The organism is Legionella feeleii, from assembly GCF_001467625.1.
In the GTDB taxonomy this organism is placed as follows: domain Bacteria; phylum Pseudomonadota; class Gammaproteobacteria; order Legionellales; family Legionellaceae; genus Tatlockia; species Tatlockia feeleii.
On record NZ_LNYB01000085.1, the window covers coordinates 824,241 to 872,567 of the forward strand.

Here is a 48,327-nt window from a genome sequence, read left to right on the forward strand (position 1 = left end):
TTTATCCAGTTCAGTCTTCGCCAGAGGATCTGCCAATAATTTTTCCATAGATCGCCCAGTTTTTGCTAAAAGATCGTCTAACCACAACAGTTTTTCCTCCACCTGCTGAAAAGAATCCTGTTCAGCCATCTCCAGCAAGTAATGATGACAAATAGCTTTGGCTATTTGCCAATTTTCCAACTGAAAGCCGATGCGTGTTTCCATCAGAGGATTAAAAATCTCCGGTGAAGTCATAATTAGATCAAGTAAGAAGTCAGGTTCGTTACGTAAGTGCTCGGCTAATTTTGTTGTAAATTCCCTTTCCCCTCTTTCCGCAATAAGAATTTCTACTTGAGAATGACAATCAAGCGCAGAAAAATCCTTATCTGCACGTGAAGAAAGCCAAGTGATAAAATCATTATCAGGAACCCTTAGAGACGCTGCAAATTGAAATTGAGGTCGATAGCGAGAATGTGTAATCGGGAGATCCCAGTTGATAGATGAGCCCTTTTCTTCTGCCAAAGCATTCATTTTCATTTTCACAACATACAGTTCGACCCCATAATTTACAATGACTGGTAATGCTTGTTTTACAGCTGTAACCAACTCTTGTAATGAAATCGAAGGGCCCTTTTTGTAGTTATCTAAAGCATTTTTTAATCTTTGTACGTCAGGATGGATGCATTTCCCTGTTTTTTTGGTCTGAAGTTCAAACATATATGCTAATGAGTTCTCTAGTTCCCCGAGTGGATCGCTCATTATCCCTCCTATTTGCGCTTCATAATTTAAAAGTAGTTCATAAATTATTATTTACCAAATAAGAGACAACATGTTTTTATTTACTCTGATTAAATTAATAATTAAATAAGAAGTATAAAATATGATTTCAATTTCACCTTGGTTATGCGATAGTAAAACAAAAACCATCGTCATCCATCTCATTTTCTTTTATCTTTTCAATATGTTGTGCCACAAAAACCTGTGGATGAAGTTTCAGTTCTCCACTAATTTGGCTAAAAATCTCTCTTCTCCGAGTTAATGTGTTTTTTAGTGCTTCTCTTGTTTTTTCATGACTAATTGTCGTATCGATTATGTACCGATATTGCATGAATAATGTCGTTGTAATTCTATCCAGAGCCTTAAAAATCTCTTCCTTTCTTCGCGGTGAACTCAGAATCTCCAGAAATGCCGGTTCCCACAATAATTGTTGGGCAAAGCACCTTGCGAAGAAATTACTTTCTCGTCTTTGAAGAATTTGGCGCAACCTGTTTGCCCTTTCTTCAGGTACAGGTCCCAAATCAAGATTGAAGATAAATCTCAACTCCTTTGAGATCATCTCATAAGTATTATGCTCTCCAATAAAATAAGAAGAAAAACAGAACTCAGGGTCAAATCTAACCACCTGCAATGCATTGTTATTGCCTTGAACCACCCCGATATTACTGATATCAAAATCTCCTAAAAAATAACTGATGATCAAAGAAGTAATTAAATCAACAATAGGTTTATTTAAACCAAAAATTTCTTTCTCTTGGGCAATCAAATCGACTTTTGTACTTAATAGATAGTAGTTATCTTCATCGTCTTCATCATTCGCTCTTACCCCAACAAAATAGATTGGCTGGGCCTCTCCCATAAGCAAGGCATATAATTTACCCCCACAAACAGCCAACTCGGCTGATGTCTTTAAAGAATCTGCGTGCCAACCGATTTTGTTGTAATAAAGTTCACAAATCTTAGAAAGAAAAAATCTACGCTTCGTGAAAAAATCTTCCAGTTCTCGGCTACGGGTATCAATGCTGGTTAACATAAATTGTTCGCCACGAACGTAAATTACTTCATTTACCCAAGACTCTTTGCTCGTGTCAGAATCACTGAAATCAGAGAGAGTATCCATGTCGTCACTGATCACAGAATTAGTATCATTTGCCTCTAATGTGGACCCTATATTCGAATAAGAAGACTGTATATTTTCTTCCCCTGACTTGTTTTTTTTGGAGGAAGGGTTAAATAAATGAAATTGGTACATATAATCCTAAAAACAGAATGTATTAATAAGGGATATTTGCCATTCAAAAGAAATGGCACAATTATAGAGCAAAATTTAAATACAAAAAGATGGAATTATCACGTGGATCAGTTAGGAAGCAACCCGCAAGACTTGCGGGAGTTAGCAAACTTCGTATAAACAGCAATAACCAAATACCTTAGCCACATCAAGATTTATCTTTTCAATACGAGTAGAAAAAATAACTATTCTCCTCGCTTTCTCCACGTCGTGCCATTTGCCCCATCTTCCAATTCAATTCCTTTATTTGCCAAGATGGTTCTAATTTCATCAGCACGTGCCCAGTTACGTTGTTTACGCGCTTCTAGTCGTTCCTTAATCAGATTTTCAATCATATCTTTTTCATCATCTTGCAGACCGGCTTGCAAGAAAGATTCTGGCTCCGCTTGAAGTAAACCTAATAGGGAAGCTAAATGTTTTAACGTAACAGCGAGACGCGGTGAATTAGTCTTATTAAGTTCATGACTTAACTGAAACAAAACTGCCAGGGCAACTGGTGTATTAAAGTCATCATTCATGGCCTGGTTAAACTGGCCAAGCCATTCATTATCGATTTCATGATTGGCACTTAACTCAATCTCTTTTAAAGATTGATAAAGTCTTGTCAATGCTTTACGAGCATTCTGCAAATTTTCTTCAGAGTAATTTAATGAACTGCGGTAGTGACTACTTAGCAAAAAATAGCGAATAACTTCCGGATGATGCTGTCGTAATATGTCTTCAATAGTAAAAAAATTACCTACTGATTTCGCCATTTTTTCATTATTAACCTGCAACATTCCGACATGCAGCCAATAATTGGCAAAATTTTTCCCACTTGCTGCCTCACTCTGAGCAATTTCATTTTCATGATGAGGAAATTGTAAATCCAATCCCCCACCGTGAATATCAAATTGCTCACCCAATTCATGCATTGCCATTGCTGAACATTCAATGTGCCAACCTGGACGTCCTTCTCCCCATGGAGAGGGCCAACTTGGCTCACCAGGTTTTGCTTTTTTCCACAAAACGAAATCCAGAGGAGAGCGCTTTTCTTTGACTACCTCAATTCGTGCACCGGCCATTAGACCTTCCAAATCTTTGTGGGACAATTTGCCGTAATTTTTGAAAGAATCCACCTGATAACACACATCGCCATTATCACTGACATAGGCATGATCCGTATCAATTAATCGTTGGATTAATTTAATAATAGAATCAATATGTCCTGTAGCTCGCGGTTCTATATCAGGGGGCAAAATATTTAAGGCAGATGCATCATCATGCATGGCTTTGATGTACTGACTTGTTAGGTCATTAATCGATACGCCGCGCTCATTCGCACGAACAATAATTTTATCATCAATATCAGTAATATTACGCACATAAGTCACTTCATAACCTTGAGAACGTAAGAAGCGAACAATCACATCAAAACAAACCATCGAACGGGCATGGCCTAAATGGCAACGGTCATAAACTGTAATACCACAAACATACATCCCGATTTTACCTGGTTGCATGGGTTTGAATGGTTCTTTTTTTCGTGTAAGTGAATTATAAAGATTTAACATGCCTGCCCCTTAACCCATTTTTCCCCAAGTATCCTTAAGACCTACAACGCGATGAAACGCACTAACCTTGTCGTTATTCAATTGATTGACGCAGTAATAACCCAGGCGCTCAAACTGAAAAACTTCTTCTAAAGACTGTTTAGCTAACGAAGGTTCGCAAAAAGCCTGTTGAACCTGTAAAGAATCATGATTGAGGAATTGCAGAAAATCCTCTTCCCGTGCAGGATTGGCGTCATTAAATAAGCGATCAAACTGGTAAATAGTGACTGGATGAGCCTGTTCACAGGATACCCAATGAATAACTCCTTTTATTTTTCGATCGGCCGGATTTTTTCCCAAGGTATCTTCATCATAAGTGCATCGCAATTCCCTGATATTACCCTGCTCATCATGAACAACCTCTGTGCAGCGAATCACATAGGCATGTCTTAAACGAACTTCGGCTCCGGGAGATAGACGGAAATATTTTTTAGGAGGATCTTCCATAAAATCACTCCGTTCAATATAAATCTCTCTACTAAAAGGCAGAATACGATTTCCTGCTTGTGGATCTTGTGGGTGAAATGGCGCTTCTAATTTCTCCACTCTGCCTTCCGGGTAGTTTTCAATGATCACTTTTAATGGTTCAACTACACAGAGGGCACGTTTTGCTGTTTTATTTAATTCATCCCGTACACACTCTTCCAACAAAGACATATCAATGACTGAATCACTACGTGAAATACCGATAATTTCACAGAATTGCCTGAGTGCTGCAGGAGGATAGCCTCGTTTGCGCATGCCACGCAATGTCGGTAAACGCGGGTCATCCCATCCAGTAACAACTTTTTTCTCAACAAGCTCCCTGAGTTTACGTTTACTGGTGACTGTATGCGATAAATTGAGTCGGGCAAATTCAGTTTGCACTGGTTTTGCAGGAACTGGCAAATTATTTATAAACCAATCATAAAGTGGCCTGTGATCCTGAAATTCCAATGTGCATAAGGAATGAGTTATTTTTTCCAAAGCATCTGATAGTGGATGGGCATAGTCATACATCGGATAGATACACCATTCATCCCCTGTACGCTGATGATGGGCATGTCTTATCCGGTAAAGAACCGGATCCCGCATATTAACATTACCTGCTTGCATATCGATGCGTGCACGTAATACGTGGGCCCCATCGGCAAACTCACCTGCTTTCATCCGGGCAAACAAATCAAGATTTTCAGCAACTGAACGATTCCGATAGGGACTTTCACGGCCGGGCTCTTGCAAAGTACCCCGGTAGGCGCGAATTTCTTCCATGCTCAAACTATCGACATAAGCCTTGCCTTGCTTGATTAAATCAACTGCGTAATCATACAATTGCTGATAATAGTCAGAAGAGTGGGTTATATCACACCATTTAAACCCTAGCCACTTCACATCATCGATAATTGCATTAACATACTCCTCTTCTTCCTTAATAGGATTCGTATCATCAAAACGCAAATAGCACCGTCCCGCAAATTCTTCAGCCAGGCCAAAATTCAAACAAATTGATTTGGCATGTCCTATATGCAAATAACCATTAGGTTCTGGTGGAAAACGAGTTATAACATCCTGATGCTTGCCACTGGCTAGCTCTTCTGAAATCAATTGTCTAATAAAATGAGATCTTTTTTCACTATTTTCGGTCATAATCACTTACTCGTTATTATCCATCGCGCGCCGCATTGCATTTATCAAAGAAGCACCCGCAGCAGGTACATTGTCGTTTGACTTATACGCATTCAATAGTTGACTGATCAAAGCTGCTCCCACAATAACGCCGTCAGCAAATTGAGCAACTCCTGCTGCCATTGCAGCAGTTTTGATGCCAAACCCCACCATTAAGGGTAGACTGGTCTGTGACTTGCGTTGCTGGTACTGCTCCCGAACAGACTGCAAATCAAAATTACTTGAGCCTGTAACCCCTTTTAATGAAACGTAATATAGATAACCTCTACCATAGCGATTAATCATTTCCATACGCTCATTTGAAGTAGTTGGCGAACATAAATAAATACTATGTAAATCCTGAGCCTGCCAAAGAGGGGCGATTGCAGCGCTTTCTTCTGGCGGTAAATCAACAAGAATTGTTCCATCAACACCGACTTGTTTAGCTCGCTGAGCAAATTGTTCATAACCATATTGCTCTACAGGATTGACATATCCCATCAACACGATTGGCGTTTGTTTATCCTGTTCACGGAATTTTTCGACCATAGCCAATACATCGCCACAATCAATATCATAGCTCAAAGCGCGTTCCATAGCAGCTTGGATCGCGGGACCTTCGGCCATAGGATCAGAAAAGGGAATACCTACTTCAAGAATGTCAGCACCTGCTTTTACTAATTCATGCATCAAAGGGACAGTCAGTTCAGGGTGAGGGTCGCCGGCTGTAATATACGGGCTTAACATTTTTTTGCCGCTAACCCGCAATTGCTCTAATGTTATGTCAATTCGATTCATAGATTACCTTCAATTTTATGCTGACTTACACTGATAAACCATCAATACTGGCAACTGTATGCATATCCTTATCACCACGACCAGATAAATTAACCACAATACTCTGTTGCGGTGACATCGTTTTTGCCAGCTTCATTGCATAAGCTACTGCATGACTAGATTCTAAAGCGGGAATGATACCCTCTATCCTGGTTAATGTGCGGAAAGCATCCAGAGCCTCATCATCATTAATTGCAACATAGTGTGCCCTGCCACTATCTTTGAGATAGGCATGTTCTGGCCCCACACCGGGATAATCAAGTCCAGCAGATATTGAATGAGTGTCTTTTATTTGGCCGTGTTCATCACAAAGTAAATAAGTGCGATTGCCATGTAAAACACCTGGTTTTCCTGCAATTAGAGAAGCAGCATGCTCGCCTGTTTCAATCCCTTTCCCTCCTGCTTCTACTCCGTAAATCACTACAGATTTATCGTCCAGGAAGGGATAAAACAAGCCCATAGCATTAGAGCCCCCGCCAACACACGCAACCAGAGCATCAGGCAGTTGACCTGTTTTCTCTATAATTTGCGCTCTTGCCTCTTCGCCGATTATTGCCTGGAAATCCCTTACCATCTTTGGATAAGGATGAGGACCTGCTACCGTACCAATAATATAAAAAGTATCATCTATATTAGAGACCCAATCACGCATGGCTTCATTGAGAGCATCCTTCAAAGTTTTTGAGCCAGCAGTTACCGGCACAACCTCGGCTCCCAACAATTTCATTCTATAAACGTTACTCGCCTGACGCTTAATATCCTCTGAGCCCATATAAACAACGCATTTAAGACCCAGTTTGGCAGCTACTGTTGCCGACGCTACCCCATGCTGGCCTGCACCCGTTTCGGCAATAATCCGAGTTTTTCCCATGCGCTTGGCAAGCAAGGCTTGTCCAACCGTATTATTAATCTTATGCGCACCAGTGTGATTCAAATCCTCACGCTTTAGATAAATTTGTGCGCCGCCTATTTTTAAACTTAAGTGCTCGGCGTGATAAAGCGGTGTCGGACGCCCCACATAATCCCGTAACTCAACTCTTAATTCCTCTAAAAATTGAGGGTCTTGTTGATAGTGTTCATAGGCTTTTTGTAATTGTTCTAAAGCATGCACTAAAGTATCTGCTACAAACATTCCGCCATAAGGCCCAAAATGGCCATGATTGTCTGGAAGCTCTTTTTCAATCATTTTTTACCCCATAATGCATTAACAAACTGGCTCATTTTGCCGTGATCCTTGACACCCGCTGATATCTCAACCCCACTGCAAACATCAACTGCATAAGGTGAATACAAGTCTACAGCTTGCACAACATTAGCCGCATTGAGGCCTCCTGCTAAGATAAGTGGCTTCTGCAGATTTTTTGGTATTAACTCCCAATCAAATACTTCGCCAGTACCACCATGTTGTATCGACGGTGTATCCAAAAGTATAGCGGCCGCATTCTTATGTTGAGCAACCAAATGCTCAATAGCCTCTGTAGATGTTGCCTGGATAGCCTTAATATACGGTTTTTTGAATTGACTACAAAACTCAGGTGACTCCTCACCATGAAATTGCAGCCATTGAATCGGTAATTCGCTGATAATTTCATCAACCTGAGCCAGGGTAGGATTTACTAATACCGCAACGACATCAACGAAAACCGGATTCTTGGCTAACAATTTCTTTGCTTGCGTAATTGAAATAAAGCGCGCACTTTTAGAATAAAAAATTAAACCAATGGCATCAACACCCAAGGCAATAGCGCGGGCTATATCTCGCTCCTGAGTCATCCCGCAGATTTTAATTCTCACCCTATCCCGAATCAATTAACGCTCCCACAGAAATAAAGGTCCGGGATTTCCTTCGATTACCCCGAATTCTTTGGGATAAGTAACCGCAACCAGATATAACCCATAAGGTGGTGCAGTTTCAGCGCCAAGACGCCGATCTTTTGCCTGTAGCACTTCGTTTACCCAGGGAATTGGTCTTTTTCCTGAGCCAACAGCAATTAAAACACCAGCTATATTCCTTACCATATGGTGCAAAAAGGCATTCGCAGTAATATCAATCATTACCAAATCACCATTGCGCTGTACCTGCAAATGATGAACATTGCGCATTGGTGTCTTGGATTGACATTCTACAGAACGGAAAGAAGTATAATCATTTTCACCAATTAAATGTTGACCAGCTTCCTGCATCGCACGGTGATCAAGTTGACGATATTGCCAAGTCACACTACTACGCATAAGCGCTGGTCGAATCGGTGAATTGTAGATGATGTACCGATACCTTCGTGATAGAGCAGAATAACGAGCATGAAAATCCTCAGGCATTTCTCGTCCCCACTTCACACAGACATCTTTGGGGAGAAAAGAGTTTGCACCATGAATCCAGGAACGAATAGTTCTCTCTTTTTCACAATCAAAATGAATAATCTGATTGGTAGCATGAACACCGGTATCAGTTCTACCCGCACAGACAATACCGATTTCTTGATCGGCCACTTTAGCTAAAGCCTGCTCCAATACCAATTGCACCGTGCGCAGGCCTGTTTGCGCTTGCCAGCCATGATACTGGCTACCATCGTATTCAACCCCTAAGGCAATACGCATTCGCTTTTCCCGCTGAAAACGGCCAATGTATAACACCAGCACACATTTGTCTAGGGTATGAGTAAGTCGTAGAGCGTGTTAATGAATTCTACTAAAAAATGAACACTAATAGTCATTTCCTGCAGCCATTGTTCTATTTTTAGCGAATTCATTAACATGCTCTCATTAATCTGGGATGATTGCATAAGTGGCCTTGCTATCTCATAATGCCATGCAAACTTATTCTTATTGCATAACATGACCGCATCTCTATTAGACGGCAAATTGGTTGCTGCGCAATGTAAAAGTGAAATTAAATCAATCGTGCAGACCAGGCAAGCTAAAGGCTTTCGCGCCCCTGGATTAGCGGTAGTCCTGGTAGGAGAGGACCCTGCATCCAGTATTTATGTTGCCAATAAACGTAAGGCCTGCTTGGAAGTGGGTATCAATTCATATGCCTATGATTTGCCAGAAAATACTACTGAAATAGCGTTGCTTAATTTAATTGAAGAATTAAATCAATCTCCTGAAGTAGATGGTATTTTAGTACAATTGCCCTTACCTGAAAGAATCGATAGCAATAAAATTATAGAGTGCATTAATCCTGCAAAAGATGTCGATGGCTTCCACCCCTATAACGTTGGTCGTCTTACCCAACGCAATCCCCTGCTAAGACCTTGTACGCCCTATGGCATTATTAATTTACTGAAGTTTTACCAAATACCTCTTTCCGGCAAACATACCGTTGTCATTGGTGCATCCAACATTGTAGGGCGTCCGATGGCAATGGAATTTCTCCTGGCTGGTGCTACTGTAACTATCTGTCATCGTTTTACCCAAAATTTGGAACAGTATGTAAAAATAGCTGATTTAATAGTGGTTGCTGCGGGTGTTCTTGATGTTATCAATGTGGACTGGTTGAATGCTCAGCAAGTAATAATCGATGTGGGTATTCATCGCTTAACTGATGGTACAATTCGCGGCGATGTGGATTTTCAACGTGCCAAAGACAGAGTCGCCTGGATAACCCCCGTCCCTGGCGGAGTGGGTCCTATGACTATTGCCATGTTATTACAAAATACAGTCAATGCAGCTAATCAACTCAACCCTCTAAGTTAGGCATTGGATTGTTATTATGGAGCTCAACGTTCGATGTCATCCCAGTCGAAGTCTGTATCCCATTCCTCTTCGAGCTCTTCTTTTAAACGTTTGCGCTCCAGCTTTTCTTCCAGCATTTTGCGTACTCGTTTTTTATGGCTTAATTGCTCCACTTCTTCTTCATCATAAGAATATTCTGCAAAAGAGTGATTCTCATCATCATATTCTCTTGGCAAACTCATAACAGCCTCCATTTTGGCCTCTTGTCACCCTAAGTATAGTGCAAAATGGTTAGAGTAATTTTTCCAATATAGGACTTCGACTATAAATTGGCTCCATTAGGTAACGGTTCCTAACCTTTGAACTACTGATAGTTAGAAAACCTAAAGCCTAATACGGAAAAAATCATCACAGGATTGGATTAGCGATCACATAAGGCTATACTTCGGCATCTTCTTTAAGTTAAGTTCCTTTATGCTGAGTTATCAACACGGATATCATGCAGGCAATTTTGCCGATGTTGTCAAACATCTCACCTTGTCACGCCTTCTCCATTATATGATTGGTAAAGAAAAACCGATTTTTTATTTGGAAACTCATTCTGGCCGAGGAATGTATGATTTGCATGACAACCAGGCTGCTAAAACGGGTGAATATCTCCAGGGCATTCATTTATTGTGGGAACATAAAAAGCAATTGTCACCAATGTTCACTCCTTATTTGCAATCTATTGATAAGATTAATCAATCCAGTGAATTGCGCTTCTATCCCGGCTCACCTTGTCTGGCTATTGATTTTTTACGTCCACAAGATAGATTGTTTTGTTGCGAATTGCATCCTCGCGAATTCGAGCATTTAGAGTCTTTGCCTCATCGTGGCAAACGGGTATTTTTCAGCAATGAAGATGGGATAGCAAACCTTCATGCTTTACTCCCTCCGGCAGAACGTCGTGGTTTAATTTTTATTGACCCTTCTTATGAGGTTAAAACAGATTATAAGCTAATACCACAGGCCCTAAAATCAGCTTATCGTCGTTTTTCTACTGGTGTTTTTTGCCTTTGGTATCCCATAGTGGACAAACGATTACATGAACAATTGTTGCGAGGACTAAAGGCAATCGAAGCCAACAGTTCATTGCATCTTGAGTTTTACTTAACAGGTGCTACCCAATCGGGTATGACAGGTTGCGGTTTATGGGTTATTAATCCTCCTTACGTTCTCGCTGAAGAAATGAAAATTATCCTGCAGCAATTACGTGGATTTTTTAATCCGGGTATTTCTTCTTTTATCGTTGAAAGTTGAGTTATTTACTCTAGACTAAACATAGAGCGAAAAGGAGTTTGTAATGAAAATTCTACCTATTCCAGCTTTTAACGATAATTACATCTGGCTATTAATTAACGAAGAAGAGCAAACCGCACTTTGTGTCGACCCTGGTGACGCTAACCCAGTCCTGGCCTTCCTGGCACAAGAAAAACTTAAACTAAAGGCTATTTTATTAACTCATCATCACTATGATCACACCGACGGTGTTAACGAGCTTATCAATACCTATCCTGGAATCGCTATCTATGGCCCTGAAGACTCTCGCATACCGCAAGTGAATCACATCCTGCGAGACGGTGATGTGCTACCCCTCCCGCCCTATCATTTCCGAGTCCTAAATACTCCCGGCCATACAGCAACCCATATTAGTCTATATGAACCGGAGTTTGGTTTGTTATTTTGCGGTGATACCCTATTTTCCGCCGGTTGTGGTCGAGTATTTGACGGGACTATAGACGATTTATTTGCTTCTCTGCAAAAACTCAAAGCCTTACCAGATATTACGCAGATTTATTGTGCCCACGAATATACACGCCGCAATCTTCGTTTTGCAGCGACTGTAGAACCTGACAATTTAGCTATTCGCCAACATGCACATCGTTTGATGGCAAAAGAAAGTCAGCGCTCTTTACCCTCCAATATCGCTCTCGAAAAAGAAATAAACCCTTTTTTCCGTACTCACCTGCAGAGTATGCAAAATTATGCGGCACTAAAAGGGAATAAAAATACCGACCCTTTGTCAGTATTTAAACAATTGAGAGCCGATAAGGACAACTTTTCTTAGCAATTAGAGCTAATTTAAACCTTTTAGATTGATGTAAGAACAAAAAGGGTTTCTTGCTTGGATTTTATTTAGTACACTGTCCAGCCATTAATTCATAATAGGCTGTCACATTGAAGTTTAGACCAATGAAGTTTAGACCAATTAGTCTTTTTAGGTGTTTCCTTTTACTAACCAGTTCCTATCTGTTTTCTAATGCTGTTTATGCAGCACCCAATGTCTGGGATGTATTGCGTAGTCAATTCACTTTAAACCATGAGGTAACACAACCTGAGGTTCAAACCCAATTACGCTGGCTAGTTTCACATCCAAGCTATCTACAAAAACTGGCTCGATCAGAACCTTATATCTATCACATCGTGACTGAAATTAAAAAAAGAAGGATGCCTGGCGAGATTGCTTTATTACCTATGATTGAGAGTGCTTATGATCCCTTTGCCTACTCCGGAGCTGGGGCTGCAGGTCTCTGGCAATTAATGCCAGGCACAGGGAATAATCTCGGTCTTAAACAGGATTGGTGGTTTGATGGCCGCCGTAGTATTCGTCCCTCAACCGATGCAGCCCTCAATTACCTGACCTATCTCAATAAATATTTTAATGGCAATTGGATACTTGCTATTGCTGCTTACGATTCCGGTGAAGGGACTGTTGCTCGCGCTATCAAAAACAGTCGCCAATACTCTCGGAATATCAACTTCTGGACTTTACCCGTTCCACAAGAAACGAAAGCTTATGTGCCGCGCTTGCTGGCCCTCGCCGAGATCATTAAATACCCACAGCGCTACCGTGTAACGCTGCCTGATATTCCCCATGTTCCTTATTTTGAGGAAGTTAATATAGGTAGCCAAATTGATCTGAATCATGCAGCGAAGCTTGCAGGTATTTCCTACAAAGATTTAATTAAATTAAATCCAGGATTTAACCGTTGGACCACAGCCCCTTACAAGCCGTTCAACCTTCTTATTCCAGCCGATAAAGTAGCTCATTTTAATCGTAATCTGGCCAATGTGCCGGAAGAAAAACGAGTTAGCTGGACGCGACACCAAGTGGGCGCAGGTGATAATTTAGGTTCTATTGCCCGTAGATATTTCACTACTGTCAAATTAATTCGAGAGCTTAATCAGCTGAAATCAGATAAATTAAAGTTGGGACAATACGTGTTAATACCCAGTACAAAAAACACAACCGTTGCTGCTGCTAAAAAACCTGTGACCCCAATCACTGATCGACCGGCAACAGCGCAAAGCTATAAAGTTCTCCATATTGTTCAAGCAGGCGACACCTATCAATCATTAGAGAAAAAATACAATGTTTCAGCAGCTAATATTCGCCTTTGGAACCATATTAAAGGGAAAAAACCACTAAAAACTGGCTCACAATTAACAATATGGAAAACCACAGTAAAATATGGTGTTTATATTGTTAAAGCAGGTGATAATTTGAGTAGTATTGCGAAACGCAATAACACCAAGGTTGCAGTGTTAACCAGATTAAACCCTTCTATTAACAAAAGACTGCTGCGCCCTGGACAAAAATTGGTGATTGGCTAATTCGTTTTACTGTATCTTACTGAATCACTACCGTAGGGGAAAAAAACGTCGATAGCCCAGAGCACAAATTTTACTGGTATCTAGGCTGTTAAAAACCAGGCAGCTGAAGAGTGTTCACCTAGCCAGTTCCAGCACAATACAACACTGCGAACTCTTTTCGATTTTGTCGTGATAATAAAGAGTGGGTCAATTAGCAAAAGATAAGGCCATGTTTCTCTAGAGACGGTTAATTACCAAATAAATACAACTACCTTAGAGGTGCATGAGAGTTACAAATCCTGTGTTATACTTATTTAAATGTTGGAAATTAACAAAAACACCATGAAATTACTCTTTGATTTTTTCCCGATTTTGATTTTTTTTATTAGTTATAAATTATTCGGAATTTATAATGCTACTGCTATCGCGATGGGGGCGGCGCTAATTCAAGTTGCTTTTTACCGCCTAAAACATCAGCGCTATGAAAAAATGCACTTAATCAGCTTGGCACTTATTTTTGTTTTAGGTGGTGCGACTTTATTTTTTCATAATCCATGGTTTATAAAATGGAAACCAACTGGTATTTATTGGCTGACTTCCTTAGTGTTTTTTGGTACCTCCTTTATTGGCAAAAAACCACTTATTCAAAAAATGATGGATGGAAATATTAGCTTACCGCAAAAAATCTGGTATCGTTTAAATTATGCGTGGGCTGCGTTTTTTGTTGTAATGGGTGGCTTAAATCTTTATGTTGCTTACTTTTATAGTACAGATGTTTGGGTTAATTTTAAACTATTTGGCGGCGCAGGATTCACTCTGATTTTTGTTTTTTTGCAAGCAATTTACTTGACCAGGCATTTGATAGAACAACAACCCTCAGGCGATTCCCATTAAGGGCATGCCTTAACATTAGGAGCGGCAATGAGATTGCTACTTGTTGAAGACGATGAATTACTTGGGGATGCAGTTAAAGCCGGCTTAACTCAATTTGGCTATATTGTAGATTGGCTAAAAGATGGGGAAGCTGCTCGCGCTGCTGTCAAGTCTGAATCCTTTGAGTTAATTATTCTGGATCTGGGTTTACCCAGACTGTCTGGACTCGCCTTTCTTCAAGCTATTCGTCATGATGATAACAGAACACCTGTTATTATCCTGACTGCCCGAGAATCAGTAGAAGACAGAGTAAAAGGTCTTGACGCGGGTGCCGATGATTATATGACGAAGCCTTTTGATTTAAATGAATTAAGTGCCCGAGTTCGCGCCTTAGTCCGACGCTCCCAAGGACGTGCCGATGCGGTCTTGCAATATCGCAATATTACCCTCGATCCGGCAGCGCATTCTGTTTATGTTGATGATGTTATTGTCAATATTCCGCGCCGCGAATTTTCTCTCTTGCAAAAATTACTCGAAAATAGTGGTCAGGTATTATCACGTGAACAATTAATGCAGAGTATTTATGGTTGGGATGAAGATGTGGACTCTAACGCCCTTGAAGTTCACATCCACAATTTGCGCAAGAAACTCAATGCTAATTTTATTCGAACCATTCGTGGCGTTGGTTACATGGTCGAGAAAAACGAGAGTAATTAAGTATTGTGAAATCTTCTATTCGTAAGTTTTTGCTAATTAATTTATTATTAGCCATCACAATTACTACCACTCTGACTGCGATAGGTAACTACTATCTTGATCAAAAAGATATTCAAGAGCATCTGGATACCTTGATGGCGATGTCAGCACTCTCCTATCAAGCCTTATTGGGCGATGACTTACACCAACGCCCGCTCACTAAAATTCAAGATGCACTGGAAATCATCCCTCAAAAAATCGATAATTATTATCAGCGGCGTTTTTTAAATGATTTACCGCCCCAAAATTATCTAGATAAATTCAATTTTCAAGTATGGACTAATGGCGGCAAACTTTTGCTCCATTCCTCAACAGCCCCCAAATTTCCATTAATTGCTGAAATTGATGGTTTCAGCGATAAAATGCTAGGTGATCAAAAATGGCGTGTGTTTACTACCTATAACGAAAAAGCTGGTGTACGCACCGTTCTGGCAGAGCGCTATGATACTCGTAATGAGTTAGGCCATCGGGTTGCACAAGATGATCTATATATCATGTTACTCACCTTCCCGTTATCAGGCCTGCTTATCTGGATTATTATCGGTCGTGGCCTGGACAGCCTTGATCGTGTAGCACAAGAAGTAGCAAACCGCGCACCTACTCACTTAGAGCCAGTAGACTTGCAGGAAGTTCCCGAAGAGATTAAGCCGGTTATTGATGAATTGAATAAATTATTTTATCGCCTCAAGGAAGGTTTTGAACGGGAAAAACGCTTTGCTGCTGATGCAGCTCACGAATTACGCACGCCGCTTGCTGCTCTTAAAGCCCAAGCTCAAGTTGCTTTAAATACCAGTGATATGGATGAAAAGAATTTAGCCTTACAGAAACTAATTGCCAGTGTTAACCGCAGCACTCATATTGTTCAACAGCTGTTAACCATGAGTAAATTGGTTCCTGAAGCAACCAATATCAACGATATCGATGAGGTCAATTTAGTCAAGATAACCCGTGAAGTTTTAGCGATGTTGGCACCAAGTGCTGTAGAAAAACAAATAGAACTTGAGTTTGAACATGACGAACAAACCCCTATTTTTGCAGGAAATCTTACAGCGCTGAGCATTCTTATCCGTAATTTAGTTGATAATGCTATTCGTTATTGTAAGGAAAATGGTAAAGTGTCCGTTCGCGTTTATAGCAAGGAGCAGGAATTAGTTCTGGAAGTGCGTGATAATGGCCCAGGAATACCGAGTGAACTGCAAAACCGGGTCTTTGAGCGCTTCTTTCGTGTCTTAGGAAATAAAAGCCCTGGTAGCGGTTTGGGCTTAGCTATTGTAAGGCAAATCACAGATCTGCATGGTGGACGGGTAGAACTAGACTCTCCTGCAGAAGGTACAGGTTTAATCGTGCGGGTCTACTTCCCCATTCCTAATGGAGCATCATCCCAACAAGGTTAATTTGAAAACAAATTCGCTACCTTGTCCTGTGTAGTGTAAATTGATTTTTAGCGAAGAGTATTTACCGGGATTTCTTGAATTTGATCCCTGATCGTATCAATCAACTCACTACTATCAGCGAAAGGAAATTCAGGATACATTTGTTCATCCCCATACAACGCAATAGAGTTATCACTAGCCAAACTAAGCATTTCCAATGATTTTAAGGCGGAAGAGTACAATTTGCTTACATTATCCACCAATGTTCCAGTCTTATCCTTGGATGTGAGCGAGTTAAGTAAAAATGCCGCTTGGTATTTAGCATAGCCATCAATCAACAATTTGAATCTGCCACAAGAGGTGGAATCCATCGCCTCAATATAGTGTTGACTTTTTTCAAGCAAGCTAACCAACGCTAATTTTCGTTCATCGCTTAATTCATCTTTTTTTGCTAAATGATGAATATGAACTAAATAGGCACGTAAAACAAAGGGATTACCTTTTTGTAAACCCTTCTTAAAAAATTCACTTCGCTCAATAAATTCCGCATATACTTCGTTAAATAATTTTTGTTGTGTACCAATTTCACCTAGAGCGGCTCTGTAAGTTATTAATTGCGATGCATAATGTATTAAACTATTCGTATTATGTAATGATAAAGAAATATTTGTTGGTAATACCTTTCCCTTTGTACATTCAAAATACAGTTCCTTCACGAACGCTGAGACTTCTTCTTTTACTACAGGACTTACTTTTTTATGAGGATTCTTAATTATTGCTGCAATTAAGCTCAATATTTTATCTTTAGCAACCATTTCCACCTCTTGACGCTTATAATCAAACAATCACCTTCTTAAACTAAATTTCTTTAGCCCATAGTTGGCTTAAATTCATTATCCTCAATTTCATCAAGGACATCCCCCACAGGATGAGTAAGTGCATTGGCTAGTTCATCAAGATCACCCAGATCACCAAGATCTTCTATATCAGTTGGCCCTGCATAATCATAGCTTGTTATAGGATTTGCATCATTATGTATAGACCATCCATAAGGCCCTAAATTTAGTACAGGTTTACTTAACCATTCAGAAATTTTTTTGTTAATAAAATAATAAGCAGAGTCCGTGAGATGTTCAGATGTTTGCAATGTTTCGCGGTTTGGTAATAAAGTCCAGGGGCTACTTTTATCCATCCGCCAGGGGGATGCCTCTGCCTGAAAATGACTAAAATTAGAACCTTGCACTTGTGTAGATTGTAAAAACAACACTTCAGGAAGTATGCGTCCGCAATTAATTCCCATCTCTTTACCAACCTTGGTACTTGCGAAATGAGATGAAAATCTGACTTGAGCCCCCTCAATTTTGGCAAGCTCCCGATATAAAGTGCCACCATCTTTTATTTTAAAATGAGCTCCCTTTAGAAATTCATTTGCACTATAACCCTTTAAACCGTGCGCTTTTAAGCAAGACAAAATTTTTATTGCCCGAGAAAAATCATCTCCTACTTTGGAGTTTTTAGCTTTCTCCATGATTTTGGCTCTTAAATCTTGCTCAATTCCTAATTCTTGTAAGAGAGAATTGAGTTTCTTACATTGAATAACCTGGGCGGTAGGATGAATAGTCTTTTTACCATAGTTTTTTAATGCGTCCTTTTTGGTGGTTACTGTGTTTGATAATCCAGTAATTAGACTCCCAAGAAGAGAAATATTTTTCATTTATTAATTTCCGGTTTTTTAAAAACCAATATAAAAATTGGCTTACCACAACTCGTCCGGAGTTAGATCAAATCAACAATTAATTGTGTTGAAACAATAAAGCATGAAGGAATGTTTATAATCTTGATTGAATTAAAAACAGGACTCAGCTCAAATACGCATCGATTATCTAAGTAATCGACTGCGGGCAGATTCTACAGTTTAATAGTAATAAAGCAAGCCGCTATCGGCTTGCTAACAGCTGCAGCGCCTGACGAATCAATTGCTCACAGGTTTTATTCCCATCATCAATTTTATTGATTGCTTTAACAGCCTCTTGTTGCTTATATCCCAATGCTTCCAATGCACTGATTGCTTCATCCTGCTCACGGTTAATCGATAACTTCTGCGATAATTGGTTAGAATCCATACTGTTAAACTGTTTCACACTGTCTTTCATTTCAATGACCAGCCGTTCGGCTGTTTTTTTACCAATACCAGGTAATTTAGTAAGAACTACCGTATTCTGTTGGGTGATACATTGAATAAATTCAGTGGGAGTAATACTTGAAAGAATAGCCATGGCTAGTTTAGGACCGACGCCATTCACTTTAATTAAAGCCCTGAATAATGCCCGCTCTTCTTTATCCAAAAAACCAAAAAGCAATAAAGCGTCTTCTCGAACGATTGTATGAATATGTAAATTTATCAACCCGCGCTGTGATTCAAGTTGAAAGAAAGTTTGTAAGGAAGTTTCCACGTCATAGCCTACTCCGTTGACATCAACAACCAATTTACCTGGTTGATGTTTATCAACAACCTGCCCACTTAACCAGCCTATCATCGCAAACGTCTCCTTGTTCTCGGCCGTGATTGTTGTAAAACCGATAGACCATGCCGCATGTGGCTATGACAAATTGCGATAGCCAATGCGTCGGCAGCATCATTCTGAGGTGGGCTATTAAGCATAAGCAAAGTTACAACCATATGTTTTACTTGTTCTTTCTGGGCAGCACCATAACCTACCACCGCCTGTTTAATTTCACGAGCAGAATACTCACTCACACTAACACGATGTGAGGCAGCAGCAACCATGGCTACTCCTCTCGCATGTCCCAATTTCAGTGCTGAATTCGGATTTTGATGCATAAAAACCTGCTCTATGGCAACCTCATCAGGGGCATACTCATCCATCAATTGGCAAATACCATTAAAAATCTGCAACAATTTTTGGCTCAACTCACCATCTGAAGTTCGAATGCAACCACTATCCACATAAAAAATTTTGCGTTTTTCTTCTCGAATAATGCCATATCCAGTAATACGTGAACCAGGATCAATCCCTAAAATAATACTCATCAGACTGAGGTTTCAAAAAGTGATTCAGGAAACTCCGCATTGCTATGAACCTCCTGCACATCATCCAAATCTTCTAACATATCGATTAATTTGAGTAAACTCTCCGCTGATTCTTTATCTAAAGGAATCATTGTTTGAGCCCGCATCGTTAAGTGTGACTGCTCAACATCATAACCTGATTGTTGAATTGCGGTTAAGACGGTGTGATATTTATCTGCAGGAGTAATTATTTCAAGCTGGCCTTCTTCGATTACCACATCTTCAGCACCCGACTCGATCGCAACCTCCATTGCATCTTCTTCTGCTTGTCCGGCTGCCAGAAGAATCTCACCTTGCTTATTAAACAGATAAGCCACAGAACCATCGGTTCCCAAATTACCACCATGTTTGGTAAAAGCATGTCTTACTTCTGAGACAGTTCGATTTTTATTGTCAGATAAACAATCTACCAAGATTGCAACACCACCAGGACCATACCCCTCATAGCGCATTTCAATCATATTCTCACCATCCAAACCACCTACACCACGCTTAATAGCGTTGTCGATCGTATCGCGCTTCATATTGGCTTTTAGTGCTTTTGTTACAGCATCGCGTAATCGCGGATTTGCTGTTTCATCGCCACCACCTGCACGTGCAGCAACCGAAATTTCGCGAATAAGCTTGGTGAAAATTTTTCCGCGTTTGGCATCTTGTGCACCTTTGCGAAATTTAATATTAGCCCATTTACTATGTCCAGCCATAAATATACCTCAATCAAATACCCGCTCATCCTGAAAAAAATGTCATTTTCTAAGACGAGCTTACATTAAACAACATAAATTATACATCGTCGGTGACCTAAAAAGAACGGTGATACTAGGCTCTGTTGACATTTCGCTAGCCTGAGTCGAGAAGCGTTGATTTACAAGCATCGCAGCATTTTCACATGAGGGGAAATGTGTAGCGAAGCGCAGGAAATCAACGCTTTTCGGCCAAGATTATAGAAATGCCTACAGGCCTTATAATCAGTCTCGACATGTTTCACTCTTTCAAGCTATGCTAATGGCGTTAAATTTAAGAGGGAGATAAACGGTGTATTTAGCAGGATTTGGTAACCACCATCAAAGCGAAGCTATACCAGGCGCTTTACCTAAAGAACAGAACTCCCCTCAACACTGTCAATTTGGTTTGTATGCCGAACAATTAAGCGGCACCGCCTTTACAAGGCCCAGGCATGTTAATTCCCACAGTTGGCTTTATCGCACAATTCCATCTGTGGTCCATGAGGATTACCAACCTTATGAGCATGCCGCAACAGCCAATTACGCGAAACTACAAGCACCCAATCCTTTCCGCTGGTCACCGTTTGAAGCCCCTACTGATAATAGAGATTTCGTTGATAGCTTATTTCACATTGCCGGCAATCAATCCACTAATGCCTATCTCTATCAATGCAGTCAATCAATGCAGACTCGTTATTTTAGTAATTATGATGGCGAAATGCTTCTAGTACCTTACCTAGGCGAGATAATACTTTATACAGAGTTTGGACGTCTTGCGATTGCTCCTGGAAAAATAGCGGTTATACCGCGCGGAGTAAAATTTAAGGTTGAACTAATATGCCCTCTTGCTTGTGGCTATCTTTGTGAAAATGCTGGCACACCACTGGGTTTACCACAATTGGGCCCTCTTGGAGCAAACAGTCTTGCTAGCCCCCGTCATTTTCTTTATCCACAAGCCTCTTATGAAAATTATAATGACGAAACCACTTTAATTTGTAAGTATCAACAACAATTTTGGGCGGCAAAAAGCAATCACTCTCCACTTAATGTAGTGGCTTGGCATGGTAACTACGCCCCCTACATTTATGATTTATCATTGTTTAACACAATTAATACCGTCAGTTTTGATCATCCTGATCCCTCTATTTTTACTGTTTTAACCTCAGAAAGCGAAATAATTGGTGTGGCAAATCTTGATTTTGTTATATTCCCGCCGCGATGGATGGTGGCAGAACATACTTTTAGGCCACCTTATTTTCATCGTAATGTTATGAATGAATTCATGGGATTAATTCACGGCGAGTACGATGCGAAAACAGAAGGATTTCTACCGGGTGGTATAAGTATTCATAACTGCATGACAGCACATGGACCTGATACAGAGACTTATCAAAAGACCATTCAAGAAGAACTTGTTCCAACGCGTTATCAAAATACACTTGCCTTTATGTTTGAAACAAAAGCCCCCTGGCTGATTAGTAAAAAAGCATTGGCTCACCCGAGCAGACAATTAGATTACACAGCCTGTTGGCAGGGCTTGGGAGCCGCCTCCACCAATGTCCCTTAACTCTGGGCTCCCTTTTTTTATATGGCTTAAAATAAATCTTCCTGGGTCAAACCTACGCGCTCTAAAAGCCCTCTCAAGGTTTTTAAAGCCTCTACCTGTATTTGTCTGACACGCTCTCGAGTTAAATCAATTTCCTTACCTACATCTTCTAGTGTTGCCTTTTCAAAACCACGTAGACCAAAACGTCTAGCAATCACTTGTTGTTGGTTTTCCGTGAGTTTATCTAATAACGATTCAATATGGTTACGTAAATTCTCATCAGTTAAAAGCTCTGCCGGATTCATACTATTTTCGTCAGCAATAGTATCGAGCAACGATTTGTTTTCATCGTAACCAATAGGCGTGTCCACTGAAGCAACTTTATCATTTAAACCAAGCAATTTTTCAACATCCTCAAGCGGTTTATCAACCATTTCAGCAATCTCTTCTGCCGATGGTTCATGATCAAGCTTTTGTGTCAGTTGGCGTGCTGCACGCAAATAAATATTAAGTTCTTTAACAACGTGAATTGGTAAACGTATTGTGCGAGTTTGATTCATGATCGCACGTTCGATAGTTTGCCTAATCCACCAGGTAGCATAGGTCGAGAAGCGAAAGCCTCTATCAGGATCAAACTTCTCAACTGATTTCATCAAACCGAGATTTCCCTCCTCGATAAGGTCAAGAAGCGGCAAGCCGCGATTCAAGTAGCGACGCGCTATTTTAACCACTAGGCGCAAATTAGATTCAATCATCTTTTTACGAGCAGCTGCATCTCCTTTAAGAGCGAGCTTTGCGTAATGCACCTCTTCTTCCGCAGAAAGTAAAGGAGAAAAACCGATTTCTCCCAAATAAATTTGCGTCGCATCCATAACCTTGGCAGCATGTCTACCGCGCTGAAAGCTGGGAAATGCTTCTTCATCACTAAAATCAGGTAAATGCTCTTCAATATCTTCGGCGTTTTCAACGTCGATACTCGTATCATCAGAGAGCAACGCTTCATCAGGAGATTCCTCCCATTCCTCTTCGGGAGTTACCTCTTCTTTTGTTGATTCGTCATCTGCTTGCATGATATCACCTATCGTGTTTATATCTTTTAAGGAAAAAACACCATCTTTCCACTAAGCATGGCTATCACAACCAATTTCTTGCTAACCTTTTTGCAGATAATTCAAAGGATTAACAGGTTTTCCTGCCCTTCTGATTTCAAAATGCACACCCCAAAACCGCCTATCTATAACTCCCATTTCGGCAATAACCTGGCCAGCTTTAACTTGTTGGCCTTCGTGAACCATATTACGCAAATTATTGCCGTATGCCGTTAGAAATTGATTATTATGTTTAATAATAATCAAATTTCCATAACCTGAAAGTCCGCTTCCTGCATAAGCAACAACCCCACCGGATGAAGCTCTAATTTTTTCTCCTTTCATTCCTGCAATATCTATGCCCTTTTTGCCTTGTTGCGGAATAAATTGAGTGGCAACTCGGCCATTCACGGGCCACAACCAGGATTGGTAACGCGCAGGTCTTGTCCAAGAAGCTTGATAAGAAGGGCTAACAGGCCTTGCTGAAGGGATATTTCTTGCCGTATACACTGGTTTGGTTTTGGCATGATAATAATGTCTTGCCGGTGCACGTGAAGCCCCCTGTAAGTGAATAATTTGACCTACACGTAAGGCATAAGGACTATGTAAATGGTTTAATGCGGCAAGCTGCCGGTAATCTTGGTCATAACGAAAAGCGACTGCATAGAGCGTTTCGCCCCGCAGTACTTTGTGAGTAGTTTGATTAGGATTTTGCGGTTGCCATTTTAACTCCACAACAGGTGCTAAATCAGATCTTGATCCACAACCAGTAAGAAGAAGCGCCAATAAGAATACGCACAATTTGTACATATTTATTTTCTCAGAATAACCGTTTTATAAAACACAAGCCCCTATTAATATTAGCGCAGAGAAATGCTCTTTGTTCGTAACACTAATTCTGGCTCATATTCCCAATCTTTTTGTTACCATAACAACAAAAATTGCAAGTCATGAAGTCCAACTAATCTCATCAACCAACGCAGATAATTGCTCAAACACCTTATAATGCGTCATATCAAGATGTAAAGGCGTAATAGATACACAATGTTGATTAATCGCATAAAAATCTGTACCTGGGCCTGCATCAGCCTCTAAACCGGGAGGACCAACCCAATAAATGGGGCGGCCGCGTGGATCATATTCTTTAACGATGGGTTCAGCACCATGGCGTGTTCCCAAACGAGTCACTTCTATTCCCTTAATTTTATCCAATGGCAAATCCGGAATATTAACGTTGAGAATAGTCTGAGACGGCAACATGTTTGCCCGCATTTTTAATACCAATTGCCGAGCAATTGTTGCACCAGTATCATAGTACTGAATATTATCGCCGACCATAGAAAAAGCAATCGCGGGTAAACCAAGATACCTTCCTTCCATCGCTGCAGCCACAGTCCCTGAATAAAGAATATCATCACCGAGATTAGCTCCCTCATTAATACCGGAAACCACGATGTCAGCATTTGGATCTAGAAAACCAGTAAGAGCCAAATGTACACAATCAGTCGGAGTACCTTCTACGCTATAATGCCCATTGTCTAATTGTTTGACACGCAAAGGCCTGGTCAAAGTCAATGAGTTACTTGCACCACTACGATTTCGCTCTGGAGCTACAACGATAACATCCCCGATAGTTGACATTTCATTAGCTAAAGCACGAATTCCTGATGAATGAACGCCGTCATCATTACTTACTAAAATTCTCATTAATTAACTCTCTGGTGACTCTAACCATCTTACAATCGCCAAGCGTTCAGCCAAGCGCTGCTCATTCTCTTCAATCATTTTTCTTAGTTCAGGCTGATTAGGATTTTTCTTGAGTACAATACGCTGTTTTGCCAAATCTTGCTGTATAGACAATATTTGCTTACCAAACTCCTGGGGATTAATTTGGATCTGGTAAACCAATTCATAAACAGAGCTGTTAATAGCGGCTAATTGCTGACAGCTTACCTGCACTGGTTGTTTATTGGGGCACTCTTTAATTGCCTGCTGTAATGCCTGCGGATTCAAGCGATAATACTGTTCATCCCGGGTTGAGCAAGCAGTCAAAGCTATGGAAGCAGCACACACCAAAACCCACAATTTTCTCATTACAACCTCTTGATGTTTCTACAAAGTTATCGATGTTATCATTTGTGAATAACTAACGCTATGCTAACGTGGGGTGCTACTTGCTCTTTGTTTTGGAGGCTGCAATCGATTTGCTTTTGTATTTATGAGCTGCAGCGTTGCCATGTTTAGGGGTGAAAGTCCCATTTCTCCCCGATTGTGATTTCGCTACTTTGCCTTTGTCAGCTATTTTCTTCTTAATCACAGCAGTCGCCGGATTAGTACTTGCAGGTAAAGAATGGTTAGGCTCAAAGTCATCGACCTCAACCCTCTCAATACGTCTTTTAATCAGTTTCTCAATATCATGTAACTGCTTGAATTCGTCAGCACAGACTAATGAAATGGCCTGACCTGACGCCCCAGCTCGGCCAGTACGTCCAATACGATGCACATAATCCTCAGCAACCTGGGGTAAATCAAAATTAATGACCAACGGTAATTGATCAATATCTATTCCTCTGGCGGCAATATCTGTCGCCACCAAAATAGGTACTTTACCAGCTTTAAATTCATTCAACGCATTCGTACGCTGAGATTGACTTTTATTCCCATGAATGGCCAACGCTTTAATATTATCCTGTGCGAGAAGTTTTACCAGCTTGTTGGCGCCATGTTTAGTACGAGAAAAAACCAGTGCTTGTTGCCATTTTTTATCACGAATTAGATGACTGAGTAAGGCACTTTTGCGAGCTTTATCTACAGGATGCACCAGCTGCACAACCTTGGCAGCAGCAGTATTACGGGGGGCAACATCAATTTCAACAGGATTTATTAATAATTCTTTAGCCAGTTTGCGAATTTCATCAGAGAAGGTTGCTGAAAATAATAAGTTCTGGCGTGTACGCGGCAAATAAGAAAGGATTTTCTTAATATCATGAATGAAGCCCATATCGAGCATTCGATCTGCCTCATCTAAAACCAAGGTTTCAATTTGTTCGAAACGAATAGCATTTTGTTTATAAAGATCGAGTAAACGTCCAGGAGTCGCTACCAGAATTTCAACACCGGAGCGCAATTTCATCATTTGCGGATTAATTTTAACACCGCCAAAAACAACAGCGGAACGTAAGCCTACATATTTACCATAGAGCATCACACTGTCATGAACCTGCGCGGCTAACTCTCGAGTCGGGGTAAGTATCAAAGCCAGAGCGCAATTATTTCGTGCGCGAGTTTTTGGGGCCAAGCGATGTAAAATAGGCAAAGTAAAACCAGCCGTTTTTCCCGTTCCGGTTTGCGCCGAAGCCAATAAATCATCACCACGCAATACGGCAGGTATTGCTTGTGCCTGAATAGGAGAAGGGGCTTCATAGCCTTGTTCACGGATTGCTCGCAGCAAAGGTTCAGCTAATTGCAAATTTGCAAAAGTCATTGGCATTTCCTCTCATGGTTAGACTACATCTCACCATGAAGATCTGCCCCCATTATGACCGATGTGTAAAGTAAGCACGTCCATGTACTCAAAAATAAGCTATCCAGCTAAAATATTCATCCAGCTTTTTAGACGAATGATGAATAAAGTCGTGACATTTTATCATAGTTTTGGGCAAATCGCATTGTTGCATTGAATAAATGCCCTTGATTGGCTATTGTATGCGCACTAAATTTTATCTGAAAATAACAACCATGCTAGATTTCAAAATAGTACGTGACGAACAGACTGGCGAGCAGTTTATAGAAACTTCCATTTGTGGCAAACCATTACTGACTATACCGCAACTTAACAAAAGTACCGCTTTTACCCAAGAAGAACGACATGCCTTCGGTTTGTTAGGAAAACTACCGCATCGCGTTGAAACCCTCGATGAACAGGTAAAGCGCGCCTATTTACAATACTCAAGCTATACCTCACGTTTGCAACAAAACATTTATCTTAATAATTTACACGATAAAAACCAGATACTGTTTTATAAGCTAATTAGCCGTCATTTGGGAGAAATGTTGCCTACGATTTACACACCGATAGTGGGTACTGCTGTTAAACGCTTCAGTCACGAATATCGCCAACCACGGGGTTTATACATTGCCCATTCAGATAAAAATCAAATCGAAGATATTATCAACAATCGTTCTAATCCTGAAATTGATCTAATTGTTGTCACCGATGGAGAAGGTGTACTCGGTATTGGAGATCAGGGCATTGGCGGTATGGATATCCCCGTTGCCAAACTTATGGTTTATAGTCTTTGCGGGGGAATAGATCCCACCAGAACACTGCCTGTTTTTCTGGATGTAGGAACAAATAATCAAGAATTACTTAATGATCCTCTTTATTTAGGCTGTCAGCATCCACGTATTGACTCTGAGCAATATGATGCTTTCATTCTTACCTTTGTGAATGCTATCCGCCAACATTTCCCTCACGCCTTTTTACATTGGGAAGATTTTGGTCGCGGAAATGCCCGACGTATTTTAGATAAATTTCAAAATGAGTTATGCACCTTCAATGATGATATCCAAGGTACTGGAGCAGTCACCTTGGCAGCCTTACTGGCTGCTTGTGACGTTAGTGGCATTAAGCTTGAGGATCATCGTATTGTTGTCTTTGGGGCAGGCTCCGCCGGAACAGGAATTAGTGATCAAATTGTTGATGCAATGGTAAGACGTGGCTTAAAGACAGAAGAAGCGTATAGGCGCTTTTGGCTAATTGATCGCCAAGGCCTTTTAATCGACAATGATCTGGAGCTAACTGAAGCACAAAAACCCTATGCACGCCAGACAACCGAAATAGCGACTTGGGAAATTCAGGGCAAACAACAACTTTCTCTTACCGATACAGTCCGTCAAATTAAACCCACGATTCTTATTGGTTGTTCAGCTCAACCTGGTTCGTTTTCACAAGATATCATCGAGATCATGTCTAATACTTGCGAAAGACCAATCATTTTTCCTCTTTCTAATCCGGATGAAAAATGTGAGGCACAGCCTAGTGATATTCTCGCCTGGAGCCAAGGTAAAGCGTTAATTGCCACAGGCACAGCCTTCCCGGCAATTGAATATCAAAACCGTTTATTACAAATTGCGCAGTGTAATAATGCTCTGGTATTCCCGGGAATTGGTCTTGGTATTTTAGCAGTAAGGGCATCAAGATTATCCAAAGGCATGATTTGGGCAGCCGCAGAAATTTTAAGCGAACACGCGCCAAGTAAAAAAGACAGCTTTCTACCCCTCCTACCCTCTCTTGATGATGCACAGACAGTTGCTAAACACATTGCCGTTGCTGTTGCCCAAACTGCAATAGACGAAGGATTAGCCCAGATTAATCAGCAGGCTGATTTGGAAAAATTGATTCAGGAGCTATTTTGGGAACCAAGGTACTTACCATTCAAAAAACTGGGTTAACTCCATTAAGCCAAAAATTTAAATCACTCCAGGTCCCGGGAGTAAACCTGGGATATTAATAGCCTAAAGAGTCGAGCGATGTGCATAAACCCACGCCCCTATACCAGAAGTTAATTGAATCTTCACACGAACATAATCATCTACTTCGTATTCATCCGCTTTATGCAACTCAGCCTCAGTTAAGTCAAACACCATTCCCTCTACGCTATCAGCTTCATTTTGTGTTGGTAACAGAATTTGATGCACGGCCTGACCACTCACTTTGATAACATAAGGATCGGTAATTTGCAGATCTTTGAGCACATAACCTTGTAAACTATCTTTAGTCCCTTTTAATAAACGGGAAAAAGTAGCGATTTGAACGGATTCCAATTGCAGGGTCCCATAAGAAAAAAGCTTTTGCATCGCCTTCAAGATAATACTCCTGTTCACTCATGAAGGCGGATACTTTAACATACCGTGGCTTTAATCTACAAAAGCCAGAACAGAGGGAAGTCATTATTATAGAGACAAAGTTACAGTGGTTAAATGTACTATTGTAAGTTACCCACCTGAAGAATTCATCTGAATCAATAAATTATGGGCTAGCGCTTATACGACTTATTTACCGTGCTATGATAATTGCTGCCAAAATATGACAGCATTGTTTTAACTAACCCTTTAGGGAACTATAAATTGACTCGTACTGAACGGCTGCTTGCCCTCTTACAAATTTTAAGACGTAATCGATATCCAATTCGGGGAGCAACCCTTGCAGACGAATTAGGCATCAGCCTTCGTACTCTCTATCGTGATATTGCCACACTGCAGATGCAAGGAGCACAAATAGAAGGTGAGCCAGGGCTTGGCTATCTTCTAAACCCTTGCTACATGCTTCCTCCTTTAATGTTTTCTGAAGAAGAAATTGAAGCACTTGTTCTTGGCTCACGCTGGGTAGCAAAACGTGCTGATTCCAGGTTGGGAGCAGCTTCCCGTGATGCCATCGCAAAAATTGCAGCCGTATTACCTGTTGATTTACGCAACAAACTTGATGCCTCTGCACTGCTTATTGGCCCAGGACAAGCCATTATGGGAGGGGATCAAGAACAAGCGCTTATCAGGCAAGCTATACGTCATGAACGTAAACTTATAATTCGCTACAAAGATGTCCAAGAAAACGAAACTGAACGTACAATCTGGCCTTTTGCAATGGGATTTTTCGAGCAAACACGGATAGTCATTGCCTGGTGTGAATTACGGCAACAATTTCGTCATTTCCGCATCGATAGAATTACCAGCCTTAACCTCACTTCAACTCGTTATCAACGTCGCCGTCAAGCCCTTTTGAAAGAATGGCGATGCCTGGAAAATATTCCTACTCAATAAACAAAGGACGATTTACTACTGCAGCGACGAGAAGAAATAGTGCGGAATCACAGTGTACACGCCAAGACATGAGGATTTGAACATCGTATCGACAAAGCAATGCTCCAAATCAGGTAGAATTTTGAAAGAAGTCTACTGACAGAATTTGGCAGTAGTGTCCTTTAAAATCAATAAACCTGAATCACTTCAGGAATAAGACCTAATTTTTTAGGAAACTATCTTTTTAACAGGGAGACTCCTATGTTGGATCCTAATTTTATAATACTTTATGTCAACACGCCCAGTATCAGTTCTGCCTTTTATACAAAATTACTGAATAAACAACCTGTTGAATCTTCAGCAAACTTCGTAATGTTTGTATTAAACGCTGGTGTTAAACTGGGCCTATGGTCAAAAGATGATGTAAAACCAGAGGTAACAGCTGCAAGTGGCAGTACTGAGCTAGCTATTGCGGTTAACGACGATGAGCAAGTTCGTACTTTGTACGATGAGTGGAAAAAGCAGGGCTTAACTCTAATACAACCACCAACTCCAATGGATTTCGGACTGAATTTCGTGGCCCTTGATCCAGATGGCCATCGTATTCGTGTGTTTACCCAGACTTATTAATAAACAGGATGCTCCCGCAGCTTGTTTGCGGGAGCAGTCAGTTTACTATACTTCTTGTTGTATACCACCAACAACCCAATCAGGATTATTGTTGAATTTACGGAAATGCCAAATTTCATCTAACTGTGTTAGTTCACCGTTTTCCTTAATAGTACCGGTAAAACGTACACTTGCCATTATTGAATCTACCTGGTTTGAAACATCTAGCAAGTGGGCATCGAGATTAATAACTTCTGTAGTATTGGGTTCATTACCACGCTCCTCAAGTTGCATTTTGATTTCAGCGAAGACTTCTGGCGCCGTAAAAGCCGTCAGATCAGCGAGATTTTGTTGATCATAAGCAGCCTGTAAGCGAATAAACTTAACTTTGGCGTCACGTAAAAATGATTCCGCTACGAATCCTGCCGGATAAGCAGACGAACTACCGCGTGCTTGAAAATTGTTCCTAAAAGCATCGGCCGTTTGATTGAAAGGAGACGCTTGCCTGAACGCATTCGATTGAGTCGATTGAAAACCAGGCTGCATTTTTCGGCGCAAAAACCCAACGAGAAAGAAGAGAATTGAACCAACAATTAGCCAGGACAATAAGCCACTGCCCAAGCCATTGCCCATAAACAGGCTGGCTAATAATCCACCTGCCAATAAACCACCTAGCACCCCACCCCACTTACTTTTATTGTTAGGTGCACGTTGCCCGAATGATTTGGTTGATTGAGCAGAATGGGAATTATATAAACTGCTGTGAGAACGTTGAACTCCAAAACTCCGCCCGCCACCAAACCGCTTGGCAGCAGCTTCATTGACTACTAAACCAAAGGTCAGAAATACAATTAAAAGACATGAAAAAACACGACTCATTTTATTTACCTTTATTTTTTAAGGAATACTATTATAACTGAACAAAAACTAACTTGCCTGTATAAACCAATAATTTTCTACTGCCAACTGGCAGAATTAACGGCTCGATAAGGCAATTTTTACACCGAAACCAATAAAAAGACCGCCCGTTAAACGATCTAATGTTTGAATAACTTTAGGATTTTTTAGTCCTCGAGTCAGTGGCTGACTTGCTAAAATCAACAAGGCAAACCAAAGCATGCCAAGTAGTGCGTGAATCAACGCAAGTAAAAAAGTATAACCAGCAATCGGCATATCCTGTGGAATAAATTGAGGTAAAAAAGAAACATAAAAAATACCCACTTTCGGATTCAACAGATTTCCTAAAAATCCTTTCCACAGCCAGCTAAAATCACTTATTTTTTGCACCGATTGCCCCAAACCAGTTACACCGGAAAAATCAGTTCGCGGACGCAACAGCAACTGCAAACCTAACCAGGCAAGGTAGAAGGCCCCCACCCATTTGAGTAGCTCATAAGCCAATTGCGAAGCTGAAATAAGTGCACCCAAACCAAACGCAACAGCCGCTCCCCAGGTTAAACAACCAATATTGACACCAATCGCAGCAAACCCTGCTTTTTTAGCCCCTTCTGCAGCAGACGTTCTCAAAACCAAGGCGGTATCCAGTCCAGGTACAATAGTAAGGAGTCCGCCCGCGAGGACAAACGCAATTAATGATTCAGTAACAGTCATAGATATTCCAAAATGGTTCACTTTTTAACGGCCGTACGGTCGTCATCTTAACCTAGAGGTTAGAAAATTTAAATATATCTCATGGACTCTCAGAACTTGTAAGTTAACCTGAAGTACCATTTGCTCCTGTATCAAGACAAGGGGCTTCTGGAGCTAATAAAACAGACCTTTCTTTTTCTAAATTCATTTCAATTACATACCAGAAAAGCATTGCATCACCCTCAGTAAACAAGACTGTTACCGTAACTACCTAAGTAAAAACTTACCCTCTTTGGGAGCAACTCAGAAAGCAGTTGAATACAATTTTGAGGAAATTGCTTTTAAACTGTACTTAAATAAAAGCTATGATATTTTACTCGCATGAGGAATAAGCGAGATAAAAGAATATGAGTTTAGCGATTGATCGGGTCCGTGCTGATACTCCGGGTTGCCAACTGGTACTACACCTCAATAATGCAGGAGCAGCTCTACCTCCCAATGCAGTAGTAACCGCAATGAAAGAACATCTTGATTTAGAAGCTACCACAGGGGGTTATGAAGCAGCCACACTTCATTTGTCCCGATCCGAAAAAATGTATGTTAATGCCGCCCGTTTAATCCATTGCAAGCCGGAGGAAATCGCCTTTGTCGATAATGCCACCCGGGCGTGGGAAATGGCTTTTTACAGCTTTCAATTTAAAAAGGGTGATCGCATACTCACTGCATGTAGTGAGTATGCCAGTAATTACCTCGCATTCCTTCATATGGCAAAACGGGTTGGTGTCGATATTGAAGTCATCGCTAATGACCAATATGGCCAACTTGACTTGGTGGATTTACAGAAAAAAATAGATAAGCGAATTAAATTAATTGCCATCACTCATGTACCAACTCAAGGTGGTCTTATTAATCCGATTATCGAAGTGGGGAAAATTGCCAAACAAGAAGGAATCCCCTATTTGGTGGATACAACTCAATCAATTGGTCAAATGCCCATTGATGTCGAAGCAATTGGTTGTGATTTTCTGTGTGCTACTGGTCGCAAATACTTGCGTGGCCCGCGTGGAACTGGTTTTTTATACGCTCGTAATTCAATTCTTTCCCAATACGAACCTCCTTTTATTGATCTGCATGCCGCTCGCTGGATTAGTGATAATGACTATCAATTGCGCACCGATGCGCGTCGTTTTGAAACCTGGGAGCAAAATATTGCCGCTAAAATCGGTTTGGGCGTGGCCATTGAGTATGCTCTTGAACTTGGGATTGATGTTATCTGGCAGAGGATTCAATATCTTGCAACACGATTACGCCAGCAATTAGCTACTCTACCCTCACTTGCATTACGTGACCTTGGTCAACATCAATGCGGTATCGTTACGTTCACCTGTAAAGGAATAACACCAACTGTCATACAGCAAGAATTAAGCAAGCAAAAAATTAATGTTTCGATTTCCTTGCAAGAGTACGCTCGTTTAGATTTAGCGCCAAGAAATTTACCCGCTTTAGTACGTGCATCTGTTCATTACTACAACAATGAGGAAGAAATCGATCAATTTTGTAATGCCTTACACGCCCTGATACAAACGCGTTAATCGTTGCTTTTGATATTGGCTCAACAACACCAAACTATTAACTAAAAAAGTTAAAAAAGCGGTCATTATCGGTACGATAATGAAAAAATGCCAACGCTTAGTTAGAACAATATCCAGTATGAAGGTCGCCAGGTATTGATTGATAAGTGTTGCAGTCGTGACAGCCAATAATCCCGCATAAAAACCGATGATTAACGATTCACTGCTTTGGATCCAAATGAGCTGTCTTTGTCCTATACCCAAGATTTTAAGAACCTGTGTTTCTTGCTGTTTTAAGCCGCTAAAAGACAACATAGCCAGGATCACAATGATTAAACCTGCTAAAACACCAAAAAAAGCCATAAAATTAATAGCTTTGCTAGTATTATCGAAGATAGAATGAATTTTATTTAATATATTTGCAATGTCGATGATAGTAACATTAGGGAATTGGGTAACGAGAGTATTTAACACTTTTTGCTGACTGCTTTTCAGATAAATACTGGCAATATATGTTTGGGGAAAATCGTTAAGAAGGCCTGGTCTGAATAACATAAAAAAATTAGGTGTAAATGCAGCCCAATCAACCGTACGAATACTAGTGATTTTGGTGGAAATAGTTGTTATCCCAATTCGGAAAGTCATAACATCATTCAATTTTAAACCCAACTGATCGGCCACCCCCTGCTCTATAGATACCCAATTTTCCGCTTTATCAGCAACGGGCCAACTTCCAGCTACAATTTTATTATTTGGGGGTAATGCAGAAGTCCATGACAAGTTAATTTCTCGTTGTAATGCATTAATCTCTTTCATTTTTTCGCCAAACAATCGTTGCACTGGTTGACCATTAATAGCGATCACTCGCCCTCTAACCATAGGATAGAGATTGGAAGTCTTAATATTATTTTTCGCTAAAAATTGAGTTAGTGCCTCAACCTGGTTAGGTTCAATATTAACGATAAAGTAATTCGCAGCGGTATCAGATAATTGCTGCTGCCAATTATGAATTAAATCATTCCGGAGAATATATAAACTCAGGATTGCTGTTAAAGCCAAGCCAATACCAATAACCTGCAAAGAACTATTAGCAAGATTTCTCGCGATATTCGCAAAGCCGAAGCGCCAATTAAGATGGATATAATGTTTAATCGTGGTCAAATAGTTAAAAATAAGCCATAAACTACCTGTAACTACGGCAATAAATCCCAGACAGGCATATAGGACACTTACTGTGAGGCGCCAGGATTGCGTATAAAAGTAAGCAAGTCCAGCAAGCAATAAAAAAGCCAGGCTATAACCCAACCAGGTTTCAGTGGTCCAGGCCAGTTTCTCTTTACGTAAAATAGTGACTGCTGTCACATGACGCAGTTTTAAAATATTCATCAACGAAAAACACAATAAGACGACCATACCAGTAGTTATACTTAACAAAGCCGGTTTGATGGCTAAGGACGCCTTAAACTGTGGTAACAAGCCACTTAGCCATTGCCTCAATAAAGGCTGTAAAATATAACCCAGAAGAACACCCAACAAGCAGGAGATAAATCCTAAAAAAAGAATGCCACTTAAATAAACACCAATAATCTGGCGTTGAGAGGCGCCAAAGCAGCGCAAAATTGCAACCTCCTGAGTATGACGCTGGCTATATCGAAGACTGGCCATACTAATTGCCACACCGGCTAATACCAGGCTCATCAAAGTACCTAAATTAAGATAATCCAAAGTACGTTGAATCGTCTGAGTGACAGAGAGATTTGTGGTTCCATCAGCTAATTCTTGTTGCTCCGTCAGCTTGTCTTTTAAATAGTATTTTAACTGTTCAATACTATTTTTCTCGCCAGTTAATAACCAACGATAAGCTAAATTACTACCTGGCTGAACTACTTTGGTTTTGGGAATATCCCCCTGATTCATGATGATTCTTGGCGAAATGTTAAACCAATCCCCTGTCTGACCAGGTTCCTCTATCAACAACGCAGCCACTGTAAACTCCGCGGCTCCAATAGTTAACTTTCCACCTACTGCAACATTTAATAACGGCAACAAGAGGGGACTTAACCAAACTGTATCGTTTTCAGGTACCTCATGTATGCTGCGCGCCTGCTCAGATAAGGTATTAGCAATTTTTAATTCCCCCAACAAAGGATAAGGAGTTTCAATCGACCTGATTTGAGCCAGTTGCAGATTATCGTTATGAGCCACCATACTTAAGAAAGTTAACGTAGTGGTTTGCTTTAACCCTAGCTCTTTTGCCTTGATAAACCACTGCGAGGAAATCGGCACACTACTTCTAACGACCAAATCTGCGCCCAGCATTTGTGAAGCCTGCTGCACTAATTGTTGGTTCACCATTCCGGCAAAAATAGTTAGTGCACTCACACAAGCAACAGCAATAACTAAAGCCAGTGACAAAAGGGTCAACTCACCACTTCGCCAATCCCGTAACACAGATTGTACGGTCAAGGGGGTCTTCAGCATAACAGTTTTCCATCATCAAGAGGCCAATGCAGCTGACAGCGCTTTGCAAGACTTTCATCATGCGTAACGATTACCAGGGTTGTCTGATGTTGCCTATTCAGATCAAATAGCAGATCTGTAATTGTTTGCCCTGTTTTTTTATCCAAATTACCAGTTGGCTCATCAGCAAAAAGCACATCTGGAGCTGAAGCAAATGCTCTAGCAATAGCAACCCGCTGCTGCTCACCACCCGATAATTGAAGAGGATAATGTTCGCCTCGATCTCTTAAACCCACTTTATCAAGCCAGTATGTCGCTAGAGATAAGACATCTTTTCGATGATGAATCTCCAGTGGCAACATAATATTTTCTAAAGCAGTTAAGTTAGTAATTAATTGAAAAGATTGAAAAATAAATCCAACGTAGTTCGCCCGCAATTTAGCTCGTTCATCTTCACTCAATCTCGTTATTTCTTGCGAACCATAATAGACCTGACCGGAGGTGGGAAGATCTAAGCCGGCCATAATATTTAATAAAGAGGTTTTGCCTGACCCGGATGCCCCAGTAATTGCGATAGTAGCTCCCGCTTGGATTGCCAAACTAATATCTTTCAAAATATGCAGCTGACTAGAGCCACTCATTACTATAAAATTGATCTTATCCAAGCTAATGACAACATCCTGACTATTCATGAAATCCGCTATCCTGGCAATACTCCTATTAGTTTTTAGCATAGCACCAATCTACGCAAAAACGATTATTGTGCTTGGTGATAGTTTAAGTGCTGGCTATGGTATCGATGAAAAAAAAGGCTGGGTTAACTTGCTCAAAAAGGAATTAAAAAATAATCATTATCCTTATCAGCTTGTTAATATGAGCACCAGTGGTGATACGACAAGTAATGGTTTAGCAAAATTACCACAGGTCCTGCAGACATATCGTCCTGCCTTCGTACTGCTACAACTAGGAGCCAATGATGGTTTAAGAGGCTTGTCCCTGGCCCAAATGAAATCTAATCTCGCCCAGATCATTGAAATAAGCCAAAAGGCAAATGCCAAAGTTCTACTCATTGCCACACTGTTACCCCCCAATTATGGACCTATTTATCTGGAGAAATTTAAACAGGTTTATCGTGATTTGGCCAAACAATACAAGATCCCCCTAATCCCCATGTTTTTAGAAGGTGTGGCAGGCAATCCGATTTTTATGCAAAAAGATGGGCTACACCCCAATCAACAAGCGCAAAGCAAAATAATGGCTAATATCTGGACCACCTTAATGCCTATGCTAGATAAAGAATAAGTGCTAAATTTATAATCATGATGGAATTATTTTGTTCGATTTTATGGTGAACAAAATAGTTGGAGGATTCCCTTATGAAACGTATCCTTTGGCTTTTACTAGCTTTATTACCAAGCCTTTCCATCGCTGCAAAAGCAGCTGCCGAAGTTATACCCACTTACTATGGTACTGGTCTCTGCAATTACCCTCAATACCAGTGCATTAAAATACAAAGCGGGCAAAGTTGGGAAAAATTGTTCCCAGATCCCGTACAACGAGACGTAGTACAACGTTTAAATCGCACCTATAACCGTTTATGGGCAGGGAAAATCATTGCTGTTCCGCGCGCACTTGCCAGTACCACTATCTTTGATATATCTCCTTTTGAGTTAAAAATTCCTCCTTCAGAAGACACACAAATTATTGTTGATCAAGAGAAACTGGCGTGGGCTGCATACAGTAGACAAGGACAATTAATAAAATGGGGCCCCATTTCATCAGGGCGTGACAAATGTTCTGACAGCAATAACTCTTGTCGAACCCTAACTGGAATCTTTAGAGTCTTCAGTAAGGAAAATGAACACTGCAAATCTAATGCATTCCCTGCCGGCCGCGGCGGCGCGAGAATGCCTTATTGCATGTTCTTCCATAAAGGTTTCGCCTTGCACGGCTCCGACGATATACCGGGCTATCGAGCCAGCCACGGTTGCATCCGCATGTTTATTGAAGATGCCAAATGGTTAAATCATCATTTTGTTGAATCCTCCGATAAGAAAAATAATTTTTCTGGTACGGTAGTTATCGTCCGTCCATTAGCCACGTCATTGAAAACGAGTAAATCAGTAAGACATTAATTTTATTATCATAATCCGGAGGAAGAATAGTAAAGATATACAGTAATTTCAGCTTGCCACAACAAAATTTTGCTGGGTCTCCCCGCCTGAATAAAAGCAATTTTATTTGAGTACTAGAAAGATCATGGAATAATGGTACAATATGGGCTCGAACAACTAGGAATAGCAACATGTCAGAGAAAATTCGCGGTAAAGTAAAATGGTTTAACGAGAGCAAAGGCTTTGGTTTTATCGAAAGCAACGGTAAGGATTACTTTGTTCACTTCAGCGCAATTCAAGGTAGTGGTTTTAAAACCCTTCCTGAAGGAGCTGCTGTATTATTTAAAGCTGGACAAGGACAAAAAGGCCCGCAAGCTGAAGAAGTTGAAATAGCTTAAATAGCAGGAGTCAAGCGGATCATAGATCCGCAGCTATTTTTGGGCATCCTATTAAGAGTGCCTATAAATTACCCCATTGCTTTATAACAATGGGGTAATTTTAGCGATTGCTATTTACAGAAGCCTTCTGAAAATTAACTGTTACATTTTTCAGAGTGCCGCTCTCTGGTTCCCATGGCCTGGCGTATTTAAACTGCATGGTCGTGTTTTTAGGGTAAGTCTCCCCTTTCACCAATTCGAATTTAAATTGCATCTGCCCTCCAGCCCCCATAAGATTTGTTTGTGGAGAAATATAGTGGCTGGCTATTAATTGTAAAAATGATTTATCGTATTTTTTGACCGTCCATTGGTACCCTGTTGTTGGATTGGCAGGTAAGGTAATTGTAAATTGGGTTTGATTTGGATCGATGTTAACTGACATAGAATCCCCCCCCGCATTAACCAGCTCCATAAAAAACAGCAATACACTGCCCAGTAAGATTTTCATGAAATCACTCGTCCAATTGATTGTTTTTTAATTATAAGCCATTCCACCCAAACTACCCCAGAAATATCTCTCCTTGTAAATACAAGCGACATGTTCCTGACAATAAAACTCTTTTATCTTTAATTTCACAGATCAACTGCCCCTGCCGTTTTAAGCCCTGCAACGCATGAATTGTATTTTTTTTAAAATAATCACACCAATAAGGAGCAATAACACAATGAGCTGAACCAGTAACAGGATCTTCAGGAACATCACAACCAGGATAAAAACAACGGGAATAAACATCTGCTTTTGCAGACGGTGCCGACAAAATGACACCTCTATGCGGCAAAAGACTTATTGCATTTAAATCAAGCCTCGCCTTTTCTACCTCGGACTCATTCTTCAAAATTAAAAGCAAATCAAGCGTACTTTTATAAACAGCCTGAGGGATAACATTGATTGCCGCAAGCAATTCTGTTGATGGCTCAATTTGGGTGTAGGGTAAAATAGGAAAATTGAGTTGTAACTGTTCTCCCCGTTGATTAACACATAACTCACCACTTAAGCTATCGAATATGATTTGATCTTTCTCATGACCAAGCATTTTAAAAATTACATAGGCACTAGCTAAAGTTGCATGTCCGCATAGAGATACTTCCGTGTTCGGTGTAAACCAACGGATATGATAGCGCTCACCATTGCGGACAAAAAAAGCTGTTTCAGATAAATTATTTTCTCTGGCAATCGCCTGCATTAAATCATCACTTAGCCATTCTTTTAAAGGACAAACCGCTGCCGGATTACCGCCAAATAATTGTGTGGTAAACGCATCAATCTGGTATATGATTTGTTTGTTCATAGTAACTCCAACTAATTAAGGCATGACTATATAATAGCTTGCTATTAATTAGCAAGCAATATAATGGGACTCTTTATGCAAACTTCTACTTTATTAAAAAAAGCTAACCGTCTTTTGATTAAAAAAGCCAACGAACTCTTAAAGCCACACAAGATTACGCACGCTTATACTTATTTTCTTATGGAACTCTACAATCAGGATGGTTTAACACAAGCAGAAATGCACAAACGAATCGGTATAGAGCAACCAACTGCAGTAAGAACCTTGGATAGAATGGAGAGAGACGGATTTATTCTGCGTAAACCATCCCCTGATGACAGACGTGTTGTTTTAATTTATCTCACCGAAAAAGCACAGCACTGTAAAAACGAAATTGATAAATGTGCCGCGCAACTTAACGAATTAGCATTAACCGGTTTCAATGAAGAAGAAAAAATTAATTTAAATCAAATGCTTAAACGGTTAAATCAAAATTTAGAGAAAAAATAAACGCTTGTGTCTATGATATAACTCTGTATTGGTTATTTTTATAAGGACATCACATGAAAGCAATTGGTTATCAGCATGCTACACCCATTGAAAATATCAATAACTCGCTGATTGATATAGAGTTACCAACCCCTAAAGCATCTGGCCATGATTTGCTTATTGAAGTCAAAGCCATTGCGGTAAATCCAGTCGATTGTAAAGTGCGTCGAAAAGTAGATGCTGATAAAGGAGAATATAAAGTATTAGGTTGGGATGCGACTGGTATTGTTAAAGCTGTAGGTAACAAAGTAACGCTCTTTCAGCCTGGCGCAGAAGTATGGTATGCCGGTGATTTAACTCGTCCCGGTTGCAACAGTGAATTTCATTTGGTTGATGAGCGCATTGTGGGTGAAAAACCCCGGAGTCTGTCTTTTGAGCAAGCAGCTGCCTTGCCTTTGACCACGATCACAGCATGGGAATTACTATTCGATCGCCTAAACATAGATCCCAAGGAAAAATCCAGCCTTTTAATTACTGGGGCTGCTGGTGGTGTTGGATCAATTTTGGTGCAATTAGCCAAACAACTTACATCTTTAACCATTATTGGCACTGCTTCCCGGCCCCCATCAATGGACTGGATAAAAAAGAACGGTGCTCATCACGTGATCGATCACAATAAATCCATGTCACAACAGTTAACAGAATTGAATATCAATGAAGTAGATTATGTCATTAGCTTGACACATACTGATCAGCACGTAGACGAACTTGTTCGCTGCTTAAAGCCACAAGCTAAGTTTGCTCTAATTGATGATCCGGAACAACTTGATATCAAACTATTCAAACCCAAAAGTATCTCCATTCATTGGGAAATGATGTACACCCGCTCCATGTTTAAAACACCAGACATGATTAAGCAGCATCAAATTTTAAATGAGGTGGCTCAATTAGTAGATAAAGGTGTTATTAAAACCACCTTGAATGAGCACTTCGGTGCGATAAATGCGCAAAACTTACGACAAGCGCATCAACTTCTTGAGAGTGGGCAGGCCAGAGGAAAAATTGTTCTTGCTGGCTTTGGGGCATAAAAAAATAAGGCCAGCTTCATTTTCTAGAGGCTGGCTCTTCTTGCAAAGATCATCAGTGTTTCCGCCTAGCTACCATAACTATAAACCTGTTAGTAAACAGTTTTGCCAACAACCAGTTAAATTAGCAAATCACTTGACATTAAACTCACTCTAAATACATACTGATCACAATTTGACGATAATCAATCACCTACTAAACTGAGATGAAGATGCAAAAACACTTCACAACAATGATGATGCGAAGCCTGGACACTGTTTTCCAGGTTGGCAGATAAGTTTGTGAATAAGCGTTAAACATCTAATCTAGTTCCAACACCAGTGTCCAGGAGCAAACACACTGGTTCCCTCCTGAACCAAATCCCAACGCTCATTATTACTTAAATGAAGTCATGTTATTGCTGAATTTAAGTTGAAGTTTCAGCTTTTGCTTGAAGCTTCAGATGTAAAGCGAGGTTTTTATGAGTACAAATCAACTTGATGTGCGCTTGGCCCATACCGAACTCCTATTTCTTTTCAAAACTTATATTCAGGCAAATATTCCAGCAATAGGACCGAAGTATGCAAATTACCCAAATGAAACAGGTGTTAACCCAGCCTTGGAATCAATTAAAGAAGTACGCCAGAAACTTAGAGTAAATGAAAAACGCTCTTTTGCCATACGTAGTGATTCCACTCTGGTAACAGGCGTTAAAAATGCTTATCAAGAATATAATTATCATGGCTTGAGAGATGTTCTTGATGAGTCAGTACACCAGTATGTCAATTGGCAAGATCGTTACGGACATCCTTCTCTTGCCGGCGAAGATGGCAAACTACTCTATGCAGGATTTGTTTGTCAGCGTAAAAATTATCTGGAGATTTTTTTATCTTCAGGACGTTTTAATCGCGTTGATCGGCAGAGTGAAGGAATTGAACCCCTAACAGAAGATCAAGTCACAGTAATTGAAACATATCTGGTTTTACAATTTAACAAGGCCTACGGCACTCAACCAGTCATTGTTTATGATACTTTGCCTGGACAGCAAGATGATGACGATTCAGCCCTCTTTTTTACGGACAAACCGTTCCCTCAAAATAAAAAATACCGCAAATACTCTCAATCTTCTATTCCTTCTGCAGTAGCGATTGCTGAGGTTGATGCTAAATACAGAAGCGCTCAGCATTATATACAGAAAAATATTAGTCCGGTTAAACCTAAATATTCTTATTCAAATGAAAATAACATTAATCCGGCTTATCAGGAAATTCATTATGTTGAGGGAGCTTTACAACTTTTTGAAAAACGGATTTGAGTGCTAAGAAGTGATTTTATTTTAGCAACAGGAGTAAAAAATGCTTATCAAAAAGAATATGGCTATATCGGATTAGCAGACACGTTTTCAAAAACACTCCACCGTTTTTTAGATTGGGATGATCGATACGGACACCCTTCTCTGACTTTAGCCACTGATACTTATGATGGGGGAGTGTTTTATGCGGGGTACATCTGTCAAAGAAAGGGTTATTTACAAGTGTATTTAGCATCAGGGCGTTACGATCGCACCGATTTAACTACAGAACAAACAGCCATTCTTGAAGCTTACATTGCAGCTCAATTTCAAGTGGCTTACGGCAACCAAGAAATTGTTTTTGATTATGCCAATCCGGACGATAGTTTTTACCACACAACCTTCTTCAGTCATGGCATCTTTCCAAAAACCAATCCTCAACGCCGCTATACCCAAACCCTAATTAGGGATATTTTGAGTGAAATTAACAGTGATAGCGATCGCCTAAAGAACATTCCATCCCTTGAGAAAGAAGAAGATGTGGCGACCAACACAATTTATAATCCTTCTTAGAGAGCTTTTTCATTATCAAGCCTTGATGAAATTAATATCATCAAGGCTTGTGAAAAATAGCTGAGACGTTTAATCATTCCCTTGGATAACCAGTGCATCATCGCCTAACAACAGGAGCAAAGATTTATAATTCTTTTCTAAAATAGAGCTTCGCCGTAGAGCCTTCATTAAGATAACCCAGTTTTTTATAAAAATCATGGGAACCATCTTCAGCTCTTCTTTGACCGGAGGTCAGATCAATAATGCAAGGGCAGAAAACCTTGGCATAGCCTTCCAGGAAATGCATTAATTTTTTACCGATACCCTGCCCCCGATACTGATTATCAACGACAAGTGCTTCGACATGAATACGAATTTTAGATGAAACAAAAATCGTCGATGTTGACCAGGCAATACAGGCAATAATTTTTTTATTATGCTCTGCAACAGCAATCCCATAAACATCTTGCTGAGTAAATAAAGCAATCCGGTTCTCGATATCTTCCAAATTTTGGGGATAACCTAACTGTTCCAGTAAAGGAAGCAAAGCTGTTGCATCCTGTTTGGCCGCACTCCTGATAATTGTCATTTTTACACTGCCTGGTCTTAAAAATATTTAATAAAAAAGGTTTTGGTCAATTTAGGATTCGTTTTATTTTCTCGTACAAACTCAACTTCATAGCCACATTTTTTATAGAAAGCAGGTGCTTGAAAAGCATTGGTCACCAAATTAATGTTGTTATAGCCCTTCCCTGTGAAATGGTCTTCCAGTGCAGTTAACAATAACCGCCCATAGCCCTGGCCGCGGATAGATTTGTCTATCCAGAGATCATCAACATAGATCTCCTCATAGACTGTAAACGCATTAAGAACCCCAAAGGCAATCTCTTGCTCGTCTAACAATAAAAAATAGAAACGCTTGTAATTGATTTCAATCCCATGCTCTTTCTCATACTCAATAAACCCTTGCTCCATTCTTGTTTCTATGTCTTCACTTAAGGTTCCAGTTAATTTTATTTGCAAGTTTTTCATGGTCTAATCGCTGCAGAATTAGTTAATTAGAAAAATCTTATCATTACTCATTGTCAGGAATGAGAATTTTATAACCAATCAACAAAATAAACTTGATCGCCCAGTTTTGATTTGGGATTATCGATGAATTATTCATTAAAGGATTTATTAGGTACTCATTCTTTTAGTGTCTCTTTTAGGACTTCTAGGCATTAACTTAACGCTTATTGCTCGTTTTATACCGCCGCCCCCATTAACGTTCAATTCTAAACTTCAGTATGATTTACTTTTAGCAGGCCTGTTGCTGCTTTTGGCATTAACACCACTCCTTGTTAAAAAACATTTATCCGTCTTGCAATGACCTTCGGTGATAAGATGCAGGAAGGCAAACAACTTGCACATCGCCTCTCACATTCATTAGAGTTATACTATTCACTAAGCCATTGCCATCAGTACTATTTCCAGGGCATTTAAGTTTAATGATCAAGACAAATGGAACCGGTAATGAATGGATACTTCTAAACTACACTAAGCTCGATTAATAGCATTTGAGGGAAAATAATGAATCAAAAAGTTTTTGTAAACCGTATCTTAAATATGAAAAAAATCAAGCTTATTGGTTTAGACATGGACCATACCCTGGTTCGTTACAATACAAAAAACTTTGAAGAGCTGGTCTTCAAACTTGTCATCGATAAGTTAATCGAGAAAAAACATTACCCTGAAATAATCAGGAGTGTAAAATTTAATTTTCACGACGCCATTCGCGGCCTGGTGATTGACAGTAAAAATGGCAATATATTAAAACTCAGTCGTTATGCAGCTATTCGTCATAGTCATCATGGTACCAGACCAATTAGCTTTGCTGAGCAGAAAAAAATTTATCGCAGTATTTATGTTGATTTAAATGATCCTAATTACATGGCAATTGACACGTCTTTTTCAATTGCCTTTTGTGTTTTATATGGCCAATTAATTGATCTTAAAGATAAACATCCGCAGGAATTTCCAAGTTATTCTACAATCGCTATCGATGTATTGAATTGCGTAGATACAGTACATTCTGATGGTAGCTTGAAGTCTTATATCAGCCAAAATCTTGATAACTATGTTATCAAGGAAAAAGAAGTTGTGGACGGACTTAAACGTCTTATTCGCCATGGAAAAAAAATATTTATCCTGACTAATTCAGAATATCATTACACCAATCTCTTGCTGGAACATACGCTTGGTCATTTCTTAAATAAAGGGGAAACTTGGCATGACCTATTCGAATACGTTATAACCTTAGCCAATAAACCACGTTTTTTTTACGATAATCTGCGATTTTTATTGATCAATCCCAGTGATGGCAAAATGACTAATCTCAATGGAAGGATTGTTCCCGGTATCTATCAGGGAGGTAGTGCCAGAAAACTTACCGACGATCTGGAAATCAATGGCGATGAAATTCTCTATATCGGCGATCATATTTATGGGGATATACTGCGATTAAAAAAAGATTGTAATTGGCGTACAGCTCTTGTAGTTGAGGAACTTGGTGAAGAAATAGATTCACATACTAAAGCCCTGCCAATAGAGAATAAGATTGTTGCTACTATGAATATAAAAAAGACATTGGAACAACAATACATTGACCTTCACACTATAAGTATTGAAAGCGAATCAAAACAATACGATGACGAATTAGCTGAATTGCAAAAGCAAATTACAGTTCTTGATACAGAAATCTCCAAATTATTACAAGAAGAGCAGACTTTCTATAATCCTCAGTGGGGACGTGTCTTCCGTGCGGGAGCAGAAGAAAGCTATTTTGCTTATCAGGTAGATCGATTCGCTTGTATCTATATGGAAAAACTTACTGATTTGCTTGCCCAATCACCAATTACCTATTTCCGAGCAAATCGGCGTCCGCTCGCTCATGATTTAGATAACTGAATTTGACAGGTTAGCAAGTCTAAAGTGATCAGAAAATGCCATCAAGAAACATTGCCAACCAAAATTAATTGTTGCCAATTCTTGCTAATTTTCTACTTGAATTTTATTCGCTGAGTCTTGCTGACCGCCCGATAAAACCAGTTGATTGACTGCATTCTGTAATGCTTTTAAATGCACTGGCTTACGCAATACTTGATTCATCCCCGATTGCAAACAACTGTCCTGTACTTCATTCACTTCTTGGGCAGTTAAACCAACAATAGGTAAAGGCTTTTTATGCATTTCTTTTTCCCATTCACGAATGCAAGGTGTTAGAGTCTTGCCCGACATACCAGGCAAATCAACATCAGTAATGATTAGGTCAAAATCATTTGTCTTTATTAATTCCAGGGCATGCTCGCCATCAACCGCTGAATAATATTGATATCCCGCCTTTTCAACAACAGTTTCAATAAGACGCAGAGCATTGATATTATCTTCAACCAGGAGAATAAGTGGCACTGTTGCTTCTTTTTGATTTACTGCGACTACAGGAATTTCGGTTGTAGGAATAATTCGAGCTATTTCATCCTCATCCCTTGGTACTTTCATAGTAAGAGTAAAATAAAAGGTTGAGCCTTTGCCTAACTCACTATTTAGGCTTATTTCCCCACCTAGTAAACCAACATATTTTTGGGCGATATGTAAACCGACACCACAACCACTATGCTTTCCCTTATACGATGGATCGGCACGAAAGAAGCGATCAAAAATTCTTACTTGTAATTCATCAGGAATACCAATGCCAGTATCTATGATGCTAAATCGCAGTTGAACATAATCATTTTCATCGGCAAGCACTCGGACCTTAATGGTGATACTACCTTTATCAGTGAATTTTATGGCATTTCCTAAAAGGTTTAAGAAAACTCTATGCAGTTTTGTACCATCCGTTATTATGCGCTGTGGAACAGCTTCATCAATTTCAATATGCAACTGTATTTTTTTCATCTGCACAGTTGGCTGCACAAGCTGAGAAATATCTTGAATGTTTTTACGCAGATCAAAAGATTCATCCTGAACATCACTTTCGCTAATATTATCGACTGAAATGAGATCCAATACCCCCTTTAACAATTCAAGTAATTGCTCACCACTTTCGTTAATCCAACGAGCATACTGTTTTTGTTCGGGATCCTGAACTTGCCTCTCTAAAAGCTTCGACATACCCACAATACCACTTAAAGGAGTATGGATATCATGGCTCATGTTAGCAATAAACTCCGTTTTAGCTTGGTTTGCAACCTCGGCATTTTCTTTTGCGCGGCGCAATGCAACTTCCATTTTCTTGCGTTCAGTGATGTCCAGAGAAATCCCTAACACACCAATAATTTCATTGTTCTTATTACGTAAAGGCACTTTCTGTGAAATATAAATAGCCATGCCATTCGCCATTACAGCGTATTCTTCTGCGGTATGTGGTATTCCCGTTTCCATTACCAAATTGTTGAGTTTGTTTAACTCTTCAGCTTGATCTTTCCAGGGCATATCGAAATTCGTTTTACCAACAATATCTTTTCTTGACGACAAATGAGCATTCTTAGCTTGTAAATCATTACACCCCAAAAAAACATTATTTCTATCTAGCCAATAAACATGTCCAGGCATCAGAGCAATAATACCTTCATAGTAATCATGAATGCTTTGTAATTCATTTTTAAATTTTTGCTTTTCTTCTTCCATACGGGCAGTCAAACGATGAATTTCGTCATTCTTTTCATCAATGATGTTTTGCAACTCTTTTATTTTTTCGAAATCCATCTTCCACCTGTGATAATCATAATATTCTCAAGACCATACCATCATAAATTAACGATTATTCTCACAAAATTCCACGAAATAAAGAGAATGCTTTGCACATTTATTATCTATCAACCCTCTTCACTATGAAAATCTACTCTTCTCTCTAGATAGTAGCAGAGATTATAACTTAATTATGAGGTACTAAGTGAGTTATTTTTCATCATTTTTTGTCATAATGAACCATTTTTGTGCTACAATTAGGAACTAAAACATAAAGGGAATACTTAAAATACTTAATATTAACCTAATAATCGTCAAGTATAATTCACTAAATTTTTTAACCAGTAGAGAACGCCACATTAGTTGGTGGATGTATAAAACGAGTTATTGTCAATTCTGGTGTATGAGCAAAATATCATCAAGCGGCCTTCCAGTCCGATTGTTCAACAACCTGCACTCCGTCTTCAAA

Annotated in this window: 51 protein-coding genes; 20 read left to right on the forward strand and 31 right to left on the reverse strand. The window is 40.0% G+C overall.

Annotated features, from left to right (window positions below; translation table 11 throughout):
* From Lfee_RS16050 to Lfee_RS16090, 9 genes are all read right to left on the reverse strand, one after another.
* A partial coding sequence (locus Lfee_RS16050; protein ID WP_193786967.1) for a hypothetical protein occupies positions 1–738 on the reverse strand: 738 nt, incomplete at its 3' end.
* A gap of 142 nt (positions 739–880) precedes the next feature.
* On the reverse strand, positions 881–2,008 hold the full coding sequence (locus tag Lfee_RS16055) for a hypothetical protein (protein ID WP_058447974.1): 1,128 nt from the start codon (positions 2,006–2,008) through the stop codon (positions 881–883).
* Between the two features lie 224 nt (positions 2,009–2,232).
* The gene (gene cysS, locus Lfee_RS16060; RefSeq protein WP_058447975.1) at positions 2,233–3,600 is read right to left on the reverse strand and encodes a cysteine--tRNA ligase; all 1,368 of its coding nucleotides are present in this window, start codon (positions 3,598–3,600) and stop codon (positions 2,233–2,235) included.
* Positions 3,601–3,609: 9 nt separating this feature from the next.
* Positions 3,610–5,265 carry a glutamine--tRNA ligase/YqeY domain fusion protein gene (locus tag Lfee_RS16065; RefSeq protein ID WP_058448061.1) on the reverse strand — a complete coding sequence of 552 codons (1,656 nt, stop codon included), beginning with the start codon at positions 5,263–5,265 and terminating at the stop codon, positions 3,610–3,612.
* A 6-nt stretch (positions 5,266–5,271) separates the two neighbouring features.
* Complete coding sequence (trpA, locus tag Lfee_RS16070; protein WP_058447976.1) at positions 5,272–6,081, reverse strand: tryptophan synthase subunit alpha; 810 nt, start codon at positions 6,079–6,081, stop codon at positions 5,272–5,274.
* Positions 6,082–6,106: 25 nt separating this feature from the next.
* Entirely contained in the window at positions 6,107–7,306 is a 1,200-nt protein-coding gene (gene trpB, locus Lfee_RS16075) for a tryptophan synthase subunit beta (RefSeq protein WP_058447977.1), read from the reverse strand.
* The gene (locus Lfee_RS16080; RefSeq protein WP_058447978.1) at positions 7,303–7,893 is read right to left on the reverse strand and encodes a phosphoribosylanthranilate isomerase; all 591 of its coding nucleotides are present in this window, start codon (positions 7,891–7,893) and stop codon (positions 7,303–7,305) included. The genes trpB and Lfee_RS16080 overlap by 4 nt, the downstream gene beginning before the upstream one ends.
* 36 nt (positions 7,894–7,929) lie before the next feature.
* Positions 7,930–8,718, reverse strand: coding sequence for a tRNA pseudouridine(38-40) synthase TruA (gene truA, locus Lfee_RS16085; RefSeq protein WP_058447979.1), 789 nt, complete (start codon positions 8,716–8,718; stop codon positions 7,930–7,932).
* Positions 8,719–8,768: 50 nt separating this feature from the next.
* Positions 8,769–8,957 (reverse strand): hypothetical protein, encoded by a 189-nt coding sequence (locus Lfee_RS16090; RefSeq protein WP_058447980.1) that lies wholly within the window; start codon positions 8,955–8,957, stop codon positions 8,769–8,771.
* Between Lfee_RS16090 and folD the strand changes: the two genes are divergently transcribed.
* Positions 8,956–9,816 carry a bifunctional methylenetetrahydrofolate dehydrogenase/methenyltetrahydrofolate cyclohydrolase FolD gene (gene folD / locus Lfee_RS16095; RefSeq protein ID WP_058447981.1) on the forward strand — a complete coding sequence of 287 codons (861 nt, stop codon included), beginning with the start codon at positions 8,956–8,958 and terminating at the stop codon, positions 9,814–9,816. The two genes, Lfee_RS16090 and folD, sit on opposite strands and share 2 nt — an antisense overlap.
* 23 nt (positions 9,817–9,839) lie before the next feature.
* Here folD and Lfee_RS16100 read toward each other — a convergent pair whose 3' ends face one another.
* Positions 9,840–10,037 carry a PA3496 family putative envelope integrity protein gene (locus Lfee_RS16100; protein ID WP_058447982.1) on the reverse strand — a complete coding sequence of 66 codons (198 nt, stop codon included), beginning with the start codon at positions 10,035–10,037 and terminating at the stop codon, positions 9,840–9,842.
* Between the two features lie 232 nt (positions 10,038–10,269).
* On the opposite strand from Lfee_RS16100, the gene Lfee_RS16105 reads away from it, so the two are divergent.
* From Lfee_RS16105 to Lfee_RS16130, 6 genes are all read left to right on the forward strand, one after another.
* A complete protein-coding gene (locus Lfee_RS16105; protein ID WP_058447983.1) occupies positions 10,270–11,097 on the forward strand; it encodes a 23S rRNA (adenine(2030)-N(6))-methyltransferase RlmJ in 828 nt (275 codons plus the stop codon).
* Positions 11,098–11,140: 43 nt separating this feature from the next.
* Positions 11,141–11,905, forward strand: a complete 765-nt coding sequence (gene gloB / locus Lfee_RS16110) for a hydroxyacylglutathione hydrolase (RefSeq protein ID WP_058447984.1) — start codon at positions 11,141–11,143, stop codon at positions 11,903–11,905.
* 125 nt (positions 11,906–12,030) lie between these two features.
* The gene (locus Lfee_RS16115; protein WP_058447985.1) at positions 12,031–13,452 is read left to right on the forward strand and encodes a lytic transglycosylase; all 1,422 of its coding nucleotides are present in this window, start codon (positions 12,031–12,033) and stop codon (positions 13,450–13,452) included.
* Positions 13,453–13,773: 321 nt separating this feature from the next.
* Positions 13,774–14,325: a septation protein A gene (locus Lfee_RS16120; RefSeq protein ID WP_058448062.1), complete on the forward strand. Its 552-nt coding sequence runs from the start codon at positions 13,774–13,776 to the stop codon at positions 14,323–14,325.
* 27 nt (positions 14,326–14,352) lie between these two features.
* Positions 14,353–15,021 carry a response regulator gene (locus tag Lfee_RS16125; protein ID WP_058447986.1) on the forward strand — a complete coding sequence of 223 codons (669 nt, stop codon included), beginning with the start codon at positions 14,353–14,355 and terminating at the stop codon, positions 15,019–15,021.
* A gap of 5 nt (positions 15,022–15,026) precedes the next feature.
* Positions 15,027–16,454 carry an ATP-binding protein gene (locus tag Lfee_RS16130; RefSeq protein ID WP_058447987.1) on the forward strand — a complete coding sequence of 476 codons (1,428 nt, stop codon included), beginning with the start codon at positions 15,027–15,029 and terminating at the stop codon, positions 16,452–16,454.
* Positions 16,455–16,501: 47 nt separating this feature from the next.
* Here the strand turns inward: Lfee_RS16130 and Lfee_RS16135 are convergent, their stop codons facing one another.
* The 5 genes from Lfee_RS16135 to Lfee_RS16155 all read right to left on the reverse strand — a co-directional run bounded on the left by Lfee_RS16135 (position 16,502) and on the right by Lfee_RS16155 (position 20,228).
* Complete coding sequence (locus Lfee_RS16135) at positions 16,502–17,278, reverse strand: hypothetical protein (RefSeq protein WP_112854899.1); 777 nt, start codon at positions 17,276–17,278, stop codon at positions 16,502–16,504.
* Between the two features lie 23 nt (positions 17,279–17,301).
* On the reverse strand, positions 17,302–18,147 hold the full coding sequence (locus Lfee_RS16140; RefSeq protein WP_058447989.1) for a hypothetical protein: 846 nt from the start codon (positions 18,145–18,147) through the stop codon (positions 17,302–17,304).
* Positions 18,148–18,370: 223 nt separating this feature from the next.
* Positions 18,371–18,970: a Holliday junction branch migration protein RuvA gene (ruvA, locus tag Lfee_RS16145; protein ID WP_058447990.1), complete on the reverse strand. Its 600-nt coding sequence runs from the start codon at positions 18,968–18,970 to the stop codon at positions 18,371–18,373.
* Positions 18,967–19,485, reverse strand: coding sequence for a crossover junction endodeoxyribonuclease RuvC (gene ruvC / locus Lfee_RS16150; RefSeq protein WP_058447991.1), 519 nt, complete (start codon positions 19,483–19,485; stop codon positions 18,967–18,969). Before ruvC ends, ruvA begins: the two co-directional genes overlap by 4 nt.
* A complete protein-coding gene (locus tag Lfee_RS16155) occupies positions 19,485–20,228 on the reverse strand; it encodes a YebC/PmpR family DNA-binding transcriptional regulator (RefSeq protein WP_058447992.1) in 744 nt (247 codons plus the stop codon). Before Lfee_RS16155 ends, ruvC begins: the two co-directional genes overlap by 1 nt.
* Positions 20,229–20,559: 331 nt before the next feature.
* On the opposite strand from Lfee_RS16155, the gene hmgA reads away from it, so the two are divergent.
* Positions 20,560–21,816 carry a homogentisate 1,2-dioxygenase gene (hmgA, locus tag Lfee_RS16160; RefSeq protein ID WP_058447993.1) on the forward strand — a complete coding sequence of 419 codons (1,257 nt, stop codon included), beginning with the start codon at positions 20,560–20,562 and terminating at the stop codon, positions 21,814–21,816.
* 26 nt (positions 21,817–21,842) lie between these two features.
* Here hmgA and rpoS read toward each other — a convergent pair whose 3' ends face one another.
* From rpoS to Lfee_RS16185, 5 genes are all read right to left on the reverse strand, one after another.
* Positions 21,843–22,865, reverse strand: a complete 1,023-nt coding sequence (rpoS, locus tag Lfee_RS16165; RefSeq protein WP_058447994.1) for an RNA polymerase sigma factor RpoS — start codon at positions 22,863–22,865, stop codon at positions 21,843–21,845.
* A gap of 81 nt (positions 22,866–22,946) precedes the next feature.
* Positions 22,947–23,693, reverse strand: coding sequence for a peptidoglycan DD-metalloendopeptidase family protein (locus tag Lfee_RS16170; protein ID WP_058447995.1), 747 nt, complete (start codon positions 23,691–23,693; stop codon positions 22,947–22,949).
* Between the two features lie 138 nt (positions 23,694–23,831).
* Entirely contained in the window at positions 23,832–24,590 is a 759-nt protein-coding gene (gene surE, locus Lfee_RS16175) for a 5'/3'-nucleotidase SurE (RefSeq protein ID WP_058447996.1), read from the reverse strand.
* Positions 24,591–24,593: 3 nt separating this feature from the next.
* A complete protein-coding gene (locus Lfee_RS16180; RefSeq protein ID WP_058447997.1) occupies positions 24,594–24,977 on the reverse strand; it encodes a hypothetical protein in 384 nt (127 codons plus the stop codon).
* A gap of 76 nt (positions 24,978–25,053) precedes the next feature.
* Entirely contained in the window at positions 25,054–26,367 is a 1,314-nt protein-coding gene (locus Lfee_RS16185; RefSeq protein WP_082646677.1) for a DEAD/DEAH box helicase, read from the reverse strand.
* 254 nt (positions 26,368–26,621) lie between these two features.
* Between Lfee_RS16185 and Lfee_RS16190 the strand changes: the two genes are divergently transcribed.
* The gene (locus Lfee_RS16190) at positions 26,622–28,337 is read left to right on the forward strand and encodes an NAD-dependent malic enzyme (RefSeq protein WP_058448063.1); all 1,716 of its coding nucleotides are present in this window, start codon (positions 26,622–26,624) and stop codon (positions 28,335–28,337) included.
* Positions 28,338–28,400: 63 nt separating this feature from the next.
* Here the strand turns inward: Lfee_RS16190 and Lfee_RS16195 are convergent, their stop codons facing one another.
* The gene (locus tag Lfee_RS16195) at positions 28,401–28,742 is read right to left on the reverse strand and encodes a gamma-glutamylcyclotransferase family protein (protein ID WP_058447998.1); all 342 of its coding nucleotides are present in this window, start codon (positions 28,740–28,742) and stop codon (positions 28,401–28,403) included.
* A gap of 270 nt (positions 28,743–29,012) precedes the next feature.
* Here Lfee_RS16195 and Lfee_RS16200 point away from each other — a divergent pair, with 270 nt between their 5' ends.
* Positions 29,013–29,702, forward strand: a complete 690-nt coding sequence (locus tag Lfee_RS16200; protein ID WP_058447999.1) for a helix-turn-helix transcriptional regulator — start codon at positions 29,013–29,015, stop codon at positions 29,700–29,702.
* A gap of 240 nt (positions 29,703–29,942) precedes the next feature.
* Positions 29,943–30,311: a VOC family protein gene (locus Lfee_RS16205; protein ID WP_058448000.1), complete on the forward strand. Its 369-nt coding sequence runs from the start codon at positions 29,943–29,945 to the stop codon at positions 30,309–30,311.
* 45 nt (positions 30,312–30,356) lie between these two features.
* Here the strand turns inward: Lfee_RS16205 and Lfee_RS16210 are convergent, their stop codons facing one another.
* From Lfee_RS16210 to Lfee_RS17835, 3 genes are all read right to left on the reverse strand, one after another.
* The gene (locus Lfee_RS16210; protein WP_058448001.1) at positions 30,357–31,169 is read right to left on the reverse strand and encodes a Tim44 domain-containing protein; all 813 of its coding nucleotides are present in this window, start codon (positions 31,167–31,169) and stop codon (positions 30,357–30,359) included.
* Positions 31,170–31,265: 96 nt separating this feature from the next.
* Positions 31,266–31,901, reverse strand: coding sequence for a LysE family translocator (locus Lfee_RS16215; RefSeq protein WP_058448002.1), 636 nt, complete (start codon positions 31,899–31,901; stop codon positions 31,266–31,268).
* A gap of 103 nt (positions 31,902–32,004) precedes the next feature.
* Positions 32,005–32,133 carry a hypothetical protein gene (locus tag Lfee_RS17835; protein ID WP_269147464.1) on the reverse strand — a complete coding sequence of 43 codons (129 nt, stop codon included), beginning with the start codon at positions 32,131–32,133 and terminating at the stop codon, positions 32,005–32,007.
* Positions 32,134–32,287: 154 nt separating this feature from the next.
* On the opposite strand from Lfee_RS17835, the gene Lfee_RS16220 reads away from it, so the two are divergent.
* Positions 32,288–33,472, forward strand: coding sequence for an aminotransferase class V-fold PLP-dependent enzyme (locus tag Lfee_RS16220; RefSeq protein WP_058448003.1), 1,185 nt, complete (start codon positions 32,288–32,290; stop codon positions 33,470–33,472).
* On the opposite strand, the gene Lfee_RS16225 is transcribed toward Lfee_RS16220, so the two are convergent.
* Together Lfee_RS16225 and Lfee_RS16230 are read right to left on the reverse strand one after the other, a co-directional pair.
* Entirely contained in the window at positions 33,446–35,932 is a 2,487-nt protein-coding gene (locus tag Lfee_RS16225; protein WP_058448004.1) for an ABC transporter permease, read from the reverse strand. The genes Lfee_RS16220 and Lfee_RS16225 overlap by 27 nt on opposite strands.
* Positions 35,926–36,603 (reverse strand): ABC transporter ATP-binding protein, encoded by a 678-nt coding sequence (locus tag Lfee_RS16230; RefSeq protein WP_058448005.1) that lies wholly within the window; start codon positions 36,601–36,603, stop codon positions 35,926–35,928. Before Lfee_RS16230 ends, Lfee_RS16225 begins: the two co-directional genes overlap by 7 nt.
* On the opposite strand from Lfee_RS16230, the gene Lfee_RS16235 reads away from it, so the two are divergent.
* From Lfee_RS16235 to Lfee_RS16245, 3 genes are all read left to right on the forward strand, one after another.
* On the forward strand, positions 36,602–37,213 hold the full coding sequence (locus tag Lfee_RS16235) for an arylesterase (protein WP_058448006.1): 612 nt from the start codon (positions 36,602–36,604) through the stop codon (positions 37,211–37,213). The genes Lfee_RS16230 and Lfee_RS16235 overlap by 2 nt on opposite strands.
* A 74-nt stretch (positions 37,214–37,287) precedes the next feature.
* The gene (locus Lfee_RS16240; RefSeq protein ID WP_058448007.1) at positions 37,288–38,046 is read left to right on the forward strand and encodes a L,D-transpeptidase; all 759 of its coding nucleotides are present in this window, start codon (positions 37,288–37,290) and stop codon (positions 38,044–38,046) included.
* Positions 38,047–38,216: 170 nt separating this feature from the next.
* Positions 38,217–38,423 (forward strand): cold-shock protein, encoded by a 207-nt coding sequence (locus tag Lfee_RS16245; protein ID WP_019217163.1) that lies wholly within the window; start codon positions 38,217–38,219, stop codon positions 38,421–38,423.
* A 100-nt stretch (positions 38,424–38,523) separates the two neighbouring features.
* Here the strand turns inward: Lfee_RS16245 and Lfee_RS16250 are convergent, their stop codons facing one another.
* Positions 38,524–38,910, reverse strand: coding sequence for a protease inhibitor I42 family protein (locus Lfee_RS16250; protein ID WP_058448008.1), 387 nt, complete (start codon positions 38,908–38,910; stop codon positions 38,524–38,526).
* A 52-nt stretch (positions 38,911–38,962) separates the two neighbouring features.
* Positions 38,963–39,751 carry a PhzF family phenazine biosynthesis protein gene (locus Lfee_RS16255; RefSeq protein ID WP_058448009.1) on the reverse strand — a complete coding sequence of 263 codons (789 nt, stop codon included), beginning with the start codon at positions 39,749–39,751 and terminating at the stop codon, positions 38,963–38,965.
* A 75-nt stretch (positions 39,752–39,826) separates the two neighbouring features.
* Between Lfee_RS16255 and Lfee_RS16260 the strand changes: the two genes are divergently transcribed.
* The 4 genes from Lfee_RS16260 (at position 39,827) to Lfee_RS17440 (ending at position 43,148) form a co-directional block, all read left to right on the forward strand.
* On the forward strand, positions 39,827–40,240 hold the full coding sequence (locus tag Lfee_RS16260) for a MarR family winged helix-turn-helix transcriptional regulator (protein ID WP_058448010.1): 414 nt from the start codon (positions 39,827–39,829) through the stop codon (positions 40,238–40,240).
* A 53-nt stretch (positions 40,241–40,293) separates the two neighbouring features.
* Positions 40,294–41,307 carry a zinc-binding alcohol dehydrogenase family protein gene (locus Lfee_RS16265; RefSeq protein WP_058448011.1) on the forward strand — a complete coding sequence of 338 codons (1,014 nt, stop codon included), beginning with the start codon at positions 40,294–40,296 and terminating at the stop codon, positions 41,305–41,307.
* 458 nt (positions 41,308–41,765) lie between these two features.
* Positions 41,766–42,599 (forward strand): hypothetical protein, encoded by an 834-nt coding sequence (locus Lfee_RS17435; protein ID WP_175055125.1) that lies wholly within the window; start codon positions 41,766–41,768, stop codon positions 42,597–42,599.
* Complete coding sequence (locus Lfee_RS17440) at positions 42,600–43,148, forward strand: hypothetical protein (protein WP_175055126.1); 549 nt, start codon at positions 42,600–42,602, stop codon at positions 43,146–43,148. It abuts the gene before it with no gap.
* 124 nt (positions 43,149–43,272) lie between these two features.
* Here Lfee_RS17440 and Lfee_RS16275 read toward each other — a convergent pair whose 3' ends face one another.
* Together Lfee_RS16275 and Lfee_RS16280 are read right to left on the reverse strand one after the other, a co-directional pair.
* The gene (locus Lfee_RS16275) at positions 43,273–43,716 is read right to left on the reverse strand and encodes a GNAT family N-acetyltransferase (RefSeq protein ID WP_058448012.1); all 444 of its coding nucleotides are present in this window, start codon (positions 43,714–43,716) and stop codon (positions 43,273–43,275) included.
* Between the two features lie 17 nt (positions 43,717–43,733).
* Complete coding sequence (locus tag Lfee_RS16280; protein WP_058448013.1) at positions 43,734–44,159, reverse strand: GNAT family N-acetyltransferase; 426 nt, start codon at positions 44,157–44,159, stop codon at positions 43,734–43,736.
* Positions 44,160–44,699: 540 nt separating this feature from the next.
* On the opposite strand from Lfee_RS16280, the gene Lfee_RS16285 reads away from it, so the two are divergent.
* Positions 44,700–46,076 carry an HAD-IG family 5'-nucleotidase gene (locus Lfee_RS16285; protein WP_058448014.1) on the forward strand — a complete coding sequence of 459 codons (1,377 nt, stop codon included), beginning with the start codon at positions 44,700–44,702 and terminating at the stop codon, positions 46,074–46,076.
* Positions 46,077–46,160: 84 nt separating this feature from the next.
* On the opposite strand, the gene Lfee_RS16290 is transcribed toward Lfee_RS16285, so the two are convergent.
* Positions 46,161–47,876, reverse strand: a complete 1,716-nt coding sequence (locus Lfee_RS16290) for an ATP-binding protein (protein WP_058448015.1) — start codon at positions 47,874–47,876, stop codon at positions 46,161–46,163.
* Positions 47,877–48,327: the final 451 nt, after the last annotated feature.

What these genes read in the sequence shown, in the direction of transcription:
- Lfee_RS16205 (WP_058448000.1), top strand. Translation starts at nt 29,943, where the DNA reads ATGTTGGATCCTAATTTTATAATACTTTATGTCAACACGCCCAGTATC.
- Lfee_RS16105 (WP_058447983.1), top strand. Translation starts at nt 10,270, where the DNA reads ATGCTGAGTTATCAACACGGATATCATGCAGGCAATTTTGCCGATGTT.
- Lfee_RS16055 (WP_058447974.1), bottom strand. Translation starts at nt 2,008, where the DNA reads ATGTACCAATTTCATTTATTTAACCCTTCCTCCAAAAAAAACAAGTCA.
- Lfee_RS16190 (WP_058448063.1), top strand. Translation starts at nt 26,622, where the DNA reads ATGCTAGATTTCAAAATAGTACGTGACGAACAGACTGGCGAGCAGTTT.
- Lfee_RS16220 (WP_058448003.1), top strand. Translation starts at nt 32,288, where the DNA reads ATGAGTTTAGCGATTGATCGGGTCCGTGCTGATACTCCGGGTTGCCAA.
- Lfee_RS16185 (WP_082646677.1), bottom strand. Translation starts at nt 26,367, where the DNA reads ATGACTTTTGCAAATTTGCAATTAGCTGAACCTTTGCTGCGAGCAATC.
- rpoS (WP_058447994.1), bottom strand. Translation starts at nt 22,865, where the DNA reads ATGCAAGCAGATGACGAATCAACAAAAGAAGAGGTAACTCCCGAAGAG.
- folD (WP_058447981.1), top strand. Translation starts at nt 8,956, where the DNA reads ATGACCGCATCTCTATTAGACGGCAAATTGGTTGCTGCGCAATGTAAA.
- Lfee_RS16065 (WP_058448061.1), bottom strand. Translation starts at nt 5,265, where the DNA reads ATGACCGAAAATAGTGAAAAAAGATCTCATTTTATTAGACAATTGATT.
- ruvA (WP_058447990.1), bottom strand. Translation starts at nt 18,970, where the DNA reads ATGATAGGCTGGTTAAGTGGGCAGGTTGTTGATAAACATCAACCAGGT.
- surE (WP_058447996.1), bottom strand. Translation starts at nt 24,590, where the DNA reads ATGAGAATTTTAGTAAGTAATGATGACGGCGTTCATTCATCAGGAATT.
- Lfee_RS16235 (WP_058448006.1), top strand. Translation starts at nt 36,602, where the DNA reads ATGAAATCCGCTATCCTGGCAATACTCCTATTAGTTTTTAGCATAGCA.
- Lfee_RS16230 (WP_058448005.1), bottom strand. Translation starts at nt 36,603, where the DNA reads ATGAATAGTCAGGATGTTGTCATTAGCTTGGATAAGATCAATTTTATA.
- Lfee_RS16260 (WP_058448010.1), top strand. Translation starts at nt 39,827, where the DNA reads ATGCAAACTTCTACTTTATTAAAAAAAGCTAACCGTCTTTTGATTAAA.
- Lfee_RS16140 (WP_058447989.1), bottom strand. Translation starts at nt 18,147, where the DNA reads ATGAAAAATATTTCTCTTCTTGGGAGTCTAATTACTGGATTATCAAAC.
- Lfee_RS16290 (WP_058448015.1), bottom strand. Translation starts at nt 47,876, where the DNA reads ATGGATTTCGAAAAAATAAAAGAGTTGCAAAACATCATTGATGAAAAG.
- truA (WP_058447979.1), bottom strand. Translation starts at nt 8,718, where the DNA reads ATGCGTATTGCCTTAGGGGTTGAATACGATGGTAGCCAGTATCATGGC.
- Lfee_RS16155 (WP_058447992.1), bottom strand. Translation starts at nt 20,228, where the DNA reads ATGGCTGGACATAGTAAATGGGCTAATATTAAATTTCGCAAAGGTGCA.
- Lfee_RS16245 (WP_019217163.1), top strand. Translation starts at nt 38,217, where the DNA reads ATGTCAGAGAAAATTCGCGGTAAAGTAAAATGGTTTAACGAGAGCAAA.
- Lfee_RS16285 (WP_058448014.1), top strand. Translation starts at nt 44,700, where the DNA reads ATGAATCAAAAAGTTTTTGTAAACCGTATCTTAAATATGAAAAAAATC.
- Lfee_RS16180 (WP_058447997.1), bottom strand. Translation starts at nt 24,977, where the DNA reads ATGAGAAAATTGTGGGTTTTGGTGTGTGCTGCTTCCATAGCTTTGACT.
- cysS (WP_058447975.1), bottom strand. Translation starts at nt 3,600, where the DNA reads ATGTTAAATCTTTATAATTCACTTACACGAAAAAAAGAACCATTCAAA.
- Lfee_RS16240 (WP_058448007.1), top strand. Translation starts at nt 37,288, where the DNA reads ATGAAACGTATCCTTTGGCTTTTACTAGCTTTATTACCAAGCCTTTCC.
- Lfee_RS16080 (WP_058447978.1), bottom strand. Translation starts at nt 7,893, where the DNA reads ATGACTCAGGAGCGAGATATAGCCCGCGCTATTGCCTTGGGTGTTGAT.
- Lfee_RS16280 (WP_058448013.1), bottom strand. Translation starts at nt 44,159, where the DNA reads ATGAAAAACTTGCAAATAAAATTAACTGGAACCTTAAGTGAAGACATA.
- Lfee_RS16225 (WP_058448004.1), bottom strand. Translation starts at nt 35,932, where the DNA reads ATGCTGAAGACCCCCTTGACCGTACAATCTGTGTTACGGGATTGGCGA.
- trpB (WP_058447977.1), bottom strand. Translation starts at nt 7,306, where the DNA reads ATGATTGAAAAAGAGCTTCCAGACAATCATGGCCATTTTGGGCCTTAT.
- Lfee_RS16265 (WP_058448011.1), top strand. Translation starts at nt 40,294, where the DNA reads ATGAAAGCAATTGGTTATCAGCATGCTACACCCATTGAAAATATCAAT.
- Lfee_RS16090 (WP_058447980.1), bottom strand. Translation starts at nt 8,957, where the DNA reads ATGTTATGCAATAAGAATAAGTTTGCATGGCATTATGAGATAGCAAGG.
- Lfee_RS16115 (WP_058447985.1), top strand. Translation starts at nt 12,031, where the DNA reads ATGAAGTTTAGACCAATTAGTCTTTTTAGGTGTTTCCTTTTACTAACC.
- Lfee_RS16170 (WP_058447995.1), bottom strand. Translation starts at nt 23,693, where the DNA reads ATGTACAAATTGTGCGTATTCTTATTGGCGCTTCTTCTTACTGGTTGT.
- trpA (WP_058447976.1), bottom strand. Translation starts at nt 6,081, where the DNA reads ATGAATCGAATTGACATAACATTAGAGCAATTGCGGGTTAGCGGCAAA.
- ruvC (WP_058447991.1), bottom strand. Translation starts at nt 19,485, where the DNA reads ATGAGTATTATTTTAGGGATTGATCCTGGTTCACGTATTACTGGATAT.
- gloB (WP_058447984.1), top strand. Translation starts at nt 11,141, where the DNA reads ATGAAAATTCTACCTATTCCAGCTTTTAACGATAATTACATCTGGCTA.
- Lfee_RS16100 (WP_058447982.1), bottom strand. Translation starts at nt 10,037, where the DNA reads ATGAGTTTGCCAAGAGAATATGATGATGAGAATCACTCTTTTGCAGAA.
- Lfee_RS16250 (WP_058448008.1), bottom strand. Translation starts at nt 38,910, where the DNA reads ATGAAAATCTTACTGGGCAGTGTATTGCTGTTTTTTATGGAGCTGGTT.
- Lfee_RS16210 (WP_058448001.1), bottom strand. Translation starts at nt 31,169, where the DNA reads ATGAGTCGTGTTTTTTCATGTCTTTTAATTGTATTTCTGACCTTTGGT.
- Lfee_RS17435 (WP_175055125.1), top strand. Translation starts at nt 41,766, where the DNA reads ATGAGTACAAATCAACTTGATGTGCGCTTGGCCCATACCGAACTCCTA.
- Lfee_RS16125 (WP_058447986.1), top strand. Translation starts at nt 14,353, where the DNA reads ATGAGATTGCTACTTGTTGAAGACGATGAATTACTTGGGGATGCAGTT.
- Lfee_RS16275 (WP_058448012.1), bottom strand. Translation starts at nt 43,716, where the DNA reads ATGACAATTATCAGGAGTGCGGCCAAACAGGATGCAACAGCTTTGCTT.
- Lfee_RS16120 (WP_058448062.1), top strand. Translation starts at nt 13,774, where the DNA reads ATGAAATTACTCTTTGATTTTTTCCCGATTTTGATTTTTTTTATTAGT.
- Lfee_RS16215 (WP_058448002.1), bottom strand. Translation starts at nt 31,901, where the DNA reads ATGACTGTTACTGAATCATTAATTGCGTTTGTCCTCGCGGGCGGACTC.
- Lfee_RS16255 (WP_058448009.1), bottom strand. Translation starts at nt 39,751, where the DNA reads ATGAACAAACAAATCATATACCAGATTGATGCGTTTACCACACAATTA.
- Lfee_RS16195 (WP_058447998.1), bottom strand. Translation starts at nt 28,742, where the DNA reads ATGCAAAAGCTTTTTTCTTATGGGACCCTGCAATTGGAATCCGTTCAA.